Source organism: Methylobacterium sp. 22177, assembly GCF_052045615.1.
Classification (GTDB): domain Bacteria; phylum Pseudomonadota; class Alphaproteobacteria; order Rhizobiales; family Beijerinckiaceae; genus Methylobacterium; species Methylobacterium radiotolerans.
Genome location: NZ_JBQEPK010000013.1, coordinates 1 through 56,187 on the forward strand (window position 1 = coordinate 1; position 56,187 = coordinate 56,187).

At 72.2% G+C, this 56,187-nt stretch carries 50 protein-coding genes and 3 pseudogenes (1 of these 53 only partly in view); 28 read left to right on the forward strand and 25 right to left on the reverse strand.

All coding sequences use genetic code 11. The features are described from left to right. Positions 1–241, reverse strand: a pseudogene (locus ACTJK8_RS14020) (transglutaminase-like cysteine peptidase); the annotation flags it as partial. A 250-nt stretch (positions 242–491) separates the two neighbouring features. Between ACTJK8_RS14020 and ACTJK8_RS14025 the strand changes: the two are divergent. The 5 genes from ACTJK8_RS14025 (at position 492) to ACTJK8_RS14045 (ending at position 6,336) form a co-directional block, all read left to right on the forward strand. Then, on the forward strand, positions 492–1,061 hold the full coding sequence (locus tag ACTJK8_RS14025; protein WP_012320455.1) for a c-type cytochrome, methanol metabolism-related: 570 nt from the start codon (positions 492–494) through the stop codon (positions 1,059–1,061). Between the two features lie 163 nt (positions 1,062–1,224). Further along, entirely contained in the window at positions 1,225–2,427 is a 1,203-nt protein-coding gene (locus ACTJK8_RS14030; protein WP_012320456.1) for an FIST signal transduction protein, read from the forward strand. Next, entirely contained in the window at positions 2,424–3,770 is a 1,347-nt protein-coding gene (locus tag ACTJK8_RS14035; RefSeq protein WP_053621472.1) for an ATP-binding response regulator, read from the forward strand. Before ACTJK8_RS14030 ends, ACTJK8_RS14035 begins: the two co-directional genes overlap by 4 nt. A gap of 272 nt (positions 3,771–4,042) precedes the next feature. Next, complete coding sequence (locus tag ACTJK8_RS14040; protein ID WP_024829268.1) at positions 4,043–5,470, forward strand: MFS transporter; 1,428 nt, start codon at positions 4,043–4,045, stop codon at positions 5,468–5,470. A 68-nt stretch (positions 5,471–5,538) separates the two neighbouring features. Continuing rightward, positions 5,539–6,336, forward strand: coding sequence for an SDR family NAD(P)-dependent oxidoreductase (locus ACTJK8_RS14045; protein WP_043074180.1), 798 nt, complete (start codon positions 5,539–5,541; stop codon positions 6,334–6,336). A 329-nt stretch (positions 6,337–6,665) separates the two neighbouring features. On the opposite strand, the gene ACTJK8_RS14050 is transcribed toward ACTJK8_RS14045, so the two are convergent. Continuing rightward, positions 6,666–7,025: an SWIB/MDM2 domain-containing protein gene (locus ACTJK8_RS14050; protein WP_012320460.1), complete on the reverse strand. Its 360-nt coding sequence runs from the start codon at positions 7,023–7,025 to the stop codon at positions 6,666–6,668. A gap of 243 nt (positions 7,026–7,268) precedes the next feature. Between ACTJK8_RS14050 and ACTJK8_RS14055 the strand changes: the two genes are divergently transcribed. The 3 genes and pseudogenes from ACTJK8_RS14055 to ACTJK8_RS14065 form a co-directional block, all read left to right on the forward strand. Continuing rightward, positions 7,269–7,391 (forward strand): hypothetical protein, encoded by a 123-nt coding sequence (locus ACTJK8_RS14055; RefSeq protein WP_266284939.1) that lies wholly within the window; start codon positions 7,269–7,271, stop codon positions 7,389–7,391. Positions 7,392–7,440: 49 nt separating this feature from the next. Then, on the forward strand, positions 7,441–7,926 hold the full coding sequence (locus tag ACTJK8_RS14060; RefSeq protein ID WP_012320461.1) for a DUF2721 domain-containing protein: 486 nt from the start codon (positions 7,441–7,443) through the stop codon (positions 7,924–7,926). Between the two features lie 117 nt (positions 7,927–8,043). Further along, positions 8,044–8,403: pseudogene (locus ACTJK8_RS14065) on the forward strand (PRC-barrel domain-containing protein); the annotation flags it as partial. A gap of 112 nt (positions 8,404–8,515) precedes the next feature. Here ACTJK8_RS14065 and ACTJK8_RS14070 read toward each other — a convergent pair. After that, entirely contained in the window at positions 8,516–8,923 is a 408-nt protein-coding gene (locus ACTJK8_RS14070; protein WP_012320463.1) for a hypothetical protein, read from the reverse strand. 341 nt (positions 8,924–9,264) lie between these two features. Here ACTJK8_RS14070 and ACTJK8_RS14075 point away from each other — a divergent pair, with 341 nt between their 5' ends. The 7 genes from ACTJK8_RS14075 (at position 9,265) to ACTJK8_RS14105 (ending at position 17,828) form a co-directional block, all read left to right on the forward strand. Next, a complete protein-coding gene (locus ACTJK8_RS14075) occupies positions 9,265–10,047 on the forward strand; it encodes a PRC-barrel domain-containing protein (protein ID WP_440762104.1) in 783 nt (260 codons plus the stop codon). After that, the gene (locus ACTJK8_RS14080) at positions 10,044–11,420 is read left to right on the forward strand and encodes an MFS transporter (protein WP_024829265.1); all 1,377 of its coding nucleotides are present in this window, start codon (positions 10,044–10,046) and stop codon (positions 11,418–11,420) included. The genes ACTJK8_RS14075 and ACTJK8_RS14080 overlap by 4 nt, the downstream gene beginning before the upstream one ends. Before the next feature lie 204 nt (positions 11,421–11,624). Next, the gene (locus tag ACTJK8_RS14085) at positions 11,625–13,394 is read left to right on the forward strand and encodes an ABC transporter ATP-binding protein (protein ID WP_012320466.1); all 1,770 of its coding nucleotides are present in this window, start codon (positions 11,625–11,627) and stop codon (positions 13,392–13,394) included. 301 nt (positions 13,395–13,695) lie between these two features. After that, the gene (locus tag ACTJK8_RS14090; protein WP_012320467.1) at positions 13,696–14,625 is read left to right on the forward strand and encodes a glutaminase; all 930 of its coding nucleotides are present in this window, start codon (positions 13,696–13,698) and stop codon (positions 14,623–14,625) included. Positions 14,626–14,724: 99 nt separating this feature from the next. Continuing rightward, positions 14,725–16,134, forward strand: a complete 1,410-nt coding sequence (locus ACTJK8_RS14095) for an MFS transporter (RefSeq protein ID WP_182177793.1) — start codon at positions 14,725–14,727, stop codon at positions 16,132–16,134. A gap of 76 nt (positions 16,135–16,210) precedes the next feature. Next, a complete protein-coding gene (locus ACTJK8_RS14100) occupies positions 16,211–16,762 on the forward strand; it encodes a Uma2 family endonuclease (protein ID WP_274852128.1) in 552 nt (183 codons plus the stop codon). 52 nt (positions 16,763–16,814) lie between these two features. Next, a complete protein-coding gene (locus ACTJK8_RS14105) occupies positions 16,815–17,828 on the forward strand; it encodes an adenosine kinase (protein ID WP_440762082.1) in 1,014 nt (337 codons plus the stop codon). A 52-nt stretch (positions 17,829–17,880) separates the two neighbouring features. On the opposite strand, the gene ACTJK8_RS14110 is transcribed toward ACTJK8_RS14105, so the two are convergent. Further along, positions 17,881–19,563, reverse strand: coding sequence for a methyl-accepting chemotaxis protein (locus tag ACTJK8_RS14110; protein ID WP_440762083.1), 1,683 nt, complete (start codon positions 19,561–19,563; stop codon positions 17,881–17,883). On the opposite strand from ACTJK8_RS14110, the gene ACTJK8_RS14115 reads away from it, so the two are divergent. Beyond that, positions 19,496–19,681 (forward strand): hypothetical protein, encoded by a 186-nt coding sequence (locus tag ACTJK8_RS14115; RefSeq protein ID WP_162471040.1) that lies wholly within the window; start codon positions 19,496–19,498, stop codon positions 19,679–19,681. The two genes, ACTJK8_RS14110 and ACTJK8_RS14115, sit on opposite strands and share 68 nt — an antisense overlap. 66 nt (positions 19,682–19,747) lie before the next feature. Here ACTJK8_RS14115 and ACTJK8_RS14120 read toward each other — a convergent pair whose 3' ends face one another. The 8 genes from ACTJK8_RS14120 to ACTJK8_RS14155 form a co-directional block, all read right to left on the reverse strand. Next, complete coding sequence (locus tag ACTJK8_RS14120; protein WP_029360495.1) at positions 19,748–20,719, reverse strand: NADPH:quinone oxidoreductase family protein; 972 nt, start codon at positions 20,717–20,719, stop codon at positions 19,748–19,750. A 55-nt stretch (positions 20,720–20,774) separates the two neighbouring features. Then, positions 20,775–22,862 (reverse strand): hybrid sensor histidine kinase/response regulator, encoded by a 2,088-nt coding sequence (locus tag ACTJK8_RS14125; RefSeq protein ID WP_058606216.1) that lies wholly within the window; start codon positions 22,860–22,862, stop codon positions 20,775–20,777. A gap of 132 nt (positions 22,863–22,994) precedes the next feature. Next, positions 22,995–26,177 (reverse strand): DNA polymerase I, encoded by a 3,183-nt coding sequence (polA, locus tag ACTJK8_RS14130; protein WP_440762084.1) that lies wholly within the window; start codon positions 26,175–26,177, stop codon positions 22,995–22,997. A gap of 22 nt (positions 26,178–26,199) precedes the next feature. Then, complete coding sequence (locus ACTJK8_RS14135; RefSeq protein WP_012320475.1) at positions 26,200–26,559, reverse strand: HepT-like ribonuclease domain-containing protein; 360 nt, start codon at positions 26,557–26,559, stop codon at positions 26,200–26,202. Then, the gene (locus ACTJK8_RS14140) at positions 26,540–26,836 is read right to left on the reverse strand and encodes a nucleotidyltransferase family protein (protein WP_063111931.1); all 297 of its coding nucleotides are present in this window, start codon (positions 26,834–26,836) and stop codon (positions 26,540–26,542) included. Before ACTJK8_RS14140 ends, ACTJK8_RS14135 begins: the two co-directional genes overlap by 20 nt. A 60-nt stretch (positions 26,837–26,896) precedes the next feature. Further along, entirely contained in the window at positions 26,897–28,378 is a 1,482-nt protein-coding gene (locus ACTJK8_RS14145) for a UdgX family uracil-DNA binding protein (protein WP_175654082.1), read from the reverse strand. After that, complete coding sequence (locus ACTJK8_RS14150) at positions 28,378–29,589, reverse strand: putative DNA modification/repair radical SAM protein (RefSeq protein WP_012320478.1); 1,212 nt, start codon at positions 29,587–29,589, stop codon at positions 28,378–28,380. Before ACTJK8_RS14150 ends, ACTJK8_RS14145 begins: the two co-directional genes overlap by 1 nt. 76 nt (positions 29,590–29,665) lie before the next feature. Beyond that, a complete protein-coding gene (locus ACTJK8_RS14155) occupies positions 29,666–30,202 on the reverse strand; it encodes a regulatory protein RecX (RefSeq protein ID WP_024829254.1) in 537 nt (178 codons plus the stop codon). Between the two features lie 224 nt (positions 30,203–30,426). Here ACTJK8_RS14155 and ACTJK8_RS14160 point away from each other — a divergent pair, with 224 nt between their 5' ends. The 3 genes from ACTJK8_RS14160 to grpE all read left to right on the forward strand — a co-directional run bounded on the left by ACTJK8_RS14160 (position 30,427) and on the right by grpE (position 35,407). Beyond that, a complete protein-coding gene (locus tag ACTJK8_RS14160) occupies positions 30,427–31,845 on the forward strand; it encodes a TAXI family TRAP transporter solute-binding subunit (protein WP_012320480.1) in 1,419 nt (472 codons plus the stop codon). Between the two features lie 51 nt (positions 31,846–31,896). After that, positions 31,897–34,689: a [protein-PII] uridylyltransferase gene (locus tag ACTJK8_RS14165; RefSeq protein ID WP_024829253.1), complete on the forward strand. Its 2,793-nt coding sequence runs from the start codon at positions 31,897–31,899 to the stop codon at positions 34,687–34,689. Between the two features lie 103 nt (positions 34,690–34,792). Further along, on the forward strand, positions 34,793–35,407 hold the full coding sequence (gene grpE, locus ACTJK8_RS14170; protein ID WP_012320482.1) for a nucleotide exchange factor GrpE: 615 nt from the start codon (positions 34,793–34,795) through the stop codon (positions 35,405–35,407). Positions 35,408–35,426: 19 nt separating this feature from the next. Here the strand turns inward: grpE and ACTJK8_RS14175 are convergent, their stop codons facing one another. The 4 genes from ACTJK8_RS14175 to ACTJK8_RS14190 all read right to left on the reverse strand — a co-directional run bounded on the left by ACTJK8_RS14175 (position 35,427) and on the right by ACTJK8_RS14190 (position 37,212). Then, positions 35,427–35,804: a hypothetical protein gene (locus ACTJK8_RS14175; protein WP_058606212.1), complete on the reverse strand. Its 378-nt coding sequence runs from the start codon at positions 35,802–35,804 to the stop codon at positions 35,427–35,429. A 179-nt stretch (positions 35,805–35,983) separates the two neighbouring features. Then, entirely contained in the window at positions 35,984–36,721 is a 738-nt protein-coding gene (locus tag ACTJK8_RS14180) for an outer membrane protein (protein WP_012320484.1), read from the reverse strand. Positions 36,722–36,757: 36 nt separating this feature from the next. Further along, on the reverse strand, positions 36,758–36,886 hold the full coding sequence (locus ACTJK8_RS14185) for a hypothetical protein (protein WP_012320485.1): 129 nt from the start codon (positions 36,884–36,886) through the stop codon (positions 36,758–36,760). Beyond that, positions 36,883–37,212 (reverse strand): hypothetical protein, encoded by a 330-nt coding sequence (locus ACTJK8_RS14190; RefSeq protein ID WP_012320486.1) that lies wholly within the window; start codon positions 37,210–37,212, stop codon positions 36,883–36,885. Before ACTJK8_RS14190 ends, ACTJK8_RS14185 begins: the two co-directional genes overlap by 4 nt. A 152-nt stretch (positions 37,213–37,364) precedes the next feature. Between ACTJK8_RS14190 and ACTJK8_RS14195 the strand changes: the two genes are divergently transcribed. Both ACTJK8_RS14195 and ACTJK8_RS14200 read left to right on the forward strand, forming a co-directional pair. Beyond that, entirely contained in the window at positions 37,365–38,210 is an 846-nt protein-coding gene (locus tag ACTJK8_RS14195; RefSeq protein ID WP_440762085.1) for a DUF6502 family protein, read from the forward strand. 11 nt (positions 38,211–38,221) lie between these two features. Beyond that, positions 38,222–39,538 (forward strand): DUF5666 domain-containing protein, encoded by a 1,317-nt coding sequence (locus tag ACTJK8_RS14200; RefSeq protein ID WP_070999967.1) that lies wholly within the window; start codon positions 38,222–38,224, stop codon positions 39,536–39,538. A gap of 43 nt (positions 39,539–39,581) precedes the next feature. Here the strand turns inward: ACTJK8_RS14200 and ada are convergent. Beyond that, positions 39,582–40,624, reverse strand: a pseudogene (gene ada / locus ACTJK8_RS14205) (bifunctional DNA-binding transcriptional regulator/O6-methylguanine-DNA methyltransferase Ada). 182 nt (positions 40,625–40,806) lie between these two features. On the opposite strand from ada, the gene ACTJK8_RS14210 reads away from it, so the two are divergent. Then, complete coding sequence (locus ACTJK8_RS14210; protein WP_012320490.1) at positions 40,807–41,793, forward strand: alginate O-acetyltransferase AlgX-related protein; 987 nt, start codon at positions 40,807–40,809, stop codon at positions 41,791–41,793. A gap of 189 nt (positions 41,794–41,982) precedes the next feature. Here ACTJK8_RS14210 and ACTJK8_RS14215 read toward each other — a convergent pair whose 3' ends face one another. Further along, entirely contained in the window at positions 41,983–42,729 is a 747-nt protein-coding gene (locus ACTJK8_RS14215; protein ID WP_012320491.1) for a YebC/PmpR family DNA-binding transcriptional regulator, read from the reverse strand. 229 nt (positions 42,730–42,958) lie between these two features. On the opposite strand from ACTJK8_RS14215, the gene ACTJK8_RS14220 reads away from it, so the two are divergent. Then, positions 42,959–43,999, forward strand: coding sequence for an SDR family oxidoreductase (locus ACTJK8_RS14220; protein WP_024829250.1), 1,041 nt, complete (start codon positions 42,959–42,961; stop codon positions 43,997–43,999). Between the two features lie 334 nt (positions 44,000–44,333). On the opposite strand, the gene ACTJK8_RS14225 is transcribed toward ACTJK8_RS14220, so the two are convergent. From ACTJK8_RS14225 to ACTJK8_RS14240, 4 genes are read right to left on the reverse strand one after another with little or no spacing between them, the layout of a single operon-like run. Further along, the gene (locus tag ACTJK8_RS14225; RefSeq protein WP_012320493.1) at positions 44,334–45,122 is read right to left on the reverse strand and encodes an HAD-IA family hydrolase; all 789 of its coding nucleotides are present in this window, start codon (positions 45,120–45,122) and stop codon (positions 44,334–44,336) included. After that, positions 45,116–45,802 (reverse strand): ribulose-phosphate 3-epimerase, encoded by a 687-nt coding sequence (gene rpe, locus ACTJK8_RS14230; RefSeq protein WP_012320494.1) that lies wholly within the window; start codon positions 45,800–45,802, stop codon positions 45,116–45,118. The genes ACTJK8_RS14225 and rpe overlap by 7 nt, the downstream gene beginning before the upstream one ends. A gap of 20 nt (positions 45,803–45,822) precedes the next feature. Further along, positions 45,823–46,683, reverse strand: a complete 861-nt coding sequence (locus ACTJK8_RS14235; RefSeq protein WP_024829249.1) for a phosphoribulokinase — start codon at positions 46,681–46,683, stop codon at positions 45,823–45,825. A 23-nt stretch (positions 46,684–46,706) separates the two neighbouring features. Next, a complete protein-coding gene (locus ACTJK8_RS14240; protein WP_012320496.1) occupies positions 46,707–47,762 on the reverse strand; it encodes a class 1 fructose-bisphosphatase in 1,056 nt (351 codons plus the stop codon). A 194-nt stretch (positions 47,763–47,956) separates the two neighbouring features. On the opposite strand from ACTJK8_RS14240, the gene ACTJK8_RS14245 reads away from it, so the two are divergent. Together ACTJK8_RS14245 and ACTJK8_RS14250 are read left to right on the forward strand one after the other, a co-directional pair. Continuing rightward, the gene (locus ACTJK8_RS14245; RefSeq protein WP_024829247.1) at positions 47,957–48,904 is read left to right on the forward strand and encodes a LysR family transcriptional regulator; all 948 of its coding nucleotides are present in this window, start codon (positions 47,957–47,959) and stop codon (positions 48,902–48,904) included. Next, the gene (locus tag ACTJK8_RS14250; protein ID WP_024829246.1) at positions 48,901–50,139 is read left to right on the forward strand and encodes an NAD(P)/FAD-dependent oxidoreductase; all 1,239 of its coding nucleotides are present in this window, start codon (positions 48,901–48,903) and stop codon (positions 50,137–50,139) included. The genes ACTJK8_RS14245 and ACTJK8_RS14250 overlap by 4 nt, the downstream gene beginning before the upstream one ends. Positions 50,140–50,141: 2 nt before the next feature. On the opposite strand, the gene ACTJK8_RS14255 is transcribed toward ACTJK8_RS14250, so the two are convergent. The 3 genes from ACTJK8_RS14255 to ACTJK8_RS14265 all read right to left on the reverse strand — a co-directional run bounded on the left by ACTJK8_RS14255 (position 50,142) and on the right by ACTJK8_RS14265 (position 53,125). Further along, a complete protein-coding gene (locus tag ACTJK8_RS14255) occupies positions 50,142–51,383 on the reverse strand; it encodes an MFS transporter (RefSeq protein WP_024829245.1) in 1,242 nt (413 codons plus the stop codon). Positions 51,384–51,464: 81 nt separating this feature from the next. Next, positions 51,465–52,370: an amino acid ABC transporter substrate-binding protein gene (locus tag ACTJK8_RS14260; protein WP_012320500.1), complete on the reverse strand. Its 906-nt coding sequence runs from the start codon at positions 52,368–52,370 to the stop codon at positions 51,465–51,467. 119 nt (positions 52,371–52,489) lie between these two features. Then, entirely contained in the window at positions 52,490–53,125 is a 636-nt protein-coding gene (locus ACTJK8_RS14265; RefSeq protein ID WP_024829243.1) for a glutathione S-transferase family protein, read from the reverse strand. Positions 53,126–53,321: 196 nt separating this feature from the next. Between ACTJK8_RS14265 and ACTJK8_RS14270 the strand changes: the two genes are divergently transcribed. The 3 genes from ACTJK8_RS14270 to ACTJK8_RS14280 all read left to right on the forward strand — a co-directional run. Further along, positions 53,322–53,702: a response regulator gene (locus ACTJK8_RS14270; protein ID WP_012320502.1), complete on the forward strand. Its 381-nt coding sequence runs from the start codon at positions 53,322–53,324 to the stop codon at positions 53,700–53,702. A 56-nt stretch (positions 53,703–53,758) separates the two neighbouring features. Next, positions 53,759–55,732, forward strand: a complete 1,974-nt coding sequence (locus ACTJK8_RS14275) for an AI-2E family transporter (RefSeq protein ID WP_440762086.1) — start codon at positions 53,759–53,761, stop codon at positions 55,730–55,732. A 132-nt stretch (positions 55,733–55,864) separates the two neighbouring features. Then, positions 55,865–56,187: the 5' portion of a hybrid sensor histidine kinase/response regulator gene (locus ACTJK8_RS14280; RefSeq protein WP_440762087.1), read on the forward strand. It continues 1,297 nt past the right edge of the window; only the first 323 of its 1,620 coding nucleotides appear in the window; its start codon is at positions 55,865–55,867; the stop codon falls past the right edge of the window.

Here is a 56,187-nt window from a genome sequence, read left to right on the forward strand (position 1 = left end):
CGCACTCCGCCGCGTAGGTCTGGCAGAACGTCACCCAGGCCGCGATCGGCTTGGCGTCGCCCTGCACCCGGGCACCGGCCTCGGTCGGCAGGCTCGCCAGCGTCTGCGCCTGAGCCGGGGCGGCGAGACCCGCGACGCCGATGGCGGCGAGGGCAGCGAGGCCCGCCCAGCGGCTCCGGGAGAGCCGACGCGAGGCGGGTCCCTTGACCAGTCCCTGCATCATGGAAACCGCGAACCGCATCGCCGGGACCCAACCGTTAAGCTCTCGTTAACGAAAGCTCTCACGCCGGCGGGCCGGCGGCAATCCGCCGATTAACAAAAGGTTAATGCTGTGCGCAACGCGGATAAGCGCCCCCTCGTCCACTCATCGCGGCGCTCACCGGCCAAGCGCGAAAACGTGAAGGTGTGCCAAGGTGTTCTCGACCGAGATCCGCCGTTATCCCGGCGCCGCGCCACCGAGAACACGCCTGTGGGCGGCAGGAGGAAGACGGATGCGGAGCGTTGCAGACAGACTCGCCAGCCTGGTCCTGGCCGGGCTCGCAGCAGGGACCCTGGGGATGCTGCCGGCGTCCGCCGCGGCCCCGACGGCCGCTCCGCCCGCGGCCGACCTGAAGAGCGAGGGGCCGACGCAGCCGGCGAAAGTCCAGGACGGCCAGTACACCGACAAGAACGGCGACCCGACGTACCACATCACGGAGGGCGGCAAGAAGGTCGACTGGTACACCATGTCCGGCTACGTGCGGTACAGCGCGAACTGCCTGGCCTGCCACGGGCCAGACGGGATGGGCTCGACCTACGCGCCGTCCCTGGTCGACGCTCTCAAGGGCATGGACTACGCGCACTTCGCCGGCATCGTCGTGGGCGGCAAGCGGGATGTGAACGCCTCGCAGGAGCTGGTCATGCCGGCCTTCGGCGAGAACAAGAACGTCATGTGCTACCTGCCCGACATATACACTTATCTCCGCGCCCGCTCGGACGGCGCGATCGGCCGCGGCCGGCCGGCGGACCACGAGGCCAAGCCCGCGGCCTTCGAGAAGGCCGAGGATGCCTGCATGAAGTGAGCGCCACTCCCCGGTCCGGCCTCGCCTGTGAACCGGACCGGGGGCGACACGCCCCGTTGCACCGCTCGGTTGCGCACGACATACTCCGCGCAAGACGCTGAAGAGCGGGCACCAAGCCTGCCGAGGGGGTCGCAGGGGGTGGAACGTGGCTCAAGGATCGGGAGTGCGCCGCCATCTGTGCGGCATCTGGACGGCCTGGACGGACGCGGCCGGGGCCGCCGACGCGGCCGCGGAGGTCGCGCTCGCGGTCGGTGACACCGCCCTGTCGCAGGTCGTCGCGTTCTTCTCCGCCGATTACGACGCCGAGATCCTGGCCCGCGCGCTGGAGGCCCGGTTCCCCGGCGTGCCGGTGGCCGGCTGCTCGATGTCGGGCGGCATCGCCCCGGCCGGCGGCCTCGACCGCGGGCTCGTCGTCATCGCGTTCCCGGCCGAGCGTTTCCGGATCGTCTCGACCGTCCTCGACGCCATCGACCACCTCGACGTGGAGCGGACCGCCTCGGCGGTCCGGGCGCTGCGCCGGACCCTCGACCCGCTGGACCGGTGCCGCGATGTCGACGCGGCCGCCACGGGCCACCGCTTCGCCCTGTCGCTGATCGACGGGCTCGCCAATGCCGAGGAGACGGTGGTCTCGGCGATCGCCTGGGCGCTCGACGGCATCCCGATCGTCGGCGGCTCGGCCGGCGACGACCTGCGCTTCCGCGACGCCGTCATGCTGCACGGCGGGAAGATCCACCGCAAGGCGGCGGTCCTGGTGCTCGTCGAGACCGACTTCTCGGTGGAGATCTTCAAGAGCGACAACTTCGAGCCGACGCGGACCAAATTCGTGGTCACCGCCTCGGACGGCGAGCGCCGCACCGTGCACGAGCTCAACGCGGAGCCGGCGGCCCGGGAATACGCGATGGCGATCGGCCTCGACCCCGAGGGCCTGTCGCCGATGAGCTTCGCCGCCTACCCGCTCGCCGTGAAGGTCGGCGGCGAGTATTTCTGCCGCTCGATCCGGCGGATGAACGAGGACGGCTCGCTCAGCTTCTTCTGCGCGGTGGACGAGGGCGTGGTGCTGACCCTCGCCGAGCCGCGCGACATCGTCGCCTCGACCCGGGCGGAGCTGGCCCGCCTCGACGCCGTGCTCGGCGGCGTCGACCTGATCATCGGCTTCGAGTGCGTGCTCCGCCGCCTCGACGCCGAGAGCCGGCAGGTGCGCCACGGGATCGCCGACCTCTACCGCCGCTACAACGTCGTCGGCTTCGAGACCTTCGGCGAGCAGTACCGGGCGATGCACCTGAACCAGACCTTCACGGGCATCGCCATCGGCAAGACCCTCGCCGCGGGCGCGCCGGCCGCGGCCGCCGCCCCGGTCGCGTCGTGACCCTGCACCCGAACGGCCTCGAGACCGACGCGTCCCTGCGCCGGCGGATCGAGAAGCTCGAGCGCATCAACGCCGCGCTGATGTCCCATGTCGAGCGCTCCATGGATCAGCGGGGCAGCGCCTACTCGCTGTTCCAGACGGCGATCATGCTCGAGGGCCGGGTCCGCACCCGCACCGAGGAGCTGACCGGGCTCATGCACCGGCTGGAGCGCTCCAACGAGGCGCTGGCCGCGGCCAAGGAGGAGGCCGAGACCGCCAACCGCTCGAAGACGCGGTTCCTGGCGGCGGCGAGCCACGACCTGCTGCAGCCGGTCAACGCCGCCCGCCTGTCGATCTCGGCGCTCGCCGACCTCGAGGTCCCGCCGGAAGCGCGCGCCATCGCCGGACAGGTGGAGCGGGGCCTGCAGACCATCGAGGACCTGATCAAGACGCTGCTCGACATCTCGAAACTCGATGCCGGGGTCGTCCGGCCGCAGGTCCAGCCGGTCTTCCTGCCCGACCTGCTGGCGGAGCTCGCGGAGAGCTTCAAACCCTTCGCGCAGCGCAAGGGTCTGCGCCTGTCGGTGCACTGTCCGGAGGTCACCGTCACCAGCGACGTGGTGCTCCTGCAGCGGATCCTCCAGAACCTCGTCTCCAACGCCGTCCGGTACACCCGCACCGGCGGGATCGTCCTGGCGGCCCGGCGCCGGTCCGGCGCTGTCCGGATCGAAGTGACCGACACGGGCTGCGGCATCGCCGCCGAGGAATGCGACCTCGTCTTCGACGAGTTCTTCCGGGGCGGCGACCGGACCGGCAGCGGCGAGGAGCCGGGCCTCGGCCTCGGCCTGTCGATCGTCCGCCGCATGGCCCTGGCCCTCGACCATCCCCTGCGGCTGCGCTCCCGGGTCGGCCACGGCACCCGGGTCGCGCTGACGCTGCCCCTGAGCGCGGTCCCGGCCGCGGCCGCGCCGCCCGCCCCGGTGGCGACCCGGCTCTCGGGAGCGCACGTCCTCGTCGTGGAGAACGACGCCTCGACGGCCGACGCCCTCGCGCGCCTCCTCCAGAACTGGGATGCCCGGGTCTCGACCTTCCGCGACCTCGCGGGGGTGAAGGCCTCCGTCGAGGCGGGCGCCGGGGCGCCGGACATCCTGGTGCTCGACTATCATCTCGACGAGGGCGCCTGCGGCCTCGACGTGGCCGCCTATCTCCGCGCGCTGCGGGCCGAGCCGCTCCCGGTCATCGTCACCACCGCCGACCATTCCAGCGCGGTCGAGGATCGCGTCACAGCCGCCGGAGCGGAACTCGTGCACAAGCCGATCAAGCCGGCCCAGCTCCGCTCCCTGCTGACCTACATGCTGGCTTGATCCCGGTCGGGACCCGCGACGCCCCGGGTCGCGCCCGGCGCGCGCCGCGCGCTCCCGAACCGATCGAGCGCCCGGGCCGCGCGGCGTGCTGCCGACGGCGGGCCGATCCGGCGCGAACGAACCCGCCCGCGCCGTGACATAGGACACACGGCGCCCCTCGACGGGACCGACCGCCTGCGCGACAGGGAGCAGCATCCGCCTCGCGTCCTGCGTCCGGATTTCCCAGCCATCGACGTCACGGACCCGCCGGGACGCCGCAGGAGCGCGCACCCATGGCGCAGGTCCCGCACGGTCCGACAGGCGGCGCGCCGGGCAGCCCCCAGCCGCCCCCGCAGGCGCCCGTCCAGGACGGCCTGCCGCCCCGCGAGCGCGTCCTCGCCATGGCGGCGATCGGGCTTGCCATGACCATGGCGGTCCTCGACGGGGCCATCGTCAACGTGGCGCTGCCCGTCATGGCGAAGGACCTCTCGGTCAGGCCGGCCGACGCGATCTTCGTGGTCAACGCCTATCAGGTCGCCGTCACGGCGAGCCTCCTGCCCTTCGCGGCCCTCGGCGACATCTTCGGCTTCCGGAAGGTCTACCTGCCGGGGCTCGCGGTGTTCGTCGCCGCCTCCCTCGCCTGCGCGGTCGCGCCGAACCTGCCGCTCCTGATCGCGGCCCGCATCGTCCAGGGTCTCGGGGGCGCGGCGATCATGAGCGTCAACATCGGCTTCGTGCGCTTCATCTACCCGCACCGGATGATCGGCCAGGGGGTCGCCAACGTCGCGCTCGTGGTGGCGGTCGCCTCGGCCGCCGGCCCGACCGTGGCCGCGGCGATCCTGTCGGTGGCGACCTGGCCCTGGCTGTTCCTCGTGAACATCCCCGTGGGCCTCCTGGCCCTGACGGTGGCGTCCCGGACCCTGCCGGTCACACCGGCGAGCGGCCGGCCGTTCGATCTCGTGAGCGCGGTGCTCAACGCCCTGACCTTCGGCCTGCTGATCATCGGGATCGACGGCCTCGGCGATCCGGAAGCCCGGGGCGTCGCCATCGTCGAACTCGCGGCCGCCCTGGTGGTCGGCGCGGTGTTCGTCCGGCGTCAGATCCGGCTGCCCGCACCGCTCCTGCCGGTCGACCTGCTGCGGATCCCCGCCTTCGCCCTGTCGATGGCGACGTCGGTCGCCTCGTTCTGCGCCCAGATGGTCTCCTACGTGGCGCTGCCCTTCTACTTCCAGGACGTGCTGCACCTCTCCAGCACCCAGACGGGCTTCCTGCTCACCCCCTGGCCGATCGCGGTCGCCGCGATGGCGCCGATCTCCGGCCGCCTCGCGGACCGCTACCCGCCCGGCATCCTCGGCGGCATCGGACTGGCCATGATGGCCGCCGGGCTCGTCAGCGTGACCCTCCTGCCCGCGGCGCCCGCCACCCTCGACATCGTCTGGCGGCTGACCCTGTGCGGCCTCGGCTTCGGCCTGTTCCAGTCGCCCAACAACAAGGTCATCGTCACCTCGGCACCGCGCGAGCGGGCCGGCGGGGCGAGCGGGATGCAGTCGACGGCGCGGCTCACCGGGCAGTCGCTCGGCGCGGCCCTGGTGGCGGTGATCTTCGGCCTGACCCACGGGCTCGGGGCCGAGCGGGCCGTGACCATCTCGCTGTCCTGCGCGGTGGCGCTCTCGGTGATCGGCGGCTGCGCCAGCGTCCTGCGGCGGAGTCGGAGCGGCTAGACCGGTCCCGTATGCCACCGCGGGCACCGGACCGCGTTGACGGAACGAGTCACGTGCTGGAGCGTCCCATGGATCTCGATCTCACCGGCCGGAAGGCCCTGGTCACCGGCTCGACCGGCGGTATCGGCTACGCCATCGCCAAGGAACTCTGCGATCTCGGCGCCGAGGTCGGCATCAACGGCCGCACGCCCGAGCGCGTCGAGGCAGCGCTGGCGAAGCTGCGGGGCGAGGCCAGGGCCGGCCGGGCCTTCGCGGCGCCGGGTGATGTCGCGACCGCGGACGGCGTGTCCGCGCTCGTCCAGGCGCTGCCGGCCGTGGACATCCTGGTCAACAACTCCGGGATCTTCGAGCCGAAACCGTTCTTCGAGATCCCGGATGCCGACTGGCAGCGCTTCTTCGACGTCAACGTGATGAGCGGCGTGCGCCTGTCCCGGGCCTACACGCCCGGCATGGCGGAGCGGGGCTGGGGCCGGGTGATCTTCATCTCCAGCGAGTCCGGCATCAACACGCCGACCGAGATGGTCCATTACGGGATGACCAAGACCGCGCAGCTCGCGATCTCCCGCGGGCTCGCCCAGACGGTGGCCGGGAGCGGCGTGACGGTCAACAGCGTCCTGCCCGGCCCGACCCTGTCGGAAGGTGTCGCCGAGTTCATGAAGCAGATGGCCGGCGGCGCGGCCGATGCCGACCTCGAAGCCATGGGCCGCAAGTTCGTGGCGGAGCACCGGCCCTCCTCGCTGATCCAGCGCCTCGCGCGGGTGGAGGAGGTGGCGAACCTCGTTGCCTACCTCTGCAGCCCGGCCGCGAGCGCCACCACCGGCGCGGCTCTGCGGGTCGATGGCGGTGTCCTGCAGGGCCTCGCCTAGGATCGGGCAGCACCTGGCATCGGGAGCAGGCTCGGCGCGGACGCGCCCGGCCGGTCGCCGGACGACCGGCCCTGTCCGCGACCCTGCGGGCGCGGGACGGCTTTGCCTCGGCGGGAGCGCGCAGGGAAGCCCCGGATCCAGACCCGTGGGACGCGTCCGGCTCAGCGGATGGCCCGAAACCTCCGGAACGGCCGGTGGCTCCGGATACCGGGCTCTCGCCCGCGGCGCGCCGCACCATGTCGGCCGGTCTTCCGGCCCGACTGGCGCGTCACGGAGGCGCCTAGAGCCGTCGGCCCGGACGAGACGCCGGACTGGGCTCTAGGTCGTGATCAGGCCTTCAGGTGGGCGGCGAGGTGCTTGTTCATCTCGAACATGGAGCACTTGTCCTTGCCGAAGACCTTCTTGAGCTTGTCGTCGGCGACGATCTCGCGCTTGTTCTGCGGGTTCTGAAGGTTGTTCTTCTTGATGTAATCCCAAACCTTGCTGACCACCTCGCCGCGGGGCAGCGGGCTGGTGCCGACGATGGCGCCGAGCTCGGCCGACGGCTTCAGCGGCTGCTGCAGAGCGTTGGGCTTCGTGCCGGCCGACTTGGCGGCAGCCGGCTTCGCAGCCTTCGCCGGGGCGGCCTTCTCCGCAGTCTTGGTGGTCTTGGCCGCCTTCGGCGCAGCCTTCTCGGTCTTTGTGGCCATAAACTTCCTCCGGTTCTCGGGCCGCAGGCCGGGGCATGATCGCCCCACGGCCGAGCCAGCATAGCAGCAACTAAGCGGTGCCGCCGCCGTTCCAAGGGGAAATTGCCTTTGAAGCACGCTCATCCACAAGGCACGCACGGGAATCCCCCGTGGGATCGCCCGATCGATGCCGTCGTGAAGATTATTCGGCCAGATGCCGGGTGCGAAACCTGCTCTTAACAATCCTGCGCGCGAAGTACAGGCATGTTCGCCCCGGCCCTCACGCTCGCGCTTCTGCTCGCCACCGGACTGGTCACGGGTCTCGGCCTGGTGATCCGCGCGGAGACGACGGCCTCCGGCGTCGCACCGGTCCGCGGACTGATCTGAGCGCGCCGGGATTGCCGCGCCGGCCCGTCGGGTGCATCAGCCCGACCGCATGACCGACCCGATCACCCTCGCCAGCCTGGAGAGCACCGCGCACGTCGTCCAGGTTGCGCTCAGCCCCGTCTTCCTCCTGTCCGGCATCGCGACGCTCCTCAACGTCTTCGGCGCCCGGCTCGCGCGCGTGGCGGACCAGGCCGACCACGTCTCCGGATTGCTGGCGGGGGCCGGCGATGCCGAGCGCGTCCGCCTCGGGCAGCGCCTGGACCGCCTTCACCGGCGCTCCCTGGCCCTGGACGCCGCGGTGTTCCTGGCCGCGCTCGGCGGCGTGGCGACCTGCGGCTCGGTGCTGACCCTGTTCGTGGGAGCGCTGCGCGACAGCACGGTCGCGACCCTGCTGTTCGGCCTGTTCGGTGCGGCGATCCTGTGCACGCTGTGCGCCCTCGTGGCCTTCGGGTTCGAGATGCTGCTGGCGAACCGATCGGTCCGCGACCGGATCAACCAGCGGCGGGCGAGCGCCGGCATGCCGCCCGACCGCTGAGCGCACGGTGCGGGCCCGAACGCCCGGCCGGCCGGCGGAACCCGTCCCGACCCGCGCGCTTAGTGAGCCGAGGGGCCGCCACGCGGGCCTTGCCCCGCGCGCGAACCGGGAGAGACCATGCCGACGGACCTGCCCAACGAGCGCACCTTGAGAGAGCCCGGCACGCTGGAACTCGACCCCACCGGCGAGGGCATGGCGATCGACGAGACGCCGCGGCTGATCGCGTCCAACATGGTCGAGGGCACGGCCGTCTACGACCGCAGCGGCCGCCACCTCGGCGCGATCCACAATTTCATGGTGGACAAGGTCTCCGGACAGGTCGCCTACGCGGTTCTGGCCTTCGGGGGCTTCCTCGGGCTCGGCGAGACCCACCACCCGCTGCCGTGGAAGAGCCTCAGCTACAGCACGGAACTCGGCGGCTACGTGGTCGACATCGAGCCCGGCGTGCTCGCGGAGGCGCCGAGCCAAGCGGTCGGCTAGGCCGAACTCGGCCGAGCTCGTCGACCGGGCTCACGCGCCCGCACCGCCTCCGGTCACGGCGCGCGGGTGCCGGCGTTGCGGACCGGTGCGGGCGCTCGGACGGATCGGCTCAGAACTTCCCGCCGAGACCGACGCTGCCGCCGGGCGACAGCATCGGGCCCATCGAGCCGCTCCCGCCGCTGCCGCCGACGGCCGCGTTGCCGCCGTCGAGATCCTCGCGCCGGATCCGGCGCTCGCCGCTGTCGGCCGTCCGCGTGGCGCCGCCGGCGTTCTTCGGGATCGCGAGTTGCTTCGTCGGCGCCGTCTGGAGCGGCTGACCGTCGGCGTCGACCGCGGCGTTGTGCGGCTCGCGGTTCGGCAGAGACCCGCGCAGCGACGGCGGCAGCCCGACCTCCGTCGCCGGCATCACGCCGCCGCCTCCGCCGAGCGCCTGACAGCCGGCCACGAGACCGGCGAGAGCGGCGCCGAGCGCGAGGCCGCGCGCTGCCGCGCATCGCGACGTGGTGAGGGTCGACATCGTTTGGTCCTCGACAGTGGCCACGGTGTCATCCGCGGCTCGCATGGGTTTATGCGCGGTTGTCTACGCTGGGGATGCGGCGAAAACCAGACAGCGCCATGGGACGCCGGGGGATGATCGCCGGACACCCTCGGCCGCTCGGCCGACAGGCGCGGCTCGAGCCTTGCTGTCGGATCGCCGCGGTCCATAACTTCGCCCAGGTCCTGCGGCACGACGCCATCCGCAGGCGGGGTCCTGCCGGCGGCGGACCCGGGACCGGCCGAATGCGGTCGTGGACGCGCCGGCGCGCCGGTGCAGCCCGGCCTTTCCTCAGAGGACGAAGCGTGTTCAGAACCAACCGGATGATCGCGGCCGTGACGCTCGCCCTCTGGGCGTCGGGGACCGCGGCGCAGGCCCAGCCGGGCGGCAGCGAGGGTCCTGCCGGTCAGGCCGCGCCGCAGAGTCCGGCCGCGCCGCAATCTGCTCCTCCGGCCCAGACACCGGCGCCGACGCCTCCGCCTCCGCCCGCGGCGACGCCGGCCTCCCCGCCCGCCAGCCCGCCGGCTGCCGCGGGCGCGCCGCCCGCCGCGGCGCAGGCACAGCAGCAGGGAACGCCGGCCACCGTCCTCGACACCCAGGATTACGAGAGCCTGCTCGGCCGCAGCGTGCGCAGCGCCGGCGGCGACGAGCTGGGGCGCGTCATCGACATCATCATCGACAAGGAGGGCCACCCCCGCGCCGCCATCATCGATTTCGGCGGCTTCCTCGGTGTCGGAACCCGCAAGATCGCCGTGGACTGGCGCGCCCTGCGCTTCACGCCGGACGGCGGGAAGGAGCGCAAGCTGTCGGTCGCGCTGACCCGCAACCAGGTCCGCGTCTCACCGGAATACAAGGCCGGCGAGCCGATCGTGGTCCTGGGTCCCGCCAGCCCGGCCGCGCCCGCGCCGGAGGGCGAGCAGGCGGCAGCGCCCGCGTCCGGCTCGGCGACGCCGCCGCAGCCGGCCCCGGCCGCGCCGGCCCCGGCATCGACCGTCCCGGGCAACGCCGCCTCCGGGGGCACGGCGCCGCCCGCCGCGACCCCGCCGGCCTCCGCCCCGGCCGCGCCCGCACCCGCCCTGCCCCCGGAGAAAGCACCGGATAAGTGACGGTGGCCCGGTTGAAGGTCAGAACCGCCGCCGCCGCCCGCGAGCGCGACGTGCCCCGGCAGGACATCCGCTCCCGTCCGGCCCGCCTGAAGGATCAGGCGGCCGAGGCCGCGCGCTCGCCGGCAGCCTCGGCGGCCCACGGCGGACGCGCGATCTCGTCGGCGAGCCGCTACGGCCTCGACGCCTTCGCGTTCTTCGTGGCCAACCTGCAGACCGGGTTCGGCCCGTTCCTGGCGGTCTACTTCTCCCAGGCCAAGTGGACGCAGTCCGACATCGGCTTCGCCCTCACGGTGGGGAGCCTCGTGGCGCTCCTCGGCCAGGTCCCGGGAGGCGCCTTCGTCGACGTCGTGCGCTCGAAGCGCTTCGCCGCCGCCGTGGCGGTCATCGGCATCGCGGGCAGCGCGTTCGCGCTCGCGGTCTGGCCGAGCTTCCTGGTCGTGCTCCTGGCGATGGCGCTCCACTCGGCCGCGAGCTGCGTGCTGACGCCGGCCATCGCGGCGATCAGCATCGGCCTGGTCGGGCGCGCCCGGGCCGGCGAGCGCCTCGGCCGGAACGCGAGCTTCGCCGCCCTCGGCAACGCCCTCGGCGCGGCCGGCATGGGCGCCATCGGCTACTACCTGTCGAACGGCGCCGTCTTCTACCTGACCGCCGCCCTCGGCATCCCGACGGTGATCGCGCTGGCGCGCATCCGCGCCCAGGACATCGATGCCAGCGTGTTCAAGGAGCCGGCGGCGGCCCAGGCGGCGCCGGCCTCCGCGGCGCCGGCCTCCGGCCAGGACGGCATCCGCGCCCTGCTGACCAACCGCGGCCTCCTGTGCTTCGCGGCCTGCATGGTGCTGTTCTTCCTCGCCAACGCGGCGATGCTGCCGCTGGTGGGCAGCGTCCTGACCCTGCGGGCGAGCGAGACCGCCACCGCGCTGGTCGCCGCCTGCATCATGGTCCCGCAGGCCGTCCTCGCGGTCAGCGCCCCGGCGGTCGGCCGGGCCGCCGAGCGCTTCGGCCGCTACCCGGTCCTGCTGTTCGGCTTCGGCGCCCTGCCGGTCCGCGGCCTGCTCCTCGCCTACACCACCAACCCCTACGGCCTCGTCGCCATCCAGGTCCTCGACGGGATCTCGGCCTCGGTGCTGGGCGTGATGGTGCCGCTGATCGTGTCGGACCTCACCCGCGGCACCGGCCGCTTCAACCTCGCCCTCGGCGCGGTCGGCACCGCCATGGGCATCGGCGCGGCCCTCTCGACGTCGCTCGCCGGCATCATGGCCGACCATCTCGGCAGCCACAGCGCCTTCCTGGGGCTCGCGGTCGTCGGCTTCGCGGCCTTCATGCTGGTGGCGCTGATCATGCCGGAGACGCGCCAGTCGGAGCGGGCGGCCTGACCAGCGGCGGCATCGGATTCGCTTGGGTGTTTCCACGCCGCTCAAGCGGCGTTCAGGTTCTGCGGATAAAAGCGCAACGAAGGTGCGGGCCGGTGAAACATATGGCAACGCTCTCGCGTTGCCGCTGCGGGTCAGACTGCGCCCGCGCTGCACTCCGCCTCAGCCCGTAAGCCAAAGCCGCGCGAATACGGAATGGTCACCGCGATGGAAGAGCTGCACCGATACGCCGACAGGCCCTTCGCCTTCGTCGGGCGGTATCTCCGGCGCCGCTGGCTGCCGCACCTGGTCATCCTGATCTCGGTGCTCGGCGCCGTCGGCTTCTCGGTCTCCACCGACTACGCGCTCAAGGGCGTGGTCGACGCGCTGACGAAGGGGCCCGGCCCGGGCAACACCGTGGTCTGGAGCGCCCTCGCGGTCCTGATCGCCTTCATCGCCGCCGACAACATGCTCTGGCGCGTGGCCGCGCTGACCGGCGCCTTCACCTTCGTGGGCATCACGGGCGACATCCGGCGCGACCTGTTCCGGCACCTGACCGGCCATTCGCCGACCTTCTTCTCCGACCGGCAGCCGGGCACCCTGGCGTCGCGCATCACGGCGACCTCGAACGCGATCTTCACGGTCGAGAACATGTTCGTGTTCAACGTGATGCCGCCGACGGTCGCGGCCTTCGGGTCGATCGCCTACATCGCCACCGTGAACCTCACCATGGCGGGCATCCTGGCGGGCGTGTTCGCCGCCGTCGTCGTGCTGATGTTCAAGATGGCCTCGGCCGGCAAGCCGCTGCACCACGACTTCGCCGCCAAGGCGGCCTCCGTCGACGGCGAGATGGTCGACCTCGTCGGCAACATGTCGCTCGTGCGCGCCTTCTCGGCCTTCAAGCGCGAGGGCCAGCGCTTCGAGGGCACCATCGCCACCGAGATGCGGGCCCGCCGCTCGTCCCTGCTCTATCTCGAGAAGCTGCGCATCGTGCACGCGGTGCTCACCGTGCTCGCCGTGTTCGGCCTGCTCTACTGGGCGATCCAGATGTGGGAGGCCGGCCAGGCGACGAACGGTCAGGTGGTCCTGGTCTGCACGCTCGGCATCCGCATCCTCGCCGCCACCCGCGACCTCGCGGTGGCGCTGGTCGACGCGACCCAGCACACCGCCCGCCTCTCCGAGGCGCTGCACACCCTGCTCCAGCCCCACGACCTCGTGGACCATCCGGAGGCGCAGCCGCTGACCGGCCAGGGCGCCAAGATCGAGTTCGAGCACGTCGCGTTCAACTATCCGGACGGACGCCCGGTCTTCACGGATTTCGACCTCGTCATCGAGCCCGGCCAGCGCGTCGGCCTCGTGGGCCGGTCCGGCGGCGGCAAGTCGACCCTGTTCTCGCTGATCCAGCGGTTCTACGACGTGCAGAGCGGCGCGATCCGCATCAACGGCCAGAACATCGAGCGCGTCACCCAGGAATCCCTGCGCGAGGCGATCACGGTGGTCCCGCAGGACGTCTCGATGTTCCACCGCTCCTTGCGCGAGAACATCCGCTACGGCCGGCCCGACGCCACCGACGAGGAGGTGTGGCAGGCGGCCGAGGCCGCGCACTGCACCGACTTCATCAAGGCCCTGCCGGAGGGCTTCGACACGATCGTGGGCGACCGCGGCGTGAAGCTCTCGGGCGGCCAGCGCCAGCGCATCGCCATCGCCCGGGCGATCCTGAAGAACTCGCCGATCCTGCTGCTGGACGAGGCGACCTCGGCGCTGGACGCGGAATCCGAGCAGGCGATCCGTCACGCCCTCGCCAACCTGATGAAGGGCCGGACCGTCATCGCCATCGCGCACCGTCTCTCGACGCTGCAGGATTTCGACCGGATCGTCGTCCTCGACGGCGGCCGCATCGCGCAGGACGGCTCGCCCGACAAGCTGACCCATCTCGACGGCTTCTTCCGGGAGCTGATGAAGAAGGAATCCATGGCGATGGCGCTCGCCGCCGCGTGAGACTCCTCTTCGCCGAGCGGCCGCACCGCTGCCGCCTCTGCGGGCGCCGCGAAGCAATCCGGTCGCGCCGCGCTGGCCGAGGTCGCGCCGCTCCGGGTCGCCGCGCGCGCGATGACGGTGCGGATCGGGTGACCGCCCGGCGGCCGACGCCCGCCGGCTGATCGTCGCGTGAGCGCGGCCGCTCCGGTTCCCAGGCCGGTCCGGCGCTGCTAGATCACCGCCGGGCCGGACCGGACCTTGCATCGCCTGAGACGTCGCGAACCGGCCCGGTTCCGACGCAACGCGACGCCCGAGCCCGACCGTGCCCGACCTTGCCCACGTCATCCGGGAGATCTCCGAGGAGATGGCCCAGCGCTCCGACCGGGGCGCGGTCGCGGACTACATCCCCGAGCTCGCCCGGGTCGATCCCGACCAGTTCGGCATGGCGGTGATCGACGCCGAGGGACAGGTCTTCACCGGCGGCGACAGCGAGACGCCGTTCTCGATCCAGAGCGTGTCGAAGGTGTTCACGCTCACCCTCGCCCTCGGCATGGTCGGCGACCGGCTCTGGAAGCGCGTCGGCCGCGAGCCCTCGGGCAACCCGTTCAATTCCATCGTCCAGCTGGAGCGGGAGCGCGGCGTGCCGCGCAACCCGTTCATCAACGCGGGCGCGATCGCGGTCACCGACGTGATCCTCTCGGGTCACGAGCCCCGCGAGGCGCTGGGCGAGATCCTGCGCTTCATGCAGTTCCTGGCCCAGGATTCCGGCATCATCATCGACGAGACGGTGGCGGCCTCGGAGAAGCGCACGGGCTTCCGCAACACCGCGCTCGCCAACTACATGAAGTCGTTCGGGGTCATCGACAATCCGGTCGACTACACGCTCGGCGTCTACTTCCATCACTGCGCCATCGCGATGAACTGCCGCCAGCTCGCGCGGGCCGGCCGGTTCCTGGCGCATAACGGCGTCAACCCGTCGACCGGCCACTCGGTGGTCTCGGCGGAGCGCGCGCGCCGCATCAACGCGATCATGCTGACCTGCGGCCACTACGACGGGTCGGGCGAGTTCGCCTACCGCGTGGGCCTGCCGGGCAAGAGCGGGGTCGGCGGCAGCATCCTGGCGATCGCGCCCGGCAAGGCGTCCATCGCCGTCTGGTCGCCCGGCCTCGACGCGGCGGGCAATTCCCACCTCGGCCGCATCGCCCTGGAGCGGCTCACGCAGCGCATGGGCTGGTCCGTCTTCGGCGCGTGAGGGTCCCCTCTCGGCCGGCGTCGCACCCCCTTGCGCGGCGCGCGCTTCCGCGGCACTGCGCCGGCGGGGCGCCGCGGCGCCGAGACGAGGCTCATCGGCATGGCGACGCGTACGGCGGTCCGGGCTGCCGATGAAGGTCTCGATCCCGGCGCCATCCTGGCCCGTCTCGACCGGCTTCCGGCGACGCCGACGGTCTGGCGCCTCGTGGTGCTGCTCGGGCTCGGCTTCTTCTTCGAGCTCTACGACCTGCTCTTCACCGGCTACGTCGCGCCGGGCCTCGTCAAGGCCGGGATCCTGACGCCGACGACCCCGGGCCTGTTCGGTGCCAGCGGCGTCGCGAGCTTCGTCGCCGCCCTGTTCACCGGCCTGTTCATCGGCACCCTCGCCTGCGGCTGGCTCGCCGACCGGTTCGGCCGGCGGGCGATCTTCACGTGGTCGCTCTTGTCCTACACCGCCGCCAACGTGGTGATGGCCTGCCAGAGCGACGCCTTCGGCCTCAATCTCTGGCGCCTGATCGCCGGGATCGGCCTCGGCCTGGAGATGGTGACGATCGGCAGCTACCTCTCCGAGCTGGTGCCGAAGGCGATCCGCGGCCGGGCCTTCGCCCTGTGCCAGGGCATCGGCTTCACCGCCGTGCCGGTCGTGGCGTTCCTGTCCTACCTGCTGATCCCGGCGGCGCCCCTCGGCATCGACGGGTGGCGCTGGGTCGTGCTGATCGGCGCCTCGGCGGCGATCGTGGTCTGGTGGATGCGGGCGGGCCTGCCGGAGAGCCCGCGCTGGCTCGTCGAGCACGGCCGTCTGGCGGAGGCCGAGGCGGTCCTGCGGCGGCTGGAGGCGCGGATCGCGGCCGAGACCGGCGGCCCGCTTCCCGCACCGGCCGCGCCGGAGCCGGTGCAGCCGCGCGGCGCGTTCCGCGACCTCTGGGTCCAGCCCTACCGGCGCCGGGCCCTGATGATGGCGGGGTTCAACGTCTTCCAGACGGTGGGCTTCTACGGCTTCGCCAACTGGGTGCCGACCCTCCTGGTGGCCCAGGGCATCACGGTGACGTCGAGCCTCGCCTACACGGCCCTGATCGCGCTCGCCGCCCCGGTCGGGCCCCTGATCGGCCTCGCCATCGCCGACCGGTTCGAGCGCAAGCACGTCATCGTGGCCGCCGCCCTCCTCTACATCGCCTGCGGCCTGGCCTTCGCGCAGACGCGGGACGTCACCGTCATCGTGGCGCTCGGCATCGGCCTGACGCTGGCCTCGAACGTGATGTCGTACAGCTTCCACGCCTATCAGGCCGAGCTGTTCCCCACGGGCATCCGGGCCCGGGCGGTCGGGTTCGTCTATTCCTGGAGCCGCTTCTCGGCGATCTTCACCGGCTTCGTCATCGCGTTCGTGCTGCGGGAGGCCGGGACGCCGGGCGTGTTCCTGTTCATCTCGGCGGCGATGCTGGCCGCGGGCCTGCTCGTCGGGCTGCTGGGCCCCCGGACGCGGGATGTCGCGCTGGAGAAGATCGCGGGGTGAGACCCGCGAGGAGCACGGCTCCCGGCAGGCCGAATCCGTGCTAGCCTCGGGCATGGTCGCTCAGCCGAGATCCCGGATGACGGTCGACGAGTTTCTCGCCTGGGCCGAGGGGCAGCCGGGGCGCTTCGAGCTGGTCGACGGCGAGGTGTTCGCGATGTCGCCGGAGCGCGTTCGGCATGCCGAGGTCAAGGCGGCCACCTATCTGGCGCTCCGGTCGGCACTGAAGCAAGCGGGGAGCGCCTGCTACGCGCTGCCGGATGGCATCAGCGTTCGCGTCGATCGGGATACGGTCTTCGAGCCCGACGCCCTCGTCTACTGCGGGATGCGCGCTGACCCCGATGCGACCGAGATCACCGATCCCGTCATCGTGGTCGAGGTTCAGTCGCCGGGCACACGCGCGGTGGACTCGGGCCTGAAGCTGACCCGCTACTTCGGTCTGGAGAGCGTCATCCACTATCTGATCGTGGATCCGGTGAAGCGTCTCGTCATCCATCACCGCCGCGCGCAGGGCGGCCTGATCGAGACCCGCATCGCGACCCGGGAGACGCTGGACCTGACGCCGCCCGGCCTGCGCCTGCCCGTGCCCGAGCTGTTCGCCGACCTCGCGCCCGTCGACGACGGCGCTTGATCCGATCCGAGGCGGATGCCACAGCGGCGCGAACGCGAATCAGGACGCCCGGATGACTGCACCCCTCGATCTCCTCGTGCTCGGCAACGCGATCGTCGACGTGATCGCCCGCACGGACGACGCCTTCCTGGCGGCGCAGGGCGTCACCAAGGGCGCGATGCAGCTCATCGACGAGCCGCGGGCCGAGGCGCTGTTCCAGGCGATGGGACCGGCGACGATCGTGTCGGGCGGCTCGGGCGCCAACACCGCGGTCGGCGCGGCGCTCCTCGGAGCCAGGACCGGCTTCGTCGGCAAGGTCCGGAACGACGAGCTCGGCGGCCTGTTCAGCCACGACCTCAAGGCGACCGGCGTCGACTTCGCCGTCCCGGCCGCCGCCGAGGGTCCGGCCACCGCCCGGTGCTTCGTGCTCGTGACGCCGGACGGCGAGCGCACGATGAGCACCTATCTCGGCGCCTGCCAGGGCCTGTCGCCCGACGATGTCGACAAGGCGCTCGTGAGCTCGGCCCGCGTCGTCTATCTCGAGGGCTACCTGTGGGATCCGCCGGCCGCCAAGGACGCGTTCCGCAAGGCCGCGCAGCTCGCCCATCAGGCGGGCAACGCCGTCGCGCTGACCCTCTCGGACGCGTTCTGCGTGGGCCGCTACCGCGACGAGTTCCTCGGCCTCGTGCGGGACGGCAGCATCGACATCCTGTTCGCCAACATGGCCGAGCTGCAGAGCCTCTACGAGACCGAGGATCCCGAGGCCGCCGTGGCGGCCCTGCGCGACGAGCGCAACGCCCGCGGCCGGCACCTGCTCGGCCTGGTCACGCGCTCGGCCGACGGCGCCCTGGTGGTGCAGGGTGGCGAGGTCCGGGCCGTCGAGGCGAGCCCGGTCCAGACGGTGGTCGACACGACCGGCGCGGGCGACCTGTTCGCCGCCGGCTTCCTGGCCGGCCACGCCCGCGGGCTGGACAACGTCGCCAGCGCCCGCCTGGGCACGCTCGCGGCCGCCGAGGTCATCCAGCACATCGGCGCCCGCCCGCAGGCGGATCTGATCGGCCTGGCCAAGGCGCGCGGGCTCCTCTGAGCCGGCGCGCCGGGCGCGCGGTCGGGCGCGCGTCCGCGCCGATCCCGCGCGCTCAGGCCGCGCGGACGGTCGCGAGGAAGCGCGTCACCTCGTCCCTGAGATGCCCGGACCGGAGCGACAGCTCCGAGGCTGCCGTGAGAACCTGGTCGGCCGCCGCGCCGGTCCCCTTGGCCGCGTCGGCGACGCCCGCGATGGTGCCGGTGACGTCGGCCGCCCCCTGGGCGGCCTGGGAGACGTTGCGGACGATCTCCTGCGTCGCCGCGCCCTGCTGCTCCACGGCGCTGGCGATCCGCGTCGCCACCGCGCTGAGTTCCTGGACCCGGCCGCCGATGCGCCCGATCGCCGAGACGGCGTCGCCGGTGGAGGCCTGGATCCGGGCGACGTGGGCGCCGATCTCGTCGGTCGCCCGCGCGGTCTGGCCGGCCAGGTCCTTCACCTCCGCGGCCACGACGGCGAAGCCGCGGCCGGCGTCGCCCGCCCGCGCCGCCTCGATCGTGGCGTTCAGCGCCAGGAGGTTCGTCTGCTCGGCGATGCTCGAGATCAGGCCCACGACGTGGCCGATCTGGACCGCCGCCCCGTTCAGATCCTGAACCAAGTGCGCGGTCGCCGCCGCGTCCGCGACCGCCGACTGCGTCAGCGCCGTCGAACCCGCGACCTGGCGGCTGATCTCCTGGACGGAGGCGCCGAGTTCCTCCGCCGCCGCCGCCGCGACGTTGACGGTGCTGGCCGCGAGTTCGGCCGCGCTCGCCACCTGGCCGGAGCGATCGGCGGTGTCGCCGGCCGCCTCGCTCATGGCCGAGGCCGTGTCCTGCAGCGCGGCGACGGCGGCCGAGACCGTGCCGATGATGCCGCCGACCGTGCCCTCGAAGGCGTCGGCGATCTCCTGCACGCCGCTCCGCCGCCGCGCCTCGGCCGCGGCGCGGGCCTGCGCGGCTTCGTGCTCAAGGGCCCGCGCGCGGATCAGGCCGTCCTTGAAGACCCGGACGGACGCCGCCATGACGCCGATCTCGTCCCCTCGCTCGGAACCGTTGACGGCCACGTCGAGGTCGTCGGCCGCGAGCCGGCCCATGATCTCGGCCAGGGACCGGATCGGGCGGGCGACCCGGTGCCAGACCCACCAGACCGCCGCGCCGGTCATCGCCGCTCCGATCACCGAGAGCGCGATGGTGACGGACCACGCCGTCCGGAACGCGTCCTCGGAGCGCTGGACCGAGACGTTCGTGCCCTCCGCAGCGACCTGGGCCAGATCCGCCAGGGCGTCGAAGGCGGCCACCAGCGGCGGGCGGGCCGGCGCGATGGCGTCGCGGGCCGCGTTCCGGTCGCCGCGCCTGAGTGGCGCGAGGATCGCCTCCTGGGCAACGCGATAGACCTTCCACCGCCCCTCGAACGCGTCCCAGAGCGCGCGCTCCCGGGGCGTCGTCGCGCGCGCGCGATAGCTCCGGAAGGCCTCGGGGATGGTCCGATCCATCTCGACGAACTCGGCATCGAGGTCCCGGTTCTCACCGTCGTCGGTGGCGACCACCTTGCGGATCGTCGTCGTGTGGTACCGCAGCATCAGGAATCGAATCGTGTGGAGATCGTTGTCCTTGCGCACCCAGACGTCGCGGGTCTCCACGGCGGCGGCGTTGATGGCCTGTATCTGCATCAGGCCAATGGTCGAGCTCGCGATGAACAGCAAAAAGCCGATCAACGAGGGCAGCATCAGCTTCGATACGACACTTCTGCGCAAGTTCATCTCGGGCACCGCGGAGGACGACGTCGTCTCATCGGGACCCATGAAGATGAAGGACAGATTTTTCCGCAACCTCTACTTCGGAGACGGCCCGCGCCGCAGATCAGCGCGGAACGCATGACTCGCCGCCCGCCGAGGCCGTGCGGCGGGTCGAGGGCCGACCCGGTCGAGGGCGGCCGCGGCCCGATCAGGGCCGCAGGAGAACCTTGCCCACGGCCGCCCGGCGGGTCAGGAGGCCGAAGGCCTCCGGGTACTCCGCCAGCGGGTAGACGCCGTGGACCTGCGCGGTGAGCTCGCCCTCGGCGACCCAGCCGAGGAGGCGGCGCTGATCGGCCCGGTGAGCCTCGGGCTCGCGATCCAGGAAGGCGCCCCAGTGGACGCCCTGCACGTCGAGTTCCTTGAGGAGCATCAGGTTCAGCGGCAGCCGCGGGATGGCGCCGGCGGCGAAGCCGATCACGAGGAAGCGTCCGCGCCAGCCGAGCGCCCGCAGGGCCGGCTCCGCGTAGGCGTCGCCGACCGCGTCGTAGACCACGTCGATCCCGCCGCCCGAGATCCGGCGCAGCTCGTCCTTGAGCGTCGCGGGGTCGTAGACCACGCCCGCCTCGGCGCCGTGGGCGCGGGCGACCGCGAGCTTCTCCTCCGAGGAGGCGCAGGCGATCACCCGGGCGCCCATCAGCCGGCCGAGCTCGACGGCGGCGAGGCCGACGCCCCCGGACGCGCCGAGGACCGCCAGCCACTCGCCGGGCTGCAGGCGGGCGCGGTTCGCCAGGGCGTGGAGCGAGGTGCCGTAGGTGATGGTGAGCCCGGCCGCCTGCGCGTCCGGCACGGCGTCCGGCACCGGGGTGAGCCGGGCGGCGTCGAGGGCGATCAGCTCCGCGCAGCAGCCGTGCCCGGCATGGACGATCACCCGGTCGCCCACGGACACGCCCGAGGCCCCCTCGCCCAGCGCCTCGACCACGCCGACCCCCTCGCCGCCCGGCGAGAACGGCAGGGCCGGCTTCACCTGGTAGCGCCCGGCGGTGATCAGCGTGTCGAAGAAGTTCAGCGCCGCGAGCCGCATCCGCACCAGCGCCTGCCCGGGACCCGGCACCGGGTCGGGGCGCTCGACGATCTCCAGATGCTCCGGCCCGTCGAGCCTCGTGCACAGCAGCGCCCGCATGGCGTCTCTCCTCCCCGGCAATTCCCGGCCGATCAGGCCCGAACCGGCCGCGCGGTCAAGCCGTTCCGATCATCTCGCGGATGCGGGCGCCCAGCACCTCCACCACGAACGGCTTGGTGATGACCTGCATCCCGGCATCGAGCGGCCCGTTGCCGAAGACCGCGCTCTCGGCGTAGCCGGTGACGAACAGGACCTTGAGGCCCGGGCGCGTGACCCGGCCGGCCTCGGCCATCTGGCGCCCGTTCATGCCGCCCGGCAGTCCGACATCGGACACCAGCAGGTCGATGCGCACGTCGGATTGCAGCACCTTGAGGCCGGCCGCGCTGTCGGCGGCCTCGATCGCCGTGTAGCCGAGATCCTCCAGCACCTCGGTGACCAGCATGCGGACGGTCGGCTCGTCGTCGACCACCAGCACGGTCTCGCCCGGCGCGGCCCGCGGCGGCGCGCCGACGGCGGCGTGCGCGTCCTCCTCGGCGACCGCGCCGCGATGGCGGGGCAGGTACAGGCAGACCGTGGTGCCCTTGCCGACCTCGGAGTGGATCCGCACCTGGCCGCCCGATTGCTGCGCGAAGCCGTAGATCATCGACAGGCCGAGGCCGGTGCCCTGCCCCAGGGGCTTCGTGGTGAAGAACGGCTCGAACACCTTGCCGACGATCTCGGGCGACATGCCGATGCCGGTGTCGGTGACGCAGAGGGAGAGGTACTGGCCGGGCGGCATGTCGTGGCGCCGGGCGGCGCGCTCGTCGAGCCAGGCATTGGCGGTCTCGATCGTGATGCGCCCCCCCTCGGGCATCGCGTCCCGGGCGTTGATGCACAGGTTGAGGAGCGCGTTCTCGAGCTGCGGCGGGTCGACCAGGGCCGGCCAGAGGCCAGGCGGCGCCACGACCTCGACCATTACGGCGGGGCCCACGGTGCGGCGGATCAGCTCCTCCATGCCGGCCACCAGCCGGTTCACGTCGGTGGGCTTCGGGTCGAGGGTCTGGCGCCGCGAGAAGGCGAGGAGCCGGTGGGTCAGCGCCGCGGCCCGCTTCGAGGCCCCCTGCGCCGCGTTGATGTAGCGGTCCACATCCATGACGCGGCCCTGGCCGAGGCGGGTCTGGATCAGCTCCAGCGAGCCGGAGATGCCGGCGAGCAGGTTGTTGAAGTCGTGGGCGATGCCGCCGGTCAGCTGGCCGACGGCCTCCATCTTCTGCGACTGCCGCAGGGCCTCCTCGGCCGCGGCCAGGGCGTCGGCGCGCTCGCGCTCCGCGGTGAAATCGCGGCCGACGGCGTTGATGATCCCCTCCCCCGGCCGGGCCGCCCAGCTGATCCAGCGATAGCCGCCGTCCCGGTGGCGGTAGCGGTTGTCGAAGCGCGCGAGGCTCGACCCCGCGGAGAGCTGGCCCGCGCCCGCGACGGTGCGGTCGAGATCGTCCGGATGGACGAGGGCGATGAGCTTCATTCCGATCAGTTCGTCCGGGCGCCAGCCCAGCACCTCGGTCCAGGCCGGGTTCACCGCGGTGATCGTCCCGTCGAACAGGCAGCGCAGCATCATGTCGGACGAGAGCGTCCACAGGGCGTTGCGGTCGGCCGTGCGCTCCTCGACCTGCTGCGCCAAGGTGGCGTTCAGATCGCGCAGCTCCGCCAGCGCCGCCTCGAGCCGCCCCTGGCTCTCCTTGAGGGCGGCGTCCGCCCGGACCCGGCCGGTGGTCTCGTTGGTGAGGATGAACAGGCCGGTGACCCGGCCGTCGGCATCGAGAACCCGCGAGTACGAGAAGGTCCACCACGTCTCGCGGGCGCCCCGATCGGTGTCGAGCTGCCACGGCAGGTCGACGAAGCGCTCCGGACGGCCCGCCATCGCGGCGTCGATGATCGGCCTGGCCTGATCCCAGGCATCCGCCCAGACCACGTCGAACCGCTCGCCCATCGCCCAGGGCAACCGCGGGCCGAGGAGCGGGAAGTAGGTGTCGTTGAAGAAGAAGTGGAGGTCGGGCCCCCAGGCCAGGATCATCGATTCCGGGGAGTTGAGGACGAGCGACAGGGCCGCGCGGAACTCCGCCGGCCACGTCTCCGGAAGCCCCAGGGGATGACCCGACCAGTCGCGCGCGCGGATCATCCGCGCGGCCTCGCCGCCGCCGGAGAGGAAGGCGAGGGAGTCGGTCACGGGCTCTGAGCGGTGCAGGTCATGGGCGTACGGCGTATGACGGTCTTCGGCGGCCTGTCCAGGATGCCCGGTCGCGGTTCAGCGACGTCGGTTCAGAGCGCCACCGGCTCGGCCTCGATCCGACCCGACCCGTCAATGCGCCTCCTGCCAGTTGCCCGCCGCGTTGGCCTCGACCACGAGCGGCACCTTCAGCGTCAGGGCCGGCGCCGGCGCCTCTTCCATGACGCCGCGGATGATCGGGATCGTCCGCTCCACCTCGTCCTCGGCGACCTCGAAGACCAGCTCGTCGTGCACCTGCAGCAGCATGCGGGCGTTCAGCTTCTTGGCGGCGAGCGCCGCCTCCATCCGAGTCATGGCCCGGCGGATGATGTCGGCGGCCGAGCCCTGGATCGGCGCGTTGATCGCCTGCCGCTCGACGCTGGCCCGCTCGGAGGGGTTGTTGGAGCGGATCTGCGGGTAGTGGCACACCCGGCCGAACAGGGTGGTGACGTAGCCCTTGTCGCGGCAGCTCTTCTTGGTGGTCTCGATGTAGTCCCGGATGCCCGGGAACTGCTCGAAATACTGCTTGATGAACGCCGAGGCCTCCTCGCGGCCGATGCCGAGCCGGTCGGCGAGGCCGAAGGCCGAGATGCCGTAGATGATGCCGAAGTTGATGGTCTTCGCCCGGCGCCGCAGGTCGGGGGTCATCTCCTTGAGCGGCACGCCGAACATCGCCGAGGCGGTCGCCGCGTGGATGTCGATGCCGTCCTCGAACGCCTTCCGGAGTTCCGGGATGTCGGCCATGTGGGCGAGCAGCCGCAGCTCGATCTGCGAGTAGTCGGCCGAGATCAGCCGGTTGCCGGGCGCCGCCACGAAGGCGCGGCGGATGCGCCGCCCCTCCTCGGTGCGGATCGGGATGTTCTGCAGGTTCGGCTCGGAGGAGGACAGCCGCCCCGTGGTGGTGGCCGCCAGCGAGAACGAGGTGTGGACCCGCGCCGTCTCGCGGTCGGCGTGGGCCTGGAGCGCGTCCGTGTAGGTGGATTTCAGCTTCGACAGCTGCCGCCATTCCAGGATCTTCTTGGGAAGTTCGTGGCCCGCCTGGGCGAGCTCCTCGAGCAGGGTCGCGGGCGTCGCCCACTGGCCGGACGGCGTCTTCTTGGCCCCCGGCAGGCCCATCTTGCCGAACAGGATGTCGCCGATCTGCTTCGGCGAGCCGACCGAGAACTTATCGCCGGCATCCTCCTGGATCTCCTCCTCCAGGCGGACGAGGATCTGCGAGAAATCCCCCGACAGGCGGCTCAGCATCTCCCGGTCGACGCGGATGCCGCGCTGCTCCATCCGGGCGATCACCGGCAGCAGGGGCCGCTCCAGGGTCTCGTAGACGGCGACCCGGTGCTCGGCCACGAGGCGCGGCTTCATCATCCGCCACAGGCGCAGGGTGACGTCGGCGTCCTCGGCCGCGTAGGCGGTGGCCTTGTCGATCGCGACGCGGTCGAAGGTCACCTTGTTGCGGCCGGTGCCGGCCACGTCCGAGAAGGTGATCGGCTGGTGGCCGAGATGCCGGCGGGCCAGCTCGTCCATGCCGTGGCCGCCCTTGCCGGCGTCGAGCACGTACGAGATCAGCATCGTGTCGTCGAACGGCGCGACCTCGATGCCGTAGCGGGCGAGCACCACCCAGTCGTACTTGAGGTTCTGGCCGACCTTCAGGACCCCCGGGTTCTCGAGGAGCGGCTTCAGCCGGGCGACGGCCTCCTTCAGGGGGATCTGGCCCGGCACCGGCTCGACCACGTCGGACGGCGCGGCGCCCTCGCCGAACAGGTCGGTGGCGTCGGCCTGCACCTTGGCGGCCTGAACGTGGGCCAGCGGGATGTAGCAGGCCCGGCCGGTGGCGACCGCCAGCGAGACGCCGACGAGGCCGGCCCTGTGGGCGTCGAGGCTGTCGGTCTCGGTGTCGACCGCGATCACGCCGGCCTCCTCGGCCTCGGCGATCCAGGCGTCGAGCTGCTCCAGCGACGAGACCGTCTCATAGGCGGCGGTGTCGAACGGCGCCACGGATTCCGCGGCCCGGGCCGCCACCACGTTGCCGGGTGTCGCCTCGACGGGCGCCCGGGGCTTGGCGGGCGCGTCCGGCAGGTCGAGATCGGCGAAGGGATCGATCTCGCCGCCCTCCGGCGGGGCGGCGCCCGGCGGGCGCTCGGCCCCGGCGGCCGCGGTCTCGGGATCCGGCGGCACGGAATCGCCGAAGAACGGCACCGCGTCGCTGCCGCCGGCGGCGTTGCCGTAGCCGTGCGGCCGGGCGCCCGGCAGGAGCCGCGGGTCGGGCTTCACCGCCTCGGGGTCGACGTGCAGCATCTGGGCGATGCGGCGCGTCAGCGTGTTGAACTCCATCGCCTTGAGGAAGCCGACCAGCTTCTCGGGATTGGGCTGGGGCACGCCGAGATCGTCCAGCGGCACCGGGACGGGCACGTCCTCCATCAGCGCCACGAGCCTGCGCGACAGCTTGGCCTGATCGACGTTGGCGAGCAGCGTCTCCCGCCGCTTGGGCTGCTTGATCTCGCCCGCCCGCTCCAGCAGGGCCTCCAGGCTGCCGAACTCCTTGATCAGCGCCGCGGCCGTCTTCAGGCCGATGCCGGGCACGCCCGGCACGTTGTCGGAGGTGTCGCCGATGAGCGCCAGCGCGTCGCCGATCTGGTTCGGCTGCAGGCCCTCCCACTTGGCGACGATCGCCTCGACGTCGAGGTTGCGCTCGGGCCGGTAGCCGGGCTTGCCCTTGGCGCCCGACTCGAAGTCGTAGAACCGGACCTGCGGCCCGACGAGCTGCATCAGGTCCTTGTCGGACGAGACGATGATGACGCCCGCGCCCCGCGCCTCGGCCTGGCGGGTGTAGGTGGCGATGAGGTCGTCGGCCTCGTAGCGCTCCAGCTCCACCGCGTGCAGGCCGAAGGCGCGCACCGCGTCGCGCATCAGCGGCATCTGCCGCTTCAGGTCGTCGGGCGCGTCCGGGCGGTGGCCCTTGTAGTCGGGGAACATCTCCTTGCGGAACGAGCCCTCGGACTTGTCGAAGACGATGCCGAGATGGGTCGGCATCGTGCCGGCGGCCCCGTCCTGCAGGAACTGCGCGATCTTGGTGCAGAACAGCCGCACGGCGCCGGTGGGTAGCCCGTCGGAGGGGCGCGAGTTGTACTTCTGGTCCTGATTGATCGACTGGAAATAGGCCCGGAAGATGAAGGACGAGCCGTCGACCAGGATCACCTGATCGCCGGGTCCGACGGGCTTGGTCTCGGGGCTCGAGTCGGGCTTCGCGTCGGGCTTCGAGTCGGGCTTCGAGTCGGTCATGGGCTCAGGCGGCTCGGGGCGATCAGGAGTCGGGCGCGCGGTCCAGCTCGGCGCGGCAGGCCGCGACGAGAACGGGCAACTCGTGGTGGACGGTGAGCCAGACGATGTCCAGCGTCACCCGATGATAGCTGTGGCGATAGACGCTCCCCGCATCCGCGATCTGACGCCACGGCACGTCGGGATATCGGGCTCTCGTCTCGGCGCTCAATCGGCGGCTCGCCTCCGAGATGATCTCCAGGCAGCGCACGACCGCGAAGTGGGTGCGCTCGTCTGCCTCGAACGTCTCGAGCGTGAATCCCGCCACGAAGCGCGCGACGCGCTCCGCGTTGGCGATCATGTCGGCGCAGGCGGCCCGCTCGCGTTCAGAAGGCGGAAACGGCATCGCGCTCCGCGTGCGTGCGAACCCGATCCTTCAGGGCCGCCCGATCCGCCACGTCGACCCGGATCGGAAAGAGATCATCGATGAAGTGGCACAGACCGACATAGCCGAAGAGACCGCCCACGACCGACACATCGATCTCGATCATCACGTCGAGATCGCTGTCGGCCCGCGCCTCCCCCCGGGCAACCGAACCGAACAAGGCCGCGTGCAGCACGCCGCGGCGGCGCAGTTCCACCTCGTTGGCGCGCAGGATGTCGAGGGCGTCGAGCTTGTCCATGGCGGCGGGACCGGAGGGAATCGGCGGCCGCCAGCATAGCAGAACCGCGGCAGGGGAGGATCAGGCCGCGAGCTCGCGCCCGAGCGCCTCCACCCGGCGCAGGTCGTCCACGAAGGCCGCGTAGGCCTCCGCCTTCGCCTCGTCCGGCAGCCGGAGCAGGTAGGACGGGTGGACCGTGATGAAGCCCTGGAAGCGGTTGTCGTGCCGGTCGAAGCGGAACGGGCCGCGCGCCCGGGTGATCGGGATCGCCTTGCCGGTCAGCGCCAGGACGGCGGTCGCGCCGAGTGCCACCACGAGCTTCGGGCCGACGAATTCGAGTTCCCGGTCGAGCCACCACCGATAGTGGCTGACCTCGCCGGCGGTCGGCTTCTGGTGGATGCGGCGCTTGCCGCGCTCCTCGAACTTGAAATGCTTGACCGCGTTCGTCAGGTAGCTCGTGCCCCGGTCGATCCCGGCCTCCGCCATGGCGCGGGAGAGCAATTGGCCGGCGGGCCCGACGAAGGGGCGGCCCTGCCGGTCCTCCTGGTCGCCGGGCTGCTCGCCCACGAAGGCCACTGTTGCGCCGACCGGGCCCTCGCCGAGCACGGCCTGGGTGGCGCCGGGGACCAGCGGCTCGGTCCGGCGGATGATCGCGTTCAGCTCCTCCAGGGTCTTCGGATCCTGGTCGGCCATGGCGGCGACGGCCCGGGCGGGTTCGCGGCGTGTGGGCAAGGTCGGCTCCCTCTCGATCATGGCTACGGTGCGCCCGGCCGCCGCCCGGACCAGGGCGGGGATCGCGGCCGTCTCGGGCATGTTGTGCCAGTACTTCTTGGGCATCTCCGCCCGCATGGCCTTCAGGTTGGTGCGGGCCGGGTTGAACGTGCTCTCGTAGTAGGTCTGCCAACCCGCCTCGAAGCCGTCGCCCTCGGGGAGCTGCGCGCGGTCCCCGGCCGGCCCGAAGGTCAGGGTCTCGGTGTCCCAGTGGGCGGATCCGTCGGGGGTCAGGATCGACCAGCGCATCCCGCGGAAGCGGTTCACGAAGAACGGCGCCGCCGCCTCGAGGATGTGGTGGTCCGGCTCGAACCACGCGACGTAGCGTTCGCCGTCCGGTCCCTCCGCCCGGCGGAAGCGCAGGAAGGCGTGCATCTTGTGGAGGTCGCGCCCGATCGCCTTCGCCATCCGGTGCAGGCGGTGGACCAGCGGGTCGCTGCCGACCTCCATCAGGTGCCGCTCGCCGCGGCAGACCCGCCAGACCAGCGCGTAGAGCAGGCCGTAGCGCTCCGGATCGCGGTGAGGGATCACCTGCGGGATCAGGCTGGCGACGGCCTTCGGCAGGACGAGCGGCGCTCCGGCGGCCGGCTCCCCGTCGCCGCCGAACAGGCCGGGCGAGTCCGTCACCGACCACGTCACGGCTCCGGGCGCGACGCCCTGCGCGACGAGGCTCCGGACGGCCTTGCGGAAACCGTCGAGATCGGCGCCGGGGCGCAGCGTGACGGCGCGCGGCGACCGTGGATCCGCCCCGTCACCGCGGGGCGAGGGACGCGGCGCGTGCCCCACCCCCATCAGAACAGGCTCAGCTGCGCCGCGGGCTCGACCAGCCGCGCCCGGAGGTCGAGCCGGTCCGTGAGCGCGACGGGGCGATGATCGGCGGCCACGAGGAACGGCCGCGCCCGCTTCAATCCGGAGGTCAGCCGGGCGACGTCGTCGAGGCGCAAGGTCGCGTGGCGGCGCGCCCGGATGATCTTGTCGACCGCCCGCGCCCCGAGCCCCGGCACCCGCAGCAGCCATTCCCGGTCGGCGCGGTTCACGTCCACGGGGAACTTGTCCCGGTGCTTGAGCGCCCAGGCGAGCTTCGGGTCGATGTCGAGGGCCAGCATCCCGCCCTCGGAGGCGTCGGCCACCTCGTCGGGGGTGAACTCGTAGTACCGGAGCAGCCAGTCGGCCTGGTACAGGCGGTGCTCGCGCTGCAGCGGCGGCGGCTTCGGCGGCAGGATCGCGGACCCGTCCGGGATCGGGCTGAAGGCGGAGTAGTAGACCCGCTTCAGGCCGACGCTGCCGTAGAGGAGCGCGCTCTTGCGGATCAGCGCCTCGTCGGTGGTGGCATCCGCCCCGACGATCACCTGCGTCGAGTGGCCGGCCGGCGAGAAGCGGCGCTTCTCCGCCTTGGCCTGCACGATGCGCTCGCCGATCTGCGCCATCGCCCCCTGGATCGCGGCGCCGTCCTTCTCGGGCGCGAGCCGCTCCAGGCTCGCCTCGGTCGGCAGCTCGACGTTGATCGAGAGGCGGTCGGCGTAGAGGCCGGCCTCCTCGATCAGCCAGGGGCTCGCCTCCGGGATCGACTTGAGGTGGATGTAGCCGGCGAAGCCGTGGTCGCGCCGCAGCGACTTCGCCACGCGGGTCAGGAGCTCCATCGTGTGATCCGGCGACTTGATGATGCCGGAGGAGAGGAACAGGCCCTCGATGTAGTTGCGCCGGTAGAAGTTCAGGGTGAGGTTCACGACCTCCTCCACGGTGAACTTCGCCCGCCGCACGTTCGAGGAGCGCCGGTTCACGCAGTAGGCGCAGTCGAACAGGCACCAGTTGGTCAGCAGGATCTTGAGGAGCGAGACGCACCGTCCGTCCGGCGTGTAGGCGTGGCAGATCCCGGCGCCGGTGGTCGACCCGAGCCCGTCCTTGCCGGCCGCCCGCTTCGGCGCGGCCGAGGAGGCGCAGGAGGCGTCGTACTTGGCCGCGTCCGCGAGGATGCGCAGCTTCTTGGCCAGGGTCTCGTCCATCGAACAGACAATGAACAACGCGGCGGAAGGTGCAAGGCCGGCGCGGCCCTCGCCCCGGGCCGCGATGCCGCACCCGTCACGCAGGCGCGTCGGGTTCTTCGGTCTCCCGGTCGACCACCCGGCGGGCGAGGCCGTAGGCGAAGCCGGCCCGGGCCAGGGCGGCGAGGTCCCGGTCGCGGTGCGCCGCCCGCTGGTCCGGGCGGCGATACGGGCCGAGGCGTCGCCGCTTGGCGTAGGCCTGCGCGGCCTGCTCCTCGACCGCGTCCGCCTCCCCGACCGGCAGGGCGTCGCGCTCCGCCAGCATGGCGGCCTCGACGACGTCGCGCGGGACCCCCTTGGCGGCGAGCTTGGCCGAGACGCCGCGGCTCGACGTGCCGCGGCGGCGCAGGGTGGCGAGGCGGGTATCGGCGAAGCGCGCGTCGTCCACGAGGCCGGCCGACACCGCCCGCGCCACGGTCGCCGTCACGAGGTCGGCGAAGCGTTCGGGATCCTCGCCCCGGGCCCGCGCCCGCTTCTGCACGCGGCGCGCGAGCGTCCGGCGCAGCATCTCGGTCGAGGCGCTGTAGCGCTCCAGGTAATGGAGCGCCGCCCGCTCGAGCCAGGCCGGGCTCACGGGGCCGGGCGGCTTGATCTCCCGGTCGCGACGTTCTGGCGCAGATCCTGCAACGAATGGAGATTTCACCGGTTCTTCACGATCTCGACAGGTTTGCGTTCCATGACTCGGGTATGGAACGCGCGCAACGCGACAGGCTCGGCCATGGCCCGAACCACCGTTCTTCGCCCGGCACGCCGCAGGGCCGATGGCACCGGCGGCTGCACGGCGCGGCGGCTATTCTGATGCGGCGCGAGTGGCTCCTGGTCCTCGTGGCCCTGGGGCTCGCCGCGGCCGCCGCCGCGATCGTCTACCTGTCACGCCCGAACACCCTTACGGTGGCGGTGGGCCCGCAGGACGGGCCAGAGGCCGCGCTGATCGAGGCCTACGCCGGCGCCCTCGACCGGGCACGGGAGGATGTCCGGCTCAAGGTGGTGCGCTACGGCGACGTGCGCGACAGCGCCCTCGCGCTGCAGCGGAACAAGGCCGACCTCGCGGTGGTGCGGCCGGACGTGTTCCTGCCCGAGAACGGGCTGACCCTGGCGATCCTGCACGACGAGGCCCTGGTCATCGCGGCGCCCGAGGCGGCCGATATCGACGACGTGCCCGCCCTGGCGCGCAAGCGGCTCGGCATCGTGGTCCGCCACAGCGCCGACCTGTCGTTCCTCACGAACCTGCTCTCCTTCTACGACCTCGTGCCGGACAGCGCGGGCGAGGACGCGGCGGAGGCCGGCCACGCCGCCGAGGCGGAGCCCGGTCACGTGGTCGTGGTGCCCCTGAAGGTCGGCGACGTCACGGCCGCGCTCGCCGAGAAGCGCGTCGACGCCGTGGCGGTGATCGCGAGCCCGGCCTCCAAACCGGCCGCCGCGGTGGTCCGCGCCGTCGAGCTGGGCTCGCCGGACCGGAAGGTCGGGTTCGTCTCGATCCCTGACGGCGACGCGATCCTGCAGCGCTTCCCCGAGCTGCAATCGGTGACGATCCCGGCCGGCACCTTCGGTGGCCGTCCGAAGCGGCCCGACGAGGAGATCAAGACCGTCGGCGCCTCCTATCGGCTGATGGCCCGGGGCACGGTCAGCCGCGTCGCGGTCGCCTCGGCGACGCAGCACCTGTTCGAGTGGCGCTCGCGGCTCGCCTCGACCGCGCCGGTGGCCAAGCTGATGAAGGCGCCGGACTTCGACACGACGGTGGCGGCGACCTCGGCCCGCCTGCCGAACCACCCCGGCGCCGTCGACTATTTCGAGCGCGAGCAGCAGACCTTCCTCGACCGCTACGAGGACTACATCTACCTGTTCGCCTTCTTCGGCGGCACGATCGGCTCCGGCTTCGCCTGGATCGGCCAGCGCCTCGCCCGCAAGCGCCGGGAGCGCGTCGATTTCGTCCTCGACCGGCTGCTCGACATCATGCGCGAGGTGCGCGCGGCGACCAGCGCCGCCGAACTCGACGCGATCGCGATCGAGACCGACGGGCTGGTGGCCGACGTCGTCTGCTACGCCCGCGAGCGCAGCATCGACGCGCGGACGGTCAGCGCCCTGATCCTGGCGGTCGACGGCGTGCACGCGGCCATCGCCGACGCGCGGCGTCAGACGAGCGAGACCGAGCCCCGGGCCGCGACCCGCAACCGCACGGCGCGGCTGCTCGCCCTCGACCTGCCGGCCGCGGAATAGCGGCGGGCGCCGCATGGCTGGCGGCGTAGGGATATCATGCTAACGGGAACCATGTTCGATCCCGTCGCCGCCCTCGATACGGTCCTTGAGAACCTCGACCGCGAGGCCCGCGAGCCCACCAAGCTCCGGGCCGCGCTGGTGCCGCAGCTGCGCCGGGTGATCGAGGAGGGCCACCGGGCCGCCGAGGCGCAGCTCCTCGAGGATCGCAACGGGCTGCTCTGCGCGCAGACGCTGTCGAACCTCACCGACGCGGTGGTCCGGGCGATCCACGACGCCGTGGTCTGGCGGCTCTACCCCAACGACAACCCGTCGACCGGCGAGCAGCTCGCCGTGGTCGCCACCGGCGGCTACGGCCGGGGCACGATGGCGCCGGGCTCGGACATCGATCTGCTGTTCCTGCTGCCCTACAAGCAGACCGCGTGGTCCGAGAGCGTCGTCGAGGGGATGCTCTACGTCCTGTGGGACCTGAAGCTGAAGGTCGGTCACGCCACCCGCTCGGTCGAGGAGTGCCTGCGCGAGGCGCGGGCCGACATGACGATCCGCACCGCCCTCCTGGAGGCGCGGTTCCTGTTCGGCACCCGTGTCCTCTACGAGGAGCTCGTGACGCGCTTCGACGCCGAACTCGTGGTCGGCTCCGCCGCCGAGTTCGTGGAGGCGAAGCTGCGCGAGCGCGACATGCGCGTGTCCAAGGCCGGCACCTCGCGCTACCTCGTCGAGCCCAACGTCAAGGACGGCAAGGGCGGCCTGCGCGACCTGAACACGCTGTTCTGGATCGCCAAGTACACCTACCGGGTCCGCGACCAGATCGAGCTCGTGAGCGCCGGCCTGTTCACCCCGGAGGAGTACGCGCTGTTCGAGCGCTGCGAGGAGTTCCTGTGGCGGGTGCGCTGCCACATGCACTTCGCCACGAAGCGCGCCGAGGAGCGCCTGTCCTTCGGCCTGCAGCCGCGGATCGCCGAGCGCTTCGGCTACGAGGCCCGCGGCGGCCTCTCCGGCGTCGAGCGCTTCATGAAGGCCTATTTCCGCATCGCCAAGGATGTCGGCGATCTCACCGCCATCGTCTGCGCGGAGCTGGAGGCGCGCCACGCCAAGCGCACGCCGGTGCTCGACCGCTGGATCGGCCGGTTCCGCGACCGCTTCCGGGCGACCGCCATGGAGGCGGAGGATTTCTGGATCGACCACGGCCGGGTGAACCTGCGCGCGGAGGACGCCTTCGAGCGCGACCCGGTCAACCTGATCCGGCTGTTCTGGCTCGCCGACCGGCACAACCTCGCGATCCACCCGGATGCCAAGCGGCTGGCCAACCGGTCCCTGCGCCTCGTCAACCCGTCGCTGCGCGTGGACCCCGAGGCAAACCGGCTGTTCGTCGAGATCCTGACCTCGCGGAACGCGCCGGAGGAGGCGCTGCGCGAGATGAACGAGGCGGGCGTGCTCGGCCGGTTCATCCCGGATTTCGGCCGCATCGTCGCGATGATGCAGTTCAACATGTATCACCACTTCACCGTGGACGAGCACCTGCTGCGCTCGGTCGGCGTGCTGGCGGACATCGAGTCGGGCCGTGCCCAGGAGACCTACCCGCTGGTCTCGCGCCTCGTGCACTCGATCCACAACCGCACCGCGCTCTACGTGGCGATCCTGCTGCACGACATCGCCAAGGGCCGGCCGGAGGATCACTCCATCGCGGGCGCCGCCATCGCCGAGAAGCTCTGCCCGCGCTTCGGCCTGAACCAGGCCGAGACCGAGACGGTGCGCTGGCTCGTCGAACACCACCTGCTGATGTCGATGACCGCGCAGAGCCGCGACCTCTCGGACGCCAAGACCATCGAGCGTTTCGCCGCGAGCGTGCAGAGCCTGGAGCGGCTGAAGCTCCTGACCATCCTGACGGTGGCCGACATCACCGCCGTGGGGCCCGGCGTCTGGACAGCCTGGAAGGGCACGCTGCTCCGCACGCTCTACGACGAGACCGAGGTCTACCTGTCGGGCGGCCATTCCGAGATCGCCCGCACCGACCGGGTGCGCCTCGTCCAGATGGGCCTGCGGGAGCAGCTGCCCGGCTGGGGCTCGGAGGAGTTCGACACCTACGCGGCCCGCCACAGCCAGGCCTACTGGCTCAAGGTCGACGGCACGCGCCAGCTCAAGAACGCGATCTTCCTGCGCGACGTCGTGCGCGACGGGCGGACCAGCGCGACCGACGTGGCCCTCGATCCCGTCCGGGGCGTGACCGAGATCACGGTCTACTCGCCGGACCATCCCCGCCTGCTCGCCATCGTCACCGGCGCCTGCGCGGCGGCCGGCAGCAACATCGTCGACGCGCAGATCTTCACCACCACGGACGGGTTCGCCCTCGACACGATCTTCATCTCCCGCGCCTTCGAGCGCGACGACGACGAGCTGCGGCGGACCAAGCGCATCACCGCGGCGATCGAGCGGGCGCTCAAGGGGGAGATCAAGATCGCCGACCTCGTGGCCGACAAGCACCCGCCGACGAGCACCCGCGCCAAGACCTTCCCGGTCCCGCCGGACGTCATCATCGACAACGCCCTGTCGAGCCGGGAGACCGTGGTGGAGATCACCGGCCTCGACCGGCCGGGCCTGCTCTACGAGCTGACCACCGCCTTCAGCCGGCTGTCGCTCAACATCACGTCGGCGCACGTGGCGACCTTCGGCGAGCGCGCCGTAGACGTCTTCTACGTCACCGACCTGACCGGCACGCGGGTGACGCAGCCCGACCGCCAGGCCGCGATCCGGGCCGCCGTGATGGACGTGTTCGCGCACGACGTCGCGACCCTCAAGGCCGAGGGTCTGGAGGCGCTCGTGGCGGCGCCGCCGCCGCGCGAGGCGTGAGCGTGCGGGTTGATTTCGCGGCCCCGTGGCCAGATATCAGCGCCGATTCCATCATCCCTCACCGATTCCCGCCCACGACTGAAACGTGATGACGAGCAACGACATGCCCCAGGATGACCAGCGCCAGACCACGGTCGAAGCCGGTGCCGGCGCGGCCCAGGATCCCGCGCCCGCGGGTCAGGGCAGCGAGTCGGCCACCGTCGATCCGGTCGCGGAGGCCCTGGCCCTGCTGACCGCCGAGCGCGACGAGCTCAAGGACCGGACGCTGCGCACCCTCGCCGAGATGGAGAACCTGCGCCGCCGGACGGAGCGCGAGGTCGCCGACGCGCGCGCCTACGCGGTGACCAACTTCGCCCGGGACGTGCTCAACGTCGCCGACAACATCCGCCGCGCCCTCGACAGCGTCCCGGCCGACGCGAAGGCCACGGCCGACGGCGCCCTGAAGGGGCTGATCGACGGGATCGAGCTCACCGAGCGCGACCTCGCCAAGACCCTCGAGCGCCACGGCGTCAAGATCGTCGAGCCGCAGGGCCAGAAGTTCGACCCGAACCGCCATCAGGCGATGTTCGAGGTGCCGAACGCGGAGGTTCCGGCCGGCACCGTCGTGCAGGTCGTGCAGGCGGGCTACGTCATCGGCGAGCGCGTGCTGCGCCCGGCCCTGGTCGGCGTCGCCAAGGGTGGCCCGAAGGCGGCCGCCAACCCGGCCGACGCCGCCTGAGCGGTCACCGCGGCGAGCCCTACTGACAGGGCAGCGCCGCGGCGAAATCCGAGATGAACTGCGCGGTCTGGCGGGTCTGGGCCGGCGCGGCCGGATCCCGGGCGACGAGCCCCGCCTCGACGCGGAGGCGGTGGTTGCAGGCGCAGGTCGGCAGCGTTCCCGCGGTCGGCTCGGGGGAGCAGGCGTCGTGGTGCGCGCAGGCGAGGTCCAGCGCGTCGATCGGCGGGTAGCCGGGGCCGCGGCTGCCGGGGCCGCAGAAGTTCCCGTAGATCAGGATGGCGCCCCGCCCGGCGGGCCCGGGCGGGACGATCTCCTGGGCCCGCGCCGGGACGGCGCAGGCGGCGAGCGCGACGGCGAGCAGCCTTGTCGTGAGGGAGATCGTGCTGGGAATGCTCACGGCCGATCCTCTCGGAGAGAGACCCTGGTCCCGCGGGGTGCGACCCGCGCGGTATCCGGCTTCACCGACAGCCCTCGGCCGTGGACAGGCTCGCGCGGCCGACGGATTCGCGAAGCCGAACGCCGGGCATTGCGGCCCAGCCCGGCCGTCCCGTCAAGCTCTCGGCCTGCGAATACTACTCAGAATCGGTAATTCACACCGGCCCGGACCAACGCGAGGCCGGAATCCTGTTTGCCGGCGCCATAAAATGCCGGAACACTGGCGTTGTAGTACGTGGCGGCGGTCGTTCCGCGGCCGAGATGGAGGTAGAGGGCCTCCACCTTGGCGGAGAGCTTCTCGGTGAAGGCGTACTCGATGCCGCCGCCGGCCGCGTAGCCGGTCCGGTCGGTCGACGGCAGGGTGTAGGGGTAGGAGGCCGCGTAGGTCGAGCGCGCCCCGCCGCCGTACGCGAAGCCGCCGGTGCCGTAGACGAGGACCCGGTCGAACGCGTAGCCGAGCCGGGCGCGGACCGTGCCGAAATAGTCGAGGCTCGGTCGGACGCTGTAGTACGGCGCGGTGCCGAGATAGGCGGCGTCCGCCTTGGCGAAGGCCGTCCCCTGGATGTCGGTCTCGACGCCGACGACGACGCCGGAACCCGGCGTGAACTGATAGTTGTAGCCGACCTGGCCGCCGCCGGCGAAGCCGCCGGACCGGCCGCCGCCCGTGACGGTGCCGTAGGTGGGGTCGGTGAAGCCGCCGCTGCCGGTCGGGAACGCGTACCCGGCGTTCACGCCGGCGTAGAAGCCGGTCCAGGTGAAGACCGGCAGCGACGGCGGCGGCGGCGGCGGCGCGCGGCGGGGCAGATCCGCCGCCTGGGCGGCGAGGGCCAGGCAGCCGAAAGCGGCGCCCGCGAGGGCTGCGTGAATTCGAGCGTTCATGGGTGTCTCGTTCTGGAACGCGGCGGCGCCGCAGGATCAGAGGGCCAGGAGGAGCAGGCCGACGACGGTCACGGACAGGATCAGGCAGAGGGCGAGATCGAGGATGGCCGCTCCGCCGCAGGTCGGCACAGCGCGGGCGCTCCCGGAGACGAACAGGGCGTTCACGACCGGACCCACTGGTTCTCGTCGGAACGGGCCGCGATCCTCGCGGTCCGCGCGGCGCGCCCGGGCACGACGGCGTTCGAGGATGCCGCCGCCCCGCCTGAGGGGAAGGCGGGAGCGGCGGCCTGCGGCGCCCGCGATGAACTGGCGCGGTGGACCGTTTCCGCGACAGCGACACCGAGGACGGGCAGCGAGAGCGCGGCGACGACGCAGACGAGGCGCCGGAGCCGCGGAAGGGTGTCGCTCGGGCGCGGGCGGCCCGCCGGGGCCACGGGCAGCGTGAGCGGCGGCAGGGACTTCGCCACGAGGATGCGCGTTTCAACCGTCATCGGCCGGTGCCTCCGGACTGGCGTGGGAAATTTGACCACGAGATCGGTGTACGTGTGCAAAAATCCCACGTCAACGCGAAAAGCGCGCTCGCGTGTGCGCCGCCACACCCGGTGGGATTGTATCCCACGACGCGAGCCGTCACGATGCGCCGATGTCTGAGACTGCCGATACACCGCGGGAGGGCGCCAGCCTGCACGCGCCGCTGGCGCGGCTGCTGCGCCCTCTCGTGCGCCTGCTCGTCGCCCGCGGCATTACTTTCCCGGCGCTCACGGACCTGCTGCGCGAGCTCTACGTGAACGTCGCCGAGTACGACTTCGCTCTCACCGGCAAGGAGCAGACCGACAGCCGCGTCTCCCTCCTCACCGGCATCCACCGCAAGGAAGTTCGGCGCCTGCGGGGCGCCGGTGCTCCGGTCAGCGCCGTGCCGGCGGTCGTCTCCCGCACCAGTCGGATCATCGCCCGCTGGATCGCCGACCCGACCTTCACCGATCCGCAGGGCCAGCCCCTGAAGCTCCCGCGCACGGCCGAGGGCGGCGCGCCCTCGTTCGAGTCGCTGGTCGCGGGCGTGACGCGGGATCTCCGGCCCCGCGCTGTCCTCGACGAGTGGCTCGACCGCGGGCTGGCCTTCACCGATCCGCAGGACCGGATCGTGCTGGCGGAGGCCGCCTACGTCCCCCGTGGCGACGGCGCCGAGGTGCCGCAGCTCTACTATTTCGGCCGCAACCTGCACGACCACATCGCGGCCGCGGTCGCCAACATCGTCGGCGACGCGCCCCGCTTCCTGGAGCGGGCGGTCCACTACGACGGATTGTCCGAGGACCTCGCGATCAGGCTCGAGGAACGCGCCCGCGAGATCGCCATGGAGGCGCTGCAGCAGGCCAACCGGGAGGCGCACGCCGCCTGCCAGACCGATCCCGGCGGCACGCATCGCTGGAACTTCGGCCTCTACGTCTACACCGAGGCGGCGCCGCCGGCGCGGCAAGCGGACGAGCGGTGAGAGGCCGGCCGGTGCGCGCCTCGCTCAACCGCCGGTTCGTCCTGCGCCTGCTCGCTGGCGCCGCGACCCTGCTGCCCGGCACGATCCGGTCGCAGGAATCGCCGCGCGACCAGGGCATCGGCGGCACCGGCATGATGCGGACCGACGAGCCGCGGAACGGGTCCCTCGGCGAGGGCGACCGCGGCATCGGCGGCACCGGCGTGATCGGCACGATCCGCCGCTTCGGCTCGATCGTCGTCAACGACCTGCGCATCGCCTACCCACCCGAGGTGGAGGTGCGCATCGACGGCACGGCCGCGAGAGCCGCCGACCTGAAGATCGGGCAGGTCGTCCACGTGGTGGCGCGGTCCGAGGGCGGCGGGCTCGCCACGCGGCGGATCGACGTCACCAGCGAGGTGGTCGGGCCGGTGGAATCGGTCGCGCCGGGGCGGCTCGTGGTGCTCGGGCAACGGGTCTCGACCGCCGGTCTCAGCGGCGCGTGGCAGCCGGGCGCGCGGGTCGCGGTGAGCGGGCTGCGCCGGCCCGACGGCGTGATCGTGGCGAGCCTGATCGAGCCGCGGGATTCCGGTCCCGACCGCGTCGCCGGCCCGGTGCGGCGTCTCGCGGGCGGCCTCGGGATCGGCGGCCTCCGGCTCGCGGGCGCCGACGCCCTGCCGCCGGGCAAGCGCGCCCTGGTGACGGGCCGTGCTGCGAACGGAGTCCTCACCGTGACCAGCGCCGCGCAGGTCGGCCTGCCCTTCCCGCCGGGTCTGAAGCGGGTGTCGATCGAGGCCTATATCGGCCGGGCCGGCAGCGGGCTCGACATCGGCGCGGGCTACGCCGTGGCGGGCCGTCCGGTCGCGCGGGTTCCGCGCGACGGGAGCGTGCGGGCGGTGCTGACCGCGGCGATCGCGCGGGACGGGGACCTGACGGTGGAGCGGCTGCGGATCGAGAACCGCGTCGCGCCCGAGCCGCAGCAACCGGACGCCCCGCGGTTCGAGCGGGAGCGCGACCGGCTCGACCTGCGCAACCTCCCCGACGAGTTGCCCGGCCGCTTCGGCGCCGGGTCCGGCGGCCGCCAGGGTGGCCTGGGCGGCATCGGCGAGCCGCGCGGCCCCGCGATCGACACCCGGCCGGGCGGTGCGGTCGTCCCCGGATCGGAGGGCCCCGGCGGCTTCGGGGCGCCCCGCGGCGGCTTCGGCGGCGCGCCGTCCGCAGGCCCCGGGGCGTTCCCGGTCGGACCCGGGGGCTTCGGCGGGCCGCCCGGCGGACCCGGCCCGGCCCCGGGCGGAGGCGGCTTCGGCGGCGGCTTCGGCGGTCCTGGCGGTCCCGGCGGTGGTCGACGCTAGGGCAGCGTGTGCTGAGCACCGGAGCGCGCGGGACAGGGACGCTTCAGGCCTCCGCCTCCCGATCGAGCAGCGCGCGCTTGCGCGCGACGCCCCAGCGATAGCCCGACAGGGCGCCGTCCGAGCGCACGACGCGGTGGCACGGAATGGCCACCGCGACCGGGTTCGCCCCGCAGGCCTGCGCGACGGCGCGCGTCGCCGTCGGAAGGCCGATCGCCCGGGCGATCTCCGCGTAGGTCGCGGTGGAGCCGACCGGGATCTCGCGCAGCGCCGCCCAGACCCGCTGCTGGAACGCCGTGCCGCGAATGTCGAGCGGCAGGTCGAGGCCGGTGCCCGGGGCCTCCACGAACCCGATGACCTGCGCCATCCAGCCCTCGAAGGCCGGGTCGCCGCCCTCGATCTCCGCGGCGGGGAAGCGGTCCTGGAGATCGTGCAGGAGCGGCTCGGGCGCGTCCCCGAGGAGGATCGCGCAGACGCCCGCCTCGGTGGCGGCGACGAGGATCGCCCCGAGGCTGCAGGCGCCGATGCCGAACCGGATGCGCAGGCCCGCGCCGCCCGTCCGGTAGGCGGCGGGCGCCATGCCGAGGCGCGGCGCGCCACCCGCGTAGAACCGGCTCGCCGCGCCGTAGCCGGCCTCGTAGAGCGCCTCCGTCACCGACGCGGCGCCGGGCAGCCGCCGCGCCACCGCGGCGGCGCGGTGGGCGGCCGCGTAGGCCTTGGGGGTCACGCCGGTGACGTCCTTGAAAACCCGGTGGAAGTGGTAGGCGCTCAGGCCGGCGGCGCGCGCGAGCGCGGCGAGGGACGGCATCGTCTCGGCTGTCTCGATCGAGCGGCAGGCGCGGGCGACCGCCTCGGCCCGGCGCTCGGCGAGGGCGGGCTCGTCCGGACGACAGCGCCGGCACGGCCGGAAGCCGGCCGCCTCGGCCTCGGCGCAGGTCCGGTGGAAGCTGACATTNCGCAACTCGGCCGGCAGTACACCCCGGTGGTGCGGACCGCGTACACGAAGGTGCCGTCGGCCCGCGCGTCGCGGGCGGCGAGGGCTGCCCAGCGCGCGGCATCGTCGGGGTCTGTCGCGGGTACAGGGCTCATGGCGGCGGCACTATGCGGCTTGGCGTAGGCGTTGAGGAGGGGCATGACGGGGCCTGCCGGGTGGTGGATGACGCGCGCAGGACTGTGTCGGTCCGCTGCCGCGCCGGCATCCCGCTCCTTGCGGCCGAATTCGATATCCGCGGCGGCCGCCGGGACGGGCGTTTCGCCCCCACGAGTGCGCCATGGCTTCGACTACGCCCGACCACATCCATGTCGGCCAGGACGGTTGGCTGTTCCTGAAGACGGGAACGAACGACGTGCTCGGCCAGTACGAGCGGCCGGAGGAGACGACCGAGCTGATCTGGCAGTGGCGCAGCCTCGTGACGACGCGAGAGCGGCGCCTGCGCGCCCAGGGGATCCTGTACCGCCACGTCGTCGCCCCGGAGAAGCTGATGATCTACGATCACCGGCTCGACGGGCTCGCCATCCGGCCGAGCGCGTCGCCGGCCTACCGGCTCCTCCACAGCGAGCCCCCGGCGGGCCGTTTCCCGGGTCCGGTCGGTCTGTACGCGGCCTGGCGCCGACGGAAGCGCTGGCAGCAGACCTGCATCGACCTGGTCACGCCGATGCGGGCGCAGCGCGACGCGGCCGACCTCTACTGCCGGACCGACACCCACTGGTCCGCCGACGGCTGCTATCTCGCCTACGCGGAGATCTGCCGGGCGCTGGGCGCCGAGCCCCGGCAGGATCTGCGGGAGCGGCCGTCCTTCGAGACCGACCACGACGGCGATCTGGGCAGCGCCTTCGATCCACCCCGGCGGGCGCGCTCGCGCACCGTCCAGATGCAGCAGGACGCGGTCCGGATCTACGGCAGCCCGATCGTCGAAGCCCGGGAGAAGGCCGGCCTGCTGCACACGCTGCATGTCGGTGCGCACGTGATCTACGGGAATACGAAGGCCACCGACCCGCGCCGATTGGCGCTGTTCGGCGATTCCTTCTCTCACGTCATGCCGTACATGCTGACGATCATGCTGGCCGAGACGTTCCGCGAGGTGCACTTCGTCTGGAGCACCTCGCTGGACTGGTCGTACATCGAGCGCGTCCGCCCCGACATCGTGCTGACCGAGGTGGCCGAGCGCTTCATGGTTCAGCTGCCCGACGACACCTTCTCGGTGGAGCGCTACGCGCAGGACCGCTTCGGGGCCGAGCTCGCGGCGGCCGGCACCTGAGGAACGGACGTGGGCTTCAAGACCGTCTCGCGTCCCGGAGCGGGAGCTCCGTCATTCCGGGACTGCGTGGCAGCGCCCGGCATTCAGAACCTCGGCGGGCCCCTTCGTGCCGGGGCTCGCCTGCGGCGCACCGGAATGGCGGTGCGTTCGTCTCACGGGTAGCGAGACCCGGCCGGGCGGCGACGCCTCTCAGGCCTGCAGCTTCGCGACCAGCGCGTCCGACAGGGCGAAGTTGACGTAGACGTGCTGGACGTCGTCCTGATCCTCGATCACCTCGACGAGGCGGATCAGCTTCTCGCCGGTCTCGTCGTCGACGTTGATGGTATTCTGCGCCTTCCAGATCAGGCCCGTGCGGGCGGGCTCACCGAAGCGCGCCTCGAGGGCCTTTGTGACCTCGCCGTAGGAATCCTGGGCGCAGATGACCTCGTGGCCGTCCTCGCCGGAGCTGACGTCGTCGGCGCCGGCCTCGATCGCCGCCTCCAACATCGTGTCGGCATCGGCCACGGAGGCGGGATAGGCGATCACGCCGACGCGGTCGAACATGAAGGCGACGGCCCCGGTCTCGGCGAGGCTGCCGCCGGACTTGGTGAAGGCCGAGCGCACGTCCGAGGCGGTGCGGTTGCGGTTGTCGGTCTGCGCCTCGACGATCAGCGCGGCGCCGCCGGGCCCGTAGCCCTCGTAGCGGATATCCTCGTAGTTCTCGCCGTCGGCGCCGGCGGCCTTCTTGATGGCGCGCTCGATATTGTCCTTGGGCATGTTCTCGGCGCGGGCCGCCAGGATCGCGGCACGCAGGCGCGGGTTCATCGCCGGGTCGGGCGTGCCGAGCTTGGCCGCCACCGTGATCTCGCGGGCGAGCTTGCCGAACACCTTCGAGCGGACGGCGTCCACCCGGCCCTTCCGGTGCATGATGTTCTTGAACTGCGAATGGCCTGCCATGACGGTTCAGACTTTTGTTCGTTGGCGAGGGCGGGCGTGCGGGACCCCGCCGTCGCGGCTGTGAGGTCGCGCCGTATATAGGCCGCCGCCTTCGGACGAAGCAACGCGCCCGCCGCCGTCCGATACAGCGTCGGCGGACAGGCTCGCCCGGACTTCGCAATCCCGTGACCGCGGAAAGAACGGCCGCCTCGGGCGTTGGCGCTGGACTTCACGCGCAGCTGGGAACCCGATGTCGAGCCGGAACGGACGCAGCACGGTCATGGTCACGGGTGCGAGCGCCGGGGTCGGCCGCGCTGTCGCCCACGAGTTCGCCCGGCACGGGTGGAACGTGGGGCTGATCGCGCGTGGCGAGGCGGGGCTGCGGGGCACGATCCGCGACGTCGAGCGGGCCGGAGGCCGGGCCCTGGCCTTCGCGGCCGACGTCGCCGACGCGGAGGCCGTCGCCCAGGCGGCCGACGAGCTGGCCGAGGCGTTCGGCGGCATCGACGTCTGGGTCAACAACGCGATGGTGACGGTCTACGCGCCCGTTCAGGAGACGAGCCCGGAGGAGTTCCACCGCGCCACCGCGGTGACCTATCTCGGCCAGGTGCACGGCACGCTGGCGGCGCTCCGCCACATGGTGCCGCGCGACCGGGGGACGATCGTGCATGTCGGCTCGGCGCTCGCCTACCGGTCGATCCCGCTCCAGGCGAGCTACTGCGCCGCGAAGGCCGCCGTGCGGGGCTTCGTCGATTCCCTGCGCAGCGAGCTGCTGCACGACCGCAGCCGGGTACGCCTGACGATGGTGCAGCTTCCGGCCGTGAACACGCCGCAGTTCGACTGGGCCCGCTCGCGGCTGCCGCGCAAGCTCGAGCCGGTGCCGCCGATCTACCAGCCCGAAGCCATCGCCCGGCACGTCTTCCGAGCGGCGCACGACGCGCCGCGGGAAATGTGGATCGGGGCCTCGGCCTGGAAGGCGATCATCGGGAACATGCTGATTCCGGGCTGGATCGACGGCTACCTCGCCCGGCACGGCTATCGCGGGGAGATGACCGGCGTGCAGGCACAGAAGAACCGCCCCGACAACCTCTACGACCCGGTGGACACCGATCCCGGCGCCCACGGCCGCTTCGACGCCCGTGCGACCGGCGACGTCGCGGCGGTCGATCCCCGCTGGCTCAAGTTCGGGCTCGCGGCCGCGCTCGGTGTCGTCGCCGGCACGATGCTGTTCGCCACCGAGGCGCACGGACGTGCGGATGCCCGCGCCGACCGCCGGCTGGGCCGACGCTAGGACCCGGGCCTTCGCGGGGCCGTCGCGCCGCCGCGAGGGCCTCGCCCACGGGGCCGCGTCGCGCCCCGTGGGCGCGGGGGCCTCTGGGAGGATCCGGTGCCGGTCACGGACCGTCGCGATCCGGTGCGGGGCGCGCTCGCCGGAGGGGCCGCCCTGGGTCTCGGCAGCGGCGCCCGGCCGAAGGCCGGGCCACACGGCAGTCGCGATCGCATCGGGGACGGACGCCCTCTGGCCCGGTCCGACGTGACCGACATCCCGACCCTCTTCCTGAAGCACCCGGACTGGCACGTGATGTACGATCGCGATGCCGATCAGGCGCAGGCGACGGGTCGGGCTACCGGCCGGTGCCCATCGCCTCGAACGGCGCGCTCTGACCGTCCGGCGCTTCGTGCCACCGGATCAGGGCGGCCAGATCCACGACCCCGCCGGGCCACGCGACGCCCGCGAGGTGCCGATGCGGCCGCTCCGGCTCGCCGAGATCCGAGACAGCCGAGAAGGCGCCGTCGAGCCGGTGGCTCTCGGTGTACCGGCTCCGAGTCGCCAGGACCGGCAGACCGGCGGAACGGGCCGAGCTGATGCCGGCGGCTGAATCCTCGAAGGCCACCGCCTCGGAGGCCGGGATGCCCAGACCGGCGAGCGCCAGCAGGAAGACGTCGGGTGCGGGCTTCTTGCGGCTCGCCTCGTCGCCGGCCGCGATCACGTCGAAGGGCGCGGCGCCCGGCGGGAAGTTGGCGGCGAGAAGCCGGTCGACGTTCGGGCGGCTCGTCGTGGTGGCCACGGCGAGCCGGATTCCCGCCGCCCGGGCCTCGGCGATCAGCCGGGCGATCCCGGGACGCAGCGGCAGGCCGTGCTGCGCGACGAGGTCGCCGTAGGCGCGCGTCTTGCGGGCGTGGATCTCCGGCGCGCGCGCGTGGAGCGCCTCCGCGTCCGCCGGGTGCGCGCTGTCGATGAAGTGGGCGAGCCGCTCCTTGCCGCCCATGACGGCCAGCAGGTCGGCGTAGAGCGCCTCGTCCCACCGCCAGGGCAGGCCGAGCTCCGCGAAGGCGCGGTTGAACGCCTGCCGGTGCAGATCCTCCGTCTCGGCGAGGGTCCCGTCGACGTCGAAGATCAGCGCCCTCAGCACGACAGGTCGCGACCGGAGGCGCCCTCCGCGCCCTCGCGGATCGCCGCGATGCGCTCGGCGTAGGCGTCCGGGCCGCCGCTGAACACGGCGTTGCCGGCAACGAACGTGTCGGCCCCGGCGCGGCTCGCGACCTTCACGGTCTCGGGATCGATCCCGCCGTCGACCTGGATGCGGATGTCCCGGCCCGCCACCATGGCGCGCACCCGCGCCACCGATTCCATCGCGCCCTTGACGAAGCTCTGGCCGCCGAAGCCGGGATTGACGGTCATCACCAGCACGAGATCCACGAGGTCGAGCACCGGCTCGACCATGGCGGCCGGCGTACCCGGGTTGATCGCCACGCCGGCGCGCTTGCCGAGGTCGCGGATGGTCTGAAGCGAGCGGTGGATGTGCGGCCCGGCCTCGGCGTGGACCGTGATGCCGTCGGCGCCGGCCTGCGCGAACGCCGCCAGGTACGGATCCGCTGGCGCGATCATCAGGTGCACGTCGAAGTATTTCTGGGTGTGGGGCCGGAGCGCCTTCACCACCGGCGGCCCGAAGGTGATGTTGGGCACGAAATGGCCGTCCATCACGTCGAGGTGGATCCAGTCGGCCCCGGCCGCGTCCACGGCGCGCGTCTCCTCGGCGAGCTTCGAGAAGTCGGCGGACAGGATCGACGGGGCGATGACGGGTGCGAGCATGGGAGGCTTTCGGGATCGGCTCAGGCCAGCCGGCGGCGGCGCTCGACGAGCTGCATGATCATCGGTGTCAGGATCAGCTGCATCGCCAGGTCGAGCTTGCCGCCGGGGATCACGATGGAGTTGGCCCGGCTCATGAAACTGTCGTGAATCATGGAGACGAGATACGAGAAGTCGATCCCCTTCGGGTCCTTGAAGCGGATCACGACCATCGATTCGTCGGCGGTGGGAATCCAGCGGGCGATGAACGGGTTCGACGTGTCGACCGTCGGCACCCGCTGGAAGTTGATGTCGGTGAACGAGAATTGCGGGCAGATGGTCTGCACGTAGTCGGGCATGCGCCGCAGGATCACGTCGGTCACCGCCTCGGTGGAGTAGCCGCGGAACGAGCGGTCCCGGTGCAGCTTCTGGATCCATTCGAGGTTGATCACCGGCACGACGCCGATCTTCAGGTCGGCGTAGCGGGCGATGTCGACGTCCTGATCGGCGACGCAGCCGTGCAGGCCCTCGTAGAACAGCAGGTCGGAATCGGGTGGGAACGTCTCCCAGTCCGAGAAACTGCCCTCCGGGATGCCGTAGACCTGCGCGTCGTGCTGATCGTGGGCGTAGTGACGGGTCCGGCCCGTCCCGGACTCGGCGTAGCTGCGGAACACCGCCTCCAGCTCGGGCAGGAGGTTGGCCCGCGGCGCGAAGTGGGACAGTGTCGGCTCGTTCGCCATCATCGCCCGCATCGTGTCGCGGTCGAAGGCGTGGAAGCCGTCCCCCTCGATGAAGACCGCCCGCACGTCCTCGCGGCGGAAGATCTGCTCGAAGGTGTTGCGCACCGAGGTGGTCCCGGCCCCGGAGGAGCCGGTCACCGAGATGATGGGGTGCCGCGCCGACATGCCTTTACGACTTCACGGTGCGGTTATGACCGCATCAGGCCGCGCTGGCCGAAGAGCGGCGAGCGGCCGGCATCGGGCTTGCCGCCGGCATAGTAGGTGGCGACGCACGTCACCTCCTCGGTGGAGCCGCAGACCAGCGGCGCCCGCTCGTGGATGCCGTTGGCCACGATGTCGAGGATGCGGGTCTGGCCGTCGGTGGCGGCGCCCCCGGCCTGCTCGACCAGCATCGCCACGGGGGCGACCTCGTAGAGCAGCCGCAGGCGGCCGCGGGCGTAGTTCTTCCGGGCATCGCCCGGATAGAGGAACACGCCGCCGCGGGTCAGAACGCGCTGGATGTCGGCCACCAGGGAGGCGAGCCAGCGCATGTTGTAGTCCTTGTCGCGCGGCCCCTCGGTGCCGCGCTGGCAATCCTCGATATAGGCCTTCACCGGGGCGTCCCAGTGCCGGGCGTTCGAGGCGTTGATGGCGAACTCCTTGGTGGAGGGCGGCACCGACATGGCCGGGCTCGTCAGTTTGAACCGGCCCTCGGTACGGTCGAGCACGTAGGACTGGGTGCCCTCGCCGAGCGTCAGGATCAGCGCGGTGGCCGGGCCGTAGGTGACGAAGCCCGCGGCGATCTGCGTCGAGCCGGGGGTCGTGAACGAGGCCAGCGGGTTCGCGGGATCCTTGATCGACGGCCGGATGCCGAAGATCATCCCGACGGCCATGTTCACGCCGATGTTGGAGGAGCCGTCGAGCGGGTCGATGGCGACGGCCAGAGGCGCGTCCGGGTTCAGGCGCATCACCTCCTCGGCCTCCTCGGAGGCGACCTCGGCGACCGGGGCGCCCCGCAGCGCCGCGGTCACGCTCTCGTGGGCGATGACGTCGAGGGCCTTCTGGACGTCGCCGTCGCTGTTGTGATCGCCGGCCGCCGCGAGGTCGCCGCCGAGCGCGCCGCGCCCGATGCGCTCGCTGATCTCCACCGCCGACCGCCCCACGGCCGCGACCACCGCGGCGGCGTCCTTCAGCGCCGGATTGGCGTCCACGGCCTGCGCCAGGCAGGTCTCGAGGGGGGTCCCGATCGCCGCTGAAATTGCCATCGGCCTACTCCTCCTGCTCGGATCCCGTCCGCCGGGATCGCGCGTTCCGCGCCGGCTCTGTAGCGGCCGCCTCGCTGCCAGGATAGCGGTCTCTGCCGCCGGATCGACAGGAACCCGCGGCCGGGCCTTCAAGATTTCTGTGCGATCTTGTGCCATAGGACGAAAAAAACGAGATGTCCGCCGAGAAATCCGCCATGCGCAACCTCTCCCTCAAGCAGCTTCAGGCGGTCGCTGCCGTGGCCCGCCTCGGCACCATGACCCGGGCTGCGCAGGAGCTGAACGTCACCTCGGCCGCCCTCTACGCGCGCATCCGACAGCTCGAGGAGGAGGCCGGTCTGCTGCTGTTCGACCGGACGCCGGGCGGCCTCAAGCCGACGGATGCCGGCCGCGAGATGCTCTGGGCGATCGACAGCATCAACACGGTGCTGGAGACCTGCACCGACCGCCTGCGCACCCTGCGCGGCGCGGAGGGCGGGCGCGTGGCACTGGGCGTCGTCTCCACCGCCAAGTACTTCGCCCCGCAGGTGATCGCGGGCTTCGTCAAGAAGCACCCCGGCGTCGAGATCAGCCTGTCGGTGCGCAACCGCGGCCAGACCGTGGAGGCACTCCGCGGCTACGAGATCGACTTCGCCCTGATGGGCCGCCCGCCCCGGGACTTCCCGATCGAGGCCGCCACGTTCGGGCCGCACCCGATCGTGCTGATCGCGCCGCCGGGCCATCCCCTGGCGGGCAGGACCGACCTGAACCGCGAGGACCTCGCCGACCAGCCGTTCTTCCTGCGCGAGGAGGGCTCGGGCACCCGCATGGTCTTCGAGGAGTTCATGAGCGGCGTCCTGGTCAAGCGGGCGCCGCTGGACATCGACACCGGGTCGAACGAGACCATCAAGCAGGCGGTGATGGCCGGGCTCGGGATCGCGCTGCTCTCGGTGCATTCCGTGGCGGCCGAGCTGGAGAGCGGGCGCCTCGTCCTCCTCAACGTCAGGGGCCTGCCGATCCGGCGCGACTGGTACGCGGTCCGGCGCGCCGACAAGGTGCTGGGTCCGGCCGCCTCCGCGGTCTGGTCCTACCTGATGTCGGAGGGCGCGCGCAGCCTCCCGGGCGTCGCCCAGAGCGGTCTCGTGCCGGCGGGAGCCAGGGCGTGAGCGCCGGCGTCGTCGTGGCTGGGGCCGGGCAGGCCGGCTTCCAGCTCGCCGCCTCCCTGCGGGAGGGCGGGTTCGGGGACCCGATCACCCTGGTGGGCGACGAGGCCGCCCTGCCCTACCAGCGGCCGCCCCTCTCGAAGGCCTACCTCGCCGGCAAGACCGACCAGGAGGGCCTGTTCCTGCGCCCGCCCGGCTTCTTCGCCGAGCACGCCGTCGCGCACCGTCCGGGGCTCCGCGCCGTCGCGATCGACCGGGATGCGCGCCGCCTGCAGCTCTCGGACGGCACCGACCTCCCTTACGACCACCTCGTGCTCGCCACCGGCGCGCGCAACCGCCCCCTGCCGGTCCCGGGCGCCGAACTCGCGGGCGTGCGCCAGCTGCGCGGCCTCGCGGATGCCGACGCCCTCAAGGAATCGCTCGCGACGGCCCGGGCCATCGTGGTCGTCGGGGCCGGCTTCATCGGGCTCGAATTCGCCGCCGTCGCGGCCGCGCGCGGCCTCCCGGTGACGGTGATCGAGGCGGCCGAGCGGCCCATGGCCCGGGCGGTCTCGTCCGAGATGGGCGCGTTCTTCCGCCGCGCCCACGCGGCGATGGGCGTGCGCTTCGCCTTCGGGGCCGGCGTGACGGCGATCGTCGGGCGGGACGGCCGCGCCGCCGGCGTCGCCCTGGCGGACGGACGGGAACTCGCGGCCGACCTGATCCTCGTGGGGATCGGCGTCCTGCCGAACCGGGAACTCGCCGCGGAGGCCGGCCTGCCGGCCGAGGACGGCGTGCGGGTCGACGCGTTCCTGGCGACGCCCGACCCGGCCATCTCGGCGATCGGCGACTGCGCCCGCTTCCCCATCCCCTTTGCCCGCGGGCTGACGCCGGACGGGACGGTGCGGATCGAGTCCGTGCAGAACGCCATCGACCAGGGCCGCTGCCTCGCGGCGCGGCTCACCGGCAAGCCCGCCTCCTACGGCGCGCTGCCGTGGTTCTGGAGCGACCAGGGTCCCCACAAGCTGCAGATCGCCGGCCTGTCGGGGCCCGGCGATGCCAGCGTCGTCCGCGGGACCGGCGACGCCTTCTCGGTCTTCCGCTTCCGCGACGGGCACCTGAGCGCGGTGGAATCCGTCGACCGGGCGGGCGACCACATGATCGCGCGGCGCCTGCTCACGGCCGGAACGCCGCTGACGCCCGACCAGGCGGCCGATCCGGACTTCGACCTGAAAGGTCTGGCGCTGCGGCGGCCCTGACCTCAGCCGGGGAACGCCACCGGCGCCGGCTTCTGCCGCAGGGCGATGGCCGTGGCGATCCCGAGCGCCAGGATGGTGACGGCGCACCCCAGGAGCGCCCCGAGCTGGCCGAGCCGGAGCAGCGCCTGCCCGATCACCGCGACGCCGAGCGCCTGACCGCAGAAGAACGAGAAGGCGTGGAGCGCCACCGCGGAGGCGCGGGCCTTGGGCGCGACCTCGGTGACCTGCGTCTGGTAGGTGTTGTGCAGCATGTAGAAGCCGAGGCCCATGGCGGTGAGCGCGGCGCAGTCGACCTGCCAGGAGCCCGCGAGCCCGACCACGGTGAGCGATGCGCCGCAGATCAGCCCGCCGCCGATCAGCATCCGCGGCAGGCCGAGCAGCCGCACCAGCAGCCCGACGAGCGCCGAGTAGAGCAGGCCGCCGACCGCGAACCCCGCCAGGACCAGACCGGCCTCGCGCGGGCCACCCTCCCCCCGCGCCTCGATCAGCGGCGCGAGATGCGGGAACACGCCGAAGATCGCGATCGCCTCGATGAACACCGCCGCAAACAGCACCCGCGCCCGCGGATTGCGCAGGATCGTCCGGTAGCGCGTCACCGCCTCGCCGAAGGCGGGGCGGCGGGCCGGGGCCCGGCCGGCCCGGTCGAAGCCGAAGACGGTCGCCGCACAGGCCAGGGCCGCCACCGCGGCGGTGACCGCGAAGACGCCGCGCCAGCCGATCGCCGCCTCGATCAGGCCCGCGAAGGTCGAGCCCGAGAGCTGGCCGAGGATCACCGCCACGAGGAAGCGCCCGATCGCCACCTGACGGCTCTCCATCGGCACCCGGTCGCCCAGGAGCGCCAGCGAGAGCGGGATGCAGCCGCCCGCGGCCGCCCCCGCCAGCATGCGCAGGCCGAACAGGCTGCCGATATCCGGCGCGACGCTGCACAGCGTCAGCGCGACGGCGAGCACCGCGAGGCAGGTGCTCATCACCCGCTCCTTGCCGAGCGCGTCGCCGATCGGGCCGAGCACCGGCTGGATGAAGGCGTAGGGCAGCGCGAAGGCGGTGGAGAGGAGCGCCACCGTGTGGGCGTCGCTCGCGAGATCCCGCGCGAGCACGCCGACCAGGGGCTCGACCGAGCGGAGCGCGAAGGTGCTTCCGAACCCCGCGCAGGCCAGCACGAGGATCAGCCGCGGGATCGACGTGGCCGGCGGCGCGGAGACGGCCGCACGGGACGAGAGAGCCGGCTCTGTGCTGTCGGTCATGGCACGCTTCGCGACGCGGGCGGGATCAGACTCGCGGCATCGCATCTCCCTCGCCGGAGCGGAACCCCGCCGCGCGACAGATCAGTGCGCGTAGAACGCGGGATCCGAATTGTCGGTCGGGTGCGCGAAGGCCCAGCGCAGGGCCGACGACAGCGGCACGTTGTAGTTGAGGCCGCGCGGCGGCACGGGCCTCAGGAACCAGCGGTCGTACAGCGCCGTGATCTCGGGGCTCCGGTAGAGATCGGCCGTCGCCCGGTCGACCACCGCCTTGAAGGCCGGATCGTCCTTGCGCAGCATGATCCCGTAGGGCTCCGGGTTGGACAGGGTCTCCTCGCTGACCACGTAGGCGGCGGGCTCCTTGGACTGGGCCGCGATCACGCTGAGTTGCACGTCGTCCATGACGAAGGCCGCCGCCCGGCCGGTCTCGACCATGAGGAATCCCTCCGGGACGTCCTTGGCGGCGATCACCGTGATGCCGAGCTTGCGCTCGTTGTTGGCCTTGATCAGCATCAGGATGTTGGTCGAGCCGGCGACCGACGAGACCGTCTTGCCGCGCAGGTCGTCCAGGCCGGCGATGTGCTGGTCCTTGCGGGACACGAAGCGGGTCGCCGTCAGGAAGTGCGTGTTGGTGAAGTCGACCTGCTTCTTGCGCTCGGCGTTGTTGGTGGTCGTCCCGCACTCGAGATCGACCGTGCCGTTGGTCATCAGCGGGATGCGGGACGACGAGTTGACGAACTCCATCCCGACCTCGAGGCCCGGCATCTTCAGCTCGCGCTTCACCGCGTCGGCGATCCTCAGGCAGATGTCGACCGCGAAGCCGACGACCTTCTGGTTCTGGTCCAGGTAGCTGAACGGCGTGGCGGTATCGCGCACGCCGAGGACCAGCCTGTTGTTGTCGTGGATCTTCTTGAGCGTGCCGGTGAGCTCGGCGGACTCGGCAGGGGCGGCGAGAAGGAGCGCGGCGAGGAGGGGAGCGAGCAGACGCATGGGCCGACGGGTTCCGGACGCGCGAGGGGGCCGCCCGGCGGAGTGAGCCGGCGGCGGGAGACCGGACCGCGCGCCGGAACCGCCCCCCGGCCCGAGCCCCAGCAAGAGTCCGGCCGCGCTCAGGCGGGCGCGGCCGCCTGGTGCGCCTCGGCGAGCTGCGCGTCCGCGGCCGCGACCTTCCGGGAGGCCGGGCGGGACCGGATGCGCTCCACGTAGGCGCTCAGCACCGGATCGGGCGCGACGAGGCCGAAGCCCGTCGTCCAGCCGAGGGCGCCGCCCCACAGCACGTCGGCGGCGCTGAAGCGCGCGCCGAGCAGGTACGGGCCGGGCGTCAGGGCCTCCCTCACCCGCGCGATGACGCTGTCGTAATCGGCGTAGGCCGACATGGCGCGCGGGCCCGGCTCCCGCTGAAGGTACCGGTCGATCACCGCCGGCTCGAAGCAGGAGCCGTAGAACACCATCCAGCGCAGGTAGGTGGCCCGGTCGGGCTCGGTCGGCGCCGGGGCGAGCCCCGCCTCGGGGAACAGGTCGGCGAGGTAGAGGTAGACGGCCGCCTGCTCGGTCACCAGGGCGTCGCCGTGGCGGATCGCCGGCACCTTCGCCATCGGGTTGACGGCGCGGTAGGCGTCCTGGAGATGCTCGCCGGCGCGCATGTTGAGCGCGTGCAGCCGGTACGGGACGCCGAGTTCCTCGAGCAGCACGCGCACGCCCGACGAGCGGGTATTGGGCGAATGATAGAGCTCTATGTCAGGCATACTGGCCGTTCCGTCCCGTCCGAGGATTGTCGATTCGTGGGCGTGCACGCTCTTACCGGCGAACCGACGGGTCAACCGCGGACCGGAGCGCCACTTCTCCAGGGACCGGAATCGCGGCAGGAACGTTGGGCGATTGTGCGTTGCCGCGCGTTGGGCATCCGGCCGGCACGACGCGAGCCGGGGGTTACGAGTTCTGATGGCGAAGATTCTGCTGGTCGAGGACCACGAAGAGATCTGGGATTTCCTCTCCCGGCGCCTCAAGCGGCGCGGCTACGAGGTGATCCTCGCGCATGACGGCGAGGCCGGCGTCCGGCAGGCCCGCTCGGGCCAGCCCGACGTGATCCTCCTCGACATGAACCTGCCGGTCCTCGACGGCTGGTCGGTCGCCCGGACGCTGAAATCCGGCACCGACACGCGGGCGATCCCGATCATCGCGCTGACGGCCCACGCCATGTCGGGCGACCGCGACAAGGCGATCCAGGCGGGCTGCGACGACTACCACCCGAAGCCCGTCGATTTCTCGAAGCTGCTGAGCCAGATCAGCGCCGCCCTGGGCGAGACCGCGCAGGCGAGCTGACCCGCGGCGGACGCGCGACCTGTGGCCCCGAGACCCGATGTGAGTGGAGCGTGTCCGTGAGCGAGGATCCCGTCACTGCCCAGCGCCTGCGGCAGGGCCTGCCGATCTTCGTGGCGCTGGCGTCGATCCTCCTCGTCGTCGCCACGATGGCGGCCCTGTACCTGGCGCGCGAGATCCTCGTGCCGGTGACGCTGGCGATCCTCCTGAGCTTCGTCCTCGTGCCGGCGGTGCGCGTGCTGCGGCGGCTGCGCGTGCCCCGCGCCCCGGCGGTCCTGCTGGTGGTGGTGATCGTCTTCGGCGCCCTGTTCGGCATCGGCAGCCTGATCGCCAGCGAGGCGTCCCAGCTCGCCTCCGACCTGCCGCGCTACACCCAGGTGATGCGCACCAAGATCAAGGATCTGCGCGGGGCGACGGCCGGGACCGGCACGCTCTCGCGGATCGTCGACATGGTGCAGGATCTCAGCGCCACCCTGCAGCCGCCGCCGGCCGCGGAGGTCCGCGGCGAGCCCGGATCGCGCACGCATCCCCTGACGGTCGAGCTCACCCCCGCCCGCGCCAGCGTCGTCGACACGCTTCAGACCTTCGCGGGCCCGATCCTGCACCCGCTGGCCACGACGGGCCTGATCCTGATCTTCACGATCTTCATCCTGCTCCAGCGCGAGGACCTGCGGAACCGGGCGATCCGGCTCGCCGGCGGCTCGGGCGATCTGCGGCGCACGACGGCGGCGATCGACGACGCCACGAGCCGGCTGAGCCGCTTCTTCCTGGCCCAGCTCGCCCTCAACATCGCCTTCGGCCTCGTCATCGGCCTCGGACTCTGGGTGATCGGCGTCCCGAGCCCGACCCTGTTCGGCGTCCTCGCGGCGATCCTCCGCTTCGTGCCCTACATCGGCGCGGCGATCAGCGCCCTGCTGCCGCTGATCCTGGCCGCCGCCGTCGATCCCGGCTGGAGCATGGTGATCGCCACCGCGGCCCTGTTCCTCGTGGTCGAGCCGATCTGCGGCCACGTGGTCGAGCCGCTGCTCTACGGACACTCCACCGGCCTCTCGCCGGTCGCCGTCATCCTGGCGGCGACGATCTGGACGTTCCTTTGGGGGCCGATCGGCCTCGTGCTGGCCACGCCGCTCACCGTGTGCCTGGTGGTGCTGGGCCGGCACGTGGAGCGACTCTGGTACCTCGACGTGCTGCTCGGCGATCAGCCCGCGCTGTCGCCGCCCGAGATCTTCTACCAGCGCATGCTGGCCGGCGACCCGGTGGAGGCGATCGACCAGGGCTGGCAGTTCCTGAAGGAACGCGCCCTCGTCACCTACTACGACGAGGTCGCCCTCGCGGGCCTGCTGCTGGCGCAGGAGGATCTGTCGCGCGGCACCCTGGACCGCGCGCGGCAGGAGGAGGTCGGCGCGGCGATCCGGACGGTGGTGGACCGCCTCGGCACGGCGCCGGTCGGCCGCCGTTCCCGGCGGGGATCCGGCCGGGGGCCCGACACCGAGACCGCGGCGGCACTGGCGGCCGTCGGACCCGACCGGAAGGTGGCCGGCATCGTCCTCGAGCGCGAGGACCTCGCGCCGAACTGGCGCAGCGCGACGCCGGTCCTGTGCGTGTCGAGCCGCGGCCCGTTCGACGAGGCGGCGACGCTGATGCTGAGCCAGATCCTCGCGCGCCACGGGCTGGCCTCGCAGATCCTGTCCATGGCGGCGATCCGCGCCGGGGAGCGGCCCGAGAACCCGGACGGCCTCGCGCTGATCTGCTTCTCCTACCTGGAGCCGGTGAGCCTGTCGCAGATCCGGTTCACCGTCCGGCAGGCCCGGGCCGCGGTGCCGGGCGTCCGCATCATGGTCGGCTTCTGGCGGGAGCGCGATCCGGCGACGCTGGAGCGGCTGCGCCGGGCGACCTCGGCGGATTTTCTCGTGACGTCGCTCAACGAGGCGCTGTCGGCGGTGCTGGGCGCCTGCCGTGAACCCGCGCCGCCCCGGCTCGTCCCGGCGCCCGTGGGCACGCCCTCCGAGGCGGTGCGGCCCGCCGCGGCATGAGCTCGTCGCGCGACACCGCCGCTGGGGATACAAGGTCGACTTCGGCCGTCCGGCCGCTAATCTCGCGCACGCATTTCGTGATCGACCGCGCGCAGAGGTCTTTCCCGGCCTGGAAGGTGACGACCGCCTCGCATGTCTGAGACGCCAGAAACGCCGCCCTCCGGGCCGAGTCCGCCGATCCGGGACAGCGCCCCGAGCGACATCAGCGACCGCAAGAGCGACATCTTCTTCGCGGCCGTCGAGACGACGCGGATGCCGATGATCGTCACCGATCCGCGCCAGCCCGACAACCCGATCATCTTCGCCAACCGGGCATTCCTGGCGATGACCGGCTACACGCCGGAAGAGCTGATCGGGCGCAACTGCCGCTTCCTCCAGGGTCCCGACACCGATCGCGACAGCGTCGCGCAGGTCCGCGCGGCGATCGCCGAGAAGCGGGAATTCGCCACCGAGAT

Bases quoted from the DNA above. Each gene is read 5' to 3' on its own strand.
- ACTJK8_RS14060 (WP_012320461.1), top strand. From the start codon at position 7,441: ATGACCGACCCGATCACCCTCGCCAGCCTGGAGAGCACCGCGCACGTC.
- ACTJK8_RS14190 (WP_012320486.1), bottom strand. From the start codon at position 37,212: ATGACGGTTGAAACGCGCATCCTCGTGGCGAAGTCCCTGCCGCCGCTC.
- ACTJK8_RS14115 (WP_162471040.1), top strand. From the start codon at position 19,496: ATGAACAGCAAAAAGCCGATCAACGAGGGCAGCATCAGCTTCGATACG.
- ACTJK8_RS14235 (WP_024829249.1), bottom strand. From the start codon at position 46,683: ATGTCGGCGCGGCACCCCATCATCTCGGTGACCGGCTCCTCCGGGGCC.
- ACTJK8_RS14055 (WP_266284939.1), top strand. From the start codon at position 7,269: ATGTTCGCCCCGGCCCTCACGCTCGCGCTTCTGCTCGCCACCGGACTG.
- ACTJK8_RS14215 (WP_012320491.1), bottom strand. From the start codon at position 42,729: ATGGCAGGCCATTCGCAGTTCAAGAACATCATGCACCGGAAGGGCCGG.
- ACTJK8_RS14245 (WP_024829247.1), top strand. From the start codon at position 47,957: ATGCGCAACCTCTCCCTCAAGCAGCTTCAGGCGGTCGCTGCCGTGGCC.
- ACTJK8_RS14120 (WP_029360495.1), bottom strand. From the start codon at position 20,719: ATGCGGGCGCTGCTGTGCACGAGGCTCGACGGGCCGGAGCATCTGGAG.
- ACTJK8_RS14070 (WP_012320463.1), bottom strand. From the start codon at position 8,923: ATGTCGACCCTCACCACGTCGCGATGCGCGGCAGCGCGCGGCCTCGCG.
- polA (WP_440762084.1), bottom strand. From the start codon at position 26,177: ATGACCGACTCGAAGCCCGACTCGAAGCCCGACGCGAAGCCCGACTCG.
- ACTJK8_RS14135 (WP_012320475.1), bottom strand. From the start codon at position 26,559: ATGCCGTTTCCGCCTTCTGAACGCGAGCGGGCCGCCTGCGCCGACATG.
- ACTJK8_RS14260 (WP_012320500.1), bottom strand. From the start codon at position 52,370: ATGCGTCTGCTCGCTCCCCTCCTCGCCGCGCTCCTTCTCGCCGCCCCT.
- rpe (WP_012320494.1), bottom strand. From the start codon at position 45,802: ATGCTCGCACCCGTCATCGCCCCGTCGATCCTGTCCGCCGACTTCTCG.
- ACTJK8_RS14145 (WP_175654082.1), bottom strand. From the start codon at position 28,378: ATGGGGGTGGGGCACGCGCCGCGTCCCTCGCCCCGCGGTGACGGGGCG.
- ACTJK8_RS14180 (WP_012320484.1), bottom strand. From the start codon at position 36,721: ATGAACGCTCGAATTCACGCAGCCCTCGCGGGCGCCGCTTTCGGCTGC.
- ACTJK8_RS14240 (WP_012320496.1), bottom strand. From the start codon at position 47,762: ATGGCAATTTCAGCGGCGATCGGGACCCCCCTCGAGACCTGCCTGGCG.
- ACTJK8_RS14105 (WP_440762082.1), top strand. From the start codon at position 16,815: ATGACTGCACCCCTCGATCTCCTCGTGCTCGGCAACGCGATCGTCGAC.
- grpE (WP_012320482.1), top strand. From the start codon at position 34,793: ATGCCCCAGGATGACCAGCGCCAGACCACGGTCGAAGCCGGTGCCGGC.
- ACTJK8_RS14100 (WP_274852128.1), top strand. From the start codon at position 16,211: ATGACGGTCGACGAGTTTCTCGCCTGGGCCGAGGGGCAGCCGGGGCGC.
- ACTJK8_RS14165 (WP_024829253.1), top strand. From the start codon at position 31,897: ATGTTCGATCCCGTCGCCGCCCTCGATACGGTCCTTGAGAACCTCGAC.
- ACTJK8_RS14085 (WP_012320466.1), top strand. From the start codon at position 11,625: ATGGAAGAGCTGCACCGATACGCCGACAGGCCCTTCGCCTTCGTCGGG.
- ACTJK8_RS14210 (WP_012320490.1), top strand. From the start codon at position 40,807: ATGGCTTCGACTACGCCCGACCACATCCATGTCGGCCAGGACGGTTGG.
- ACTJK8_RS14140 (WP_063111931.1), bottom strand. From the start codon at position 26,836: ATGGACAAGCTCGACGCCCTCGACATCCTGCGCGCCAACGAGGTGGAA.
- ACTJK8_RS14160 (WP_012320480.1), top strand. From the start codon at position 30,427: ATGCGGCGCGAGTGGCTCCTGGTCCTCGTGGCCCTGGGGCTCGCCGCG.
- ACTJK8_RS14045 (WP_043074180.1), top strand. From the start codon at position 5,539: ATGGATCTCGATCTCACCGGCCGGAAGGCCCTGGTCACCGGCTCGACC.
- ACTJK8_RS14195 (WP_440762085.1), top strand. From the start codon at position 37,365: ATGTCTGAGACTGCCGATACACCGCGGGAGGGCGCCAGCCTGCACGCG.
- ACTJK8_RS14150 (WP_012320478.1), bottom strand. From the start codon at position 29,589: ATGGACGAGACCCTGGCCAAGAAGCTGCGCATCCTCGCGGACGCGGCC.
- ACTJK8_RS14265 (WP_024829243.1), bottom strand. From the start codon at position 53,125: ATGCCTGACATAGAGCTCTATCATTCGCCCAATACCCGCTCGTCGGGC.
- ACTJK8_RS14040 (WP_024829268.1), top strand. From the start codon at position 4,043: ATGGCGCAGGTCCCGCACGGTCCGACAGGCGGCGCGCCGGGCAGCCCC.
- ACTJK8_RS14075 (WP_440762104.1), top strand. From the start codon at position 9,265: ATGATCGCGGCCGTGACGCTCGCCCTCTGGGCGTCGGGGACCGCGGCG.
- ACTJK8_RS14255 (WP_024829245.1), bottom strand. From the start codon at position 51,383: ATGACCGACAGCACAGAGCCGGCTCTCTCGTCCCGTGCGGCCGTCTCC.
- ACTJK8_RS14110 (WP_440762083.1), bottom strand. From the start codon at position 19,563: ATGAACTTGCGCAGAAGTGTCGTATCGAAGCTGATGCTGCCCTCGTTG.
- ACTJK8_RS14025 (WP_012320455.1), top strand. From the start codon at position 492: ATGCGGAGCGTTGCAGACAGACTCGCCAGCCTGGTCCTGGCCGGGCTC.
- ACTJK8_RS14220 (WP_024829250.1), top strand. From the start codon at position 42,959: ATGTCGAGCCGGAACGGACGCAGCACGGTCATGGTCACGGGTGCGAGC.
- ACTJK8_RS14050 (WP_012320460.1), bottom strand. From the start codon at position 7,025: ATGGCCACAAAGACCGAGAAGGCTGCGCCGAAGGCGGCCAAGACCACC.
- ACTJK8_RS14095 (WP_182177793.1), top strand. From the start codon at position 14,725: ATGGCGACGCGTACGGCGGTCCGGGCTGCCGATGAAGGTCTCGATCCC.
- ACTJK8_RS14270 (WP_012320502.1), top strand. From the start codon at position 53,322: ATGGCGAAGATTCTGCTGGTCGAGGACCACGAAGAGATCTGGGATTTC.